Annotated in this window: 61 protein-coding genes and 1 pseudogene (2 of these 62 only partly in view); 54 read left to right on the forward strand and 8 right to left on the reverse strand. The window is 41.5% G+C overall.

The genetic code is table 11. The annotated features are described in order from the left end of the window. Positions 1-587: the end of a pyruvate carboxylase gene (gene pyc / locus ACN6MY_RS09475; RefSeq protein ID WP_419883724.1), read on the forward strand. The gene continues 2,857 nt to the left of window position 1, outside the view; 587 of the gene's 3,444 nt are visible here — the last part of the coding sequence; the start codon falls outside the window, past its left edge; it ends in the stop codon at positions 585-587. Between the two features lie 143 nt (positions 588-730). On the opposite strand, the gene ACN6MY_RS09480 is transcribed toward pyc, so the two are convergent. After that, positions 731-1,711 carry a COX15/CtaA family protein gene (locus ACN6MY_RS09480; protein WP_419883725.1) on the reverse strand — a complete coding sequence of 327 codons (981 nt, stop codon included), beginning with the start codon at positions 1,709-1,711 and terminating at the stop codon, positions 731-733. Between the two features lie 690 nt (positions 1,712-2,401). On the opposite strand from ACN6MY_RS09480, the gene cyoE reads away from it, so the two are divergent. From cyoE to ACN6MY_RS09515, 7 genes are all read left to right on the forward strand, one after another. Further along, on the forward strand, positions 2,402-3,328 hold the full coding sequence (gene cyoE, locus ACN6MY_RS09485; protein WP_419883726.1) for a heme o synthase: 927 nt from the start codon (positions 2,402-2,404) through the stop codon (positions 3,326-3,328). 212 nt (positions 3,329-3,540) lie between these two features. Then, entirely contained in the window at positions 3,541-4,623 is a 1,083-nt protein-coding gene (gene coxB / locus ACN6MY_RS09490; RefSeq protein WP_419883727.1) for a cytochrome c oxidase subunit II, read from the forward strand. A 30-nt stretch (positions 4,624-4,653) separates the two neighbouring features. Continuing rightward, positions 4,654-6,525, forward strand: a complete 1,872-nt coding sequence (ctaD, locus tag ACN6MY_RS09495) for a cytochrome c oxidase subunit I (protein ID WP_090987983.1) — start codon at positions 4,654-4,656, stop codon at positions 6,523-6,525. Continuing rightward, positions 6,525-7,154, forward strand: coding sequence for a cytochrome (ubi)quinol oxidase subunit III (locus ACN6MY_RS09500; protein ID WP_419883728.1), 630 nt, complete (start codon positions 6,525-6,527; stop codon positions 7,152-7,154). Before ctaD ends, ACN6MY_RS09500 begins: the two co-directional genes overlap by 1 nt. 4 nt (positions 7,155-7,158) lie before the next feature. Then, the gene (gene ctaF, locus ACN6MY_RS09505; RefSeq protein ID WP_071349384.1) at positions 7,159-7,494 is read left to right on the forward strand and encodes a cytochrome c oxidase subunit IVB; all 336 of its coding nucleotides are present in this window, start codon (positions 7,159-7,161) and stop codon (positions 7,492-7,494) included. Between the two features lie 116 nt (positions 7,495-7,610). Beyond that, complete coding sequence (ctaG, locus tag ACN6MY_RS09510) at positions 7,611-8,510, forward strand: cytochrome c oxidase assembly factor CtaG (RefSeq protein ID WP_419883729.1); 900 nt, start codon at positions 7,611-7,613, stop codon at positions 8,508-8,510. Positions 8,511-8,660: 150 nt separating this feature from the next. Continuing rightward, positions 8,661-9,125 carry a DUF420 domain-containing protein gene (locus ACN6MY_RS09515; protein WP_419883730.1) on the forward strand — a complete coding sequence of 155 codons (465 nt, stop codon included), beginning with the start codon at positions 8,661-8,663 and terminating at the stop codon, positions 9,123-9,125. Between the two features lie 97 nt (positions 9,126-9,222). Here the strand turns inward: ACN6MY_RS09515 and ACN6MY_RS09520 are convergent, their stop codons facing one another. Then, a complete protein-coding gene (locus ACN6MY_RS09520) occupies positions 9,223-9,585 on the reverse strand; it encodes a YugN family protein (protein WP_419883731.1) in 363 nt (120 codons plus the stop codon). Between the two features lie 740 nt (positions 9,586-10,325). Here ACN6MY_RS09520 and ACN6MY_RS09525 point away from each other — a divergent pair. Beyond that, entirely contained in the window at positions 10,326-11,279 is a 954-nt protein-coding gene (locus ACN6MY_RS09525) for a CAP domain-containing protein (protein ID WP_419883732.1), read from the forward strand. 241 nt (positions 11,280-11,520) lie between these two features. Here ACN6MY_RS09525 and ACN6MY_RS09530 read toward each other — a convergent pair whose 3' ends face one another. Next, positions 11,521-12,009 (reverse strand): PaaI family thioesterase, encoded by a 489-nt coding sequence (locus ACN6MY_RS09530; RefSeq protein WP_419883733.1) that lies wholly within the window; start codon positions 12,007-12,009, stop codon positions 11,521-11,523. A 126-nt stretch (positions 12,010-12,135) separates the two neighbouring features. Here ACN6MY_RS09530 and ylbD point away from each other — a divergent pair, with 126 nt between their 5' ends. The 4 genes from ylbD (at position 12,136) to ACN6MY_RS09550 (ending at position 13,807) form a co-directional block, all read left to right on the forward strand. After that, positions 12,136-12,537 carry a spore coat protein YlbD gene (ylbD, locus tag ACN6MY_RS09535; RefSeq protein WP_419883734.1) on the forward strand — a complete coding sequence of 134 codons (402 nt, stop codon included), beginning with the start codon at positions 12,136-12,138 and terminating at the stop codon, positions 12,535-12,537. Positions 12,538-12,552: 15 nt separating this feature from the next. Next, on the forward strand, positions 12,553-12,798 hold the full coding sequence (locus ACN6MY_RS09540; RefSeq protein ID WP_071349390.1) for a YlbE-like family protein: 246 nt from the start codon (positions 12,553-12,555) through the stop codon (positions 12,796-12,798). Positions 12,799-12,883: 85 nt separating this feature from the next. Then, a complete protein-coding gene (locus ACN6MY_RS09545) occupies positions 12,884-13,300 on the forward strand; it encodes a hypothetical protein (protein ID WP_419883735.1) in 417 nt (138 codons plus the stop codon). A 60-nt stretch (positions 13,301-13,360) separates the two neighbouring features. After that, the gene (locus ACN6MY_RS09550; RefSeq protein WP_419883736.1) at positions 13,361-13,807 is read left to right on the forward strand and encodes a YlbF family regulator; all 447 of its coding nucleotides are present in this window, start codon (positions 13,361-13,363) and stop codon (positions 13,805-13,807) included. Between the two features lie 52 nt (positions 13,808-13,859). Here ACN6MY_RS09550 and ACN6MY_RS09555 read toward each other — a convergent pair whose 3' ends face one another. Next, a complete protein-coding gene (locus ACN6MY_RS09555) occupies positions 13,860-14,189 on the reverse strand; it encodes a hypothetical protein (RefSeq protein WP_419883737.1) in 330 nt (109 codons plus the stop codon). A 126-nt stretch (positions 14,190-14,315) separates the two neighbouring features. Here ACN6MY_RS09555 and ACN6MY_RS09560 point away from each other — a divergent pair, with 126 nt between their 5' ends. After that, positions 14,316-14,591 carry a YlbG family protein gene (locus ACN6MY_RS09560; protein WP_071349394.1) on the forward strand — a complete coding sequence of 92 codons (276 nt, stop codon included), beginning with the start codon at positions 14,316-14,318 and terminating at the stop codon, positions 14,589-14,591. Between the two features lie 114 nt (positions 14,592-14,705). On the opposite strand, the gene ACN6MY_RS09565 is transcribed toward ACN6MY_RS09560, so the two are convergent. Continuing rightward, on the reverse strand, positions 14,706-15,095 hold the full coding sequence (locus ACN6MY_RS09565) for a DUF7147 family protein (protein WP_419883738.1): 390 nt from the start codon (positions 15,093-15,095) through the stop codon (positions 14,706-14,708). A 300-nt stretch (positions 15,096-15,395) separates the two neighbouring features. On the opposite strand from ACN6MY_RS09565, the gene ACN6MY_RS09570 reads away from it, so the two are divergent. The 3 genes from ACN6MY_RS09570 (at position 15,396) to coaD (ending at position 16,800) form a co-directional block, all read left to right on the forward strand. Further along, positions 15,396-15,617 carry a hypothetical protein gene (locus tag ACN6MY_RS09570; RefSeq protein ID WP_419883739.1) on the forward strand — a complete coding sequence of 74 codons (222 nt, stop codon included), beginning with the start codon at positions 15,396-15,398 and terminating at the stop codon, positions 15,615-15,617. Positions 15,618-15,725: 108 nt separating this feature from the next. Next, the gene (rsmD, locus tag ACN6MY_RS09575; protein ID WP_419883740.1) at positions 15,726-16,313 is read left to right on the forward strand and encodes a 16S rRNA (guanine(966)-N(2))-methyltransferase RsmD; all 588 of its coding nucleotides are present in this window, start codon (positions 15,726-15,728) and stop codon (positions 16,311-16,313) included. Continuing rightward, the gene (gene coaD, locus ACN6MY_RS09580; RefSeq protein WP_090988010.1) at positions 16,306-16,800 is read left to right on the forward strand and encodes a pantetheine-phosphate adenylyltransferase; all 495 of its coding nucleotides are present in this window, start codon (positions 16,306-16,308) and stop codon (positions 16,798-16,800) included. The genes rsmD and coaD overlap by 8 nt, the downstream gene beginning before the upstream one ends. A 52-nt stretch (positions 16,801-16,852) precedes the next feature. Here the strand turns inward: coaD and ylbJ are convergent, their stop codons facing one another. Further along, entirely contained in the window at positions 16,853-18,073 is a 1,221-nt protein-coding gene (ylbJ, locus tag ACN6MY_RS09585; protein WP_419883741.1) for a sporulation integral membrane protein YlbJ, read from the reverse strand. Positions 18,074-18,284: 211 nt separating this feature from the next. Here ylbJ and ACN6MY_RS09590 point away from each other — a divergent pair, with 211 nt between their 5' ends. Together ACN6MY_RS09590 and ACN6MY_RS09595 are read left to right on the forward strand one after the other, a co-directional pair. Further along, on the forward strand, positions 18,285-19,082 hold the full coding sequence (locus tag ACN6MY_RS09590) for a patatin-like phospholipase family protein (RefSeq protein WP_419883742.1): 798 nt from the start codon (positions 18,285-18,287) through the stop codon (positions 19,080-19,082). Further along, positions 19,072-20,097: a SepM family pheromone-processing serine protease gene (locus tag ACN6MY_RS09595; RefSeq protein ID WP_419883743.1), complete on the forward strand. Its 1,026-nt coding sequence runs from the start codon at positions 19,072-19,074 to the stop codon at positions 20,095-20,097. The genes ACN6MY_RS09590 and ACN6MY_RS09595 overlap by 11 nt, the downstream gene beginning before the upstream one ends. A gap of 77 nt (positions 20,098-20,174) precedes the next feature. Here ACN6MY_RS09595 and ACN6MY_RS09600 read toward each other — a convergent pair whose 3' ends face one another. Next, positions 20,175-21,386, reverse strand: a complete 1,212-nt coding sequence (locus ACN6MY_RS09600) for a nucleotidyltransferase (protein ID WP_419883744.1) — start codon at positions 21,384-21,386, stop codon at positions 20,175-20,177. Positions 21,387-21,677: 291 nt separating this feature from the next. Between ACN6MY_RS09600 and ACN6MY_RS09605 the strand changes: the two genes are divergently transcribed. From ACN6MY_RS09605 to ACN6MY_RS09620, 4 genes and pseudogenes are all read left to right on the forward strand, one after another. After that, a complete protein-coding gene (locus ACN6MY_RS09605) occupies positions 21,678-22,199 on the forward strand; it encodes a YceD family protein (protein WP_419883745.1) in 522 nt (173 codons plus the stop codon). Between the two features lie 69 nt (positions 22,200-22,268). Further along, positions 22,269-22,442 (forward strand): 50S ribosomal protein L32, encoded by a 174-nt coding sequence (rpmF, locus tag ACN6MY_RS09610; RefSeq protein WP_071349404.1) that lies wholly within the window; start codon positions 22,269-22,271, stop codon positions 22,440-22,442. A 136-nt stretch (positions 22,443-22,578) separates the two neighbouring features. Next, positions 22,579-23,346: an enoyl-CoA hydratase/isomerase family protein gene (locus ACN6MY_RS09615; RefSeq protein WP_419883746.1), complete on the forward strand. Its 768-nt coding sequence runs from the start codon at positions 22,579-22,581 to the stop codon at positions 23,344-23,346. 76 nt (positions 23,347-23,422) lie between these two features. Then, positions 23,423-24,039, forward strand: a pseudogene (locus ACN6MY_RS09620) (RsfA family transcriptional regulator). A gap of 115 nt (positions 24,040-24,154) precedes the next feature. Here the strand turns inward: ACN6MY_RS09620 and ACN6MY_RS09625 are convergent. Then, positions 24,155-24,619 (reverse strand): N-acetyltransferase, encoded by a 465-nt coding sequence (locus tag ACN6MY_RS09625; RefSeq protein WP_419883747.1) that lies wholly within the window; start codon positions 24,617-24,619, stop codon positions 24,155-24,157. 290 nt (positions 24,620-24,909) lie between these two features. Here ACN6MY_RS09625 and ACN6MY_RS09630 point away from each other — a divergent pair, with 290 nt between their 5' ends. The 31 genes from ACN6MY_RS09630 to pyrR all read left to right on the forward strand — a co-directional run. Continuing rightward, positions 24,910-25,797, forward strand: coding sequence for a 2-dehydropantoate 2-reductase (locus ACN6MY_RS09630; protein WP_419883748.1), 888 nt, complete (start codon positions 24,910-24,912; stop codon positions 25,795-25,797). After that, on the forward strand, positions 25,794-26,186 hold the full coding sequence (locus ACN6MY_RS09635; protein ID WP_419883749.1) for a DUF3397 domain-containing protein: 393 nt from the start codon (positions 25,794-25,796) through the stop codon (positions 26,184-26,186). The genes ACN6MY_RS09630 and ACN6MY_RS09635 overlap by 4 nt, the downstream gene beginning before the upstream one ends. A gap of 148 nt (positions 26,187-26,334) precedes the next feature. Further along, complete coding sequence (gene bshC, locus ACN6MY_RS09640) at positions 26,335-27,963, forward strand: bacillithiol biosynthesis cysteine-adding enzyme BshC (RefSeq protein ID WP_419883750.1); 1,629 nt, start codon at positions 26,335-26,337, stop codon at positions 27,961-27,963. A 215-nt stretch (positions 27,964-28,178) separates the two neighbouring features. Beyond that, complete coding sequence (gene mraZ, locus ACN6MY_RS09645; RefSeq protein ID WP_419883751.1) at positions 28,179-28,610, forward strand: division/cell wall cluster transcriptional repressor MraZ; 432 nt, start codon at positions 28,179-28,181, stop codon at positions 28,608-28,610. A 50-nt stretch (positions 28,611-28,660) separates the two neighbouring features. Then, on the forward strand, positions 28,661-29,593 hold the full coding sequence (gene rsmH / locus ACN6MY_RS09650; RefSeq protein ID WP_419883752.1) for a 16S rRNA (cytosine(1402)-N(4))-methyltransferase RsmH: 933 nt from the start codon (positions 28,661-28,663) through the stop codon (positions 29,591-29,593). A 31-nt stretch (positions 29,594-29,624) separates the two neighbouring features. Next, positions 29,625-29,984, forward strand: a complete 360-nt coding sequence (ftsL, locus tag ACN6MY_RS09655; RefSeq protein ID WP_419883753.1) for a cell division protein FtsL — start codon at positions 29,625-29,627, stop codon at positions 29,982-29,984. Continuing rightward, on the forward strand, positions 29,984-32,173 hold the full coding sequence (locus ACN6MY_RS09660; RefSeq protein WP_419883754.1) for a penicillin-binding protein: 2,190 nt from the start codon (positions 29,984-29,986) through the stop codon (positions 32,171-32,173). Before ftsL ends, ACN6MY_RS09660 begins: the two co-directional genes overlap by 1 nt. A 176-nt stretch (positions 32,174-32,349) precedes the next feature. After that, positions 32,350-34,272, forward strand: a complete 1,923-nt coding sequence (locus ACN6MY_RS09665) for a stage V sporulation protein D (protein ID WP_419883755.1) — start codon at positions 32,350-32,352, stop codon at positions 34,270-34,272. A 166-nt stretch (positions 34,273-34,438) separates the two neighbouring features. Continuing rightward, positions 34,439-35,902 carry a UDP-N-acetylmuramoyl-L-alanyl-D-glutamate--2,6-diaminopimelate ligase gene (locus ACN6MY_RS09670; RefSeq protein ID WP_419883756.1) on the forward strand — a complete coding sequence of 488 codons (1,464 nt, stop codon included), beginning with the start codon at positions 34,439-34,441 and terminating at the stop codon, positions 35,900-35,902. 162 nt (positions 35,903-36,064) lie between these two features. Next, a complete protein-coding gene (gene mraY / locus ACN6MY_RS09675) occupies positions 36,065-37,042 on the forward strand; it encodes a phospho-N-acetylmuramoyl-pentapeptide-transferase (RefSeq protein WP_419883757.1) in 978 nt (325 codons plus the stop codon). Further along, positions 37,043-38,395 (forward strand): UDP-N-acetylmuramoyl-L-alanine--D-glutamate ligase, encoded by a 1,353-nt coding sequence (gene murD / locus ACN6MY_RS09680; RefSeq protein WP_419883758.1) that lies wholly within the window; start codon positions 37,043-37,045, stop codon positions 38,393-38,395. A 200-nt stretch (positions 38,396-38,595) separates the two neighbouring features. After that, a complete protein-coding gene (gene spoVE, locus ACN6MY_RS09685) occupies positions 38,596-39,696 on the forward strand; it encodes a stage V sporulation protein E (RefSeq protein ID WP_419883759.1) in 1,101 nt (366 codons plus the stop codon). 358 nt (positions 39,697-40,054) lie between these two features. Further along, complete coding sequence (locus ACN6MY_RS09690) at positions 40,055-40,285, forward strand: hypothetical protein (protein WP_419883760.1); 231 nt, start codon at positions 40,055-40,057, stop codon at positions 40,283-40,285. Beyond that, positions 40,282-41,190: a UDP-N-acetylmuramate dehydrogenase gene (murB, locus tag ACN6MY_RS09695; protein ID WP_419883761.1), complete on the forward strand. Its 909-nt coding sequence runs from the start codon at positions 40,282-40,284 to the stop codon at positions 41,188-41,190. Before ACN6MY_RS09690 ends, murB begins: the two co-directional genes overlap by 4 nt. 142 nt (positions 41,191-41,332) lie before the next feature. Continuing rightward, on the forward strand, positions 41,333-42,124 hold the full coding sequence (locus ACN6MY_RS09700; protein ID WP_419883762.1) for a cell division protein FtsQ/DivIB: 792 nt from the start codon (positions 41,333-41,335) through the stop codon (positions 42,122-42,124). A 623-nt stretch (positions 42,125-42,747) separates the two neighbouring features. Beyond that, on the forward strand, positions 42,748-44,049 hold the full coding sequence (gene ftsA / locus ACN6MY_RS09705) for a cell division protein FtsA (RefSeq protein WP_419883763.1): 1,302 nt from the start codon (positions 42,748-42,750) through the stop codon (positions 44,047-44,049). Between the two features lie 50 nt (positions 44,050-44,099). Further along, entirely contained in the window at positions 44,100-45,245 is a 1,146-nt protein-coding gene (gene ftsZ, locus ACN6MY_RS09710) for a cell division protein FtsZ (protein ID WP_419883764.1), read from the forward strand. Between the two features lie 211 nt (positions 45,246-45,456). Further along, on the forward strand, positions 45,457-46,509 hold the full coding sequence (spoIIGA, locus tag ACN6MY_RS09715) for a sigma-E processing peptidase SpoIIGA (protein ID WP_419884127.1): 1,053 nt from the start codon (positions 45,457-45,459) through the stop codon (positions 46,507-46,509). Positions 46,510-46,569: 60 nt separating this feature from the next. Beyond that, positions 46,570-47,289, forward strand: coding sequence for an RNA polymerase sporulation sigma factor SigE (gene sigE, locus ACN6MY_RS09720; protein ID WP_090988051.1), 720 nt, complete (start codon positions 46,570-46,572; stop codon positions 47,287-47,289). A gap of 235 nt (positions 47,290-47,524) precedes the next feature. After that, positions 47,525-48,304: an RNA polymerase sporulation sigma factor SigG gene (gene sigG, locus ACN6MY_RS09725; RefSeq protein ID WP_071349424.1), complete on the forward strand. Its 780-nt coding sequence runs from the start codon at positions 47,525-47,527 to the stop codon at positions 48,302-48,304. Between the two features lie 192 nt (positions 48,305-48,496). After that, positions 48,497-48,757: a YlmC/YmxH family sporulation protein gene (locus tag ACN6MY_RS09730; RefSeq protein WP_419883765.1), complete on the forward strand. Its 261-nt coding sequence runs from the start codon at positions 48,497-48,499 to the stop codon at positions 48,755-48,757. A gap of 76 nt (positions 48,758-48,833) precedes the next feature. Next, entirely contained in the window at positions 48,834-49,655 is an 822-nt protein-coding gene (pgeF, locus tag ACN6MY_RS09735; RefSeq protein ID WP_419883766.1) for a peptidoglycan editing factor PgeF, read from the forward strand. A gap of 7 nt (positions 49,656-49,662) precedes the next feature. Then, positions 49,663-50,340, forward strand: a complete 678-nt coding sequence (locus tag ACN6MY_RS09740) for a YggS family pyridoxal phosphate-dependent enzyme (RefSeq protein WP_419883767.1) — start codon at positions 49,663-49,665, stop codon at positions 50,338-50,340. 15 nt (positions 50,341-50,355) lie between these two features. Then, entirely contained in the window at positions 50,356-50,811 is a 456-nt protein-coding gene (locus ACN6MY_RS09745) for a cell division protein SepF (protein ID WP_419883768.1), read from the forward strand. Between the two features lie 6 nt (positions 50,812-50,817). Next, positions 50,818-51,081: a YggT family protein gene (locus ACN6MY_RS09750; protein WP_419883769.1), complete on the forward strand. Its 264-nt coding sequence runs from the start codon at positions 50,818-50,820 to the stop codon at positions 51,079-51,081. 42 nt (positions 51,082-51,123) lie between these two features. Beyond that, a complete protein-coding gene (locus ACN6MY_RS09755) occupies positions 51,124-51,897 on the forward strand; it encodes an RNA-binding protein (protein ID WP_419883770.1) in 774 nt (257 codons plus the stop codon). Between the two features lie 116 nt (positions 51,898-52,013). Further along, positions 52,014-52,517, forward strand: a complete 504-nt coding sequence (locus ACN6MY_RS09760) for a DivIVA domain-containing protein (protein ID WP_419883771.1) — start codon at positions 52,014-52,016, stop codon at positions 52,515-52,517. Between the two features lie 401 nt (positions 52,518-52,918). Then, positions 52,919-55,687 (forward strand): isoleucine--tRNA ligase, encoded by a 2,769-nt coding sequence (ileS, locus tag ACN6MY_RS09765; RefSeq protein ID WP_419883772.1) that lies wholly within the window; start codon positions 52,919-52,921, stop codon positions 55,685-55,687. A 185-nt stretch (positions 55,688-55,872) separates the two neighbouring features. Next, positions 55,873-56,343 (forward strand): signal peptidase II, encoded by a 471-nt coding sequence (lspA, locus tag ACN6MY_RS09770; RefSeq protein WP_090988067.1) that lies wholly within the window; start codon positions 55,873-55,875, stop codon positions 56,341-56,343. Beyond that, a complete protein-coding gene (locus ACN6MY_RS09775; protein WP_419883773.1) occupies positions 56,336-57,250 on the forward strand; it encodes an RluA family pseudouridine synthase in 915 nt (304 codons plus the stop codon). Before lspA ends, ACN6MY_RS09775 begins: the two co-directional genes overlap by 8 nt. Before the next feature lie 213 nt (positions 57,251-57,463). After that, positions 57,464-57,671 carry the start of a bifunctional pyr operon transcriptional regulator/uracil phosphoribosyltransferase PyrR gene (gene pyrR / locus ACN6MY_RS09780; protein ID WP_419883774.1) on the forward strand. Its footprint extends 338 nt past the window's final position, so the window shows 208 of its 546 coding nt (coding positions 1-208); its start codon is at positions 57,464-57,466; the stop codon falls past the right edge of the window.

Below are 57,671 nucleotides of genomic sequence, written 5' to 3' on the forward strand. Positions count from 1 at the left end.
TCGATTTCGATAGTCTTAAAGAAGAACTATACAGGGAAATCAACAGGCCTGTCACAAGCTTTGATGCGCTGGCATATGCCTTATATCCAAAGGTTTTTCTTGATTATGTGAAAACAATTGAACAGTTTGGGGATGTTTCAAACCTGGACACTCTTACCTTTTTATATGGAATGAGGCTTGGAGAAGAAATTGAGGTTGAAATTGAAACTGGAAAGACGCTGATCGTGAAACTGGTATCTATCGGCCAGGCAGAGGCGGACGGAACCAGGGCCATTTATTTCGAACTGAACGGCCAATCCCGCGAGGTCGTCATTAAGGATGAGAGCATTAAATCATCAGTCCAAAGTAAAATGAAAGCAAATCCCAAGGATGCATCTCACATTGGGGCAACAATGCCAGGAACAGTATTGCGTGTCGTTGCTGAAAAGGGAGAAAAGGTGAAACAAGGCGACCATTTGATAATTACTGAAGCCATGAAGATGGAAACCACTGTACAGGCTCCTTTTTCAGGAACCATTAAAGAAATACATGTTAAAGACGGTGAAGGTATCAGCACAGGAGATTTGCTCATTGAAATCGAGAAATAAATAAGTGGAAAGAGTACAGACTTTAAAGCTTGCCTTTCCAAAGAAACAGAAAAAAGGCTATCTCATAGAGATGCCTTTTTTCTGTTCTGCCCGTATGAAGTACCGCCATGAGCCGGACCTGCTTCAGCTATATAAAATCTTAGCTATATAATATTCCCCTTTTGCGGAGGCTGGAGATGTACTGCCTGATTTTTGGCGGCAATCTGTGACTGGGCAGAAAAACTGTTTTTCTTGCTCCGGCTTGTTATAAGCAGCAAATAGCTCAATACGCCAAAGAAGCAGGAAATGAATACTACATGTGCAAGGGAAACGATTAGGTTAAGCTTCGTAATGATAATCAGAATGCCAGCAAGTGCCTGGAAAGTAATTAAGGAAAAAGCTGTTATCCAGCCCCAATATATCACTTTTTGATGTCTGTATTTGCTTATGGCAGTGTAGGCAGCAATGCCAGCCCAGATAAAAATTAATCCGGCAGCAGCCCTATGCCCCATTTGGACCCATTCGTAAAGGTTGCCTGGGAGCGAGGGGCTGCTGTTTACGCACAAAGGCCAGTCTTTACACACCAGGCTAGATTTCGTGTGCCTGACAAGTGCCCCTGTATAAACTACAAAATATGTATAAATCATCAGTCCGTATATATGGAATTTCATCGTTTTATCGACGATCAGTTTTTTTGCATCGAATTTTTTGTCCACCTCAAAAATAAGAAGAGTCAGCAGGAGCACTGAGGCAAAGGATATTAAGGAAATCCCAAAATGAAGGGCCATTATAAAACTGGATTGCCCCCAAAGCACAGCTCCTGCACCAATCAGTGCCTGTACTGCCAAAAAAATGAAAGACATAAGAGACAGAAGCTTTGTTTCCCTGATATGGCCAATGCTTTTCCAGGACCAGACCGAAAGTATTAAAACCATGAATCCCACTGAACCGGAAATAAGGCGGTGTGCCAGTTCAATCAAGAGAGCAGGAGTAATATCCGAAGGGACAAACCTTCCTTCACAAAGAGGCCAGGAACGTCCGCAGCCCATGCCTGAGTCAGTTTTAGTTACAAGAGCGCCGCCCAGCAATATTAAAAGCATTCCTATTGTCGTTAATACCGCAAACCACTTTAATGCCCGATACACCCAGTCTCACCTCTTTAATTCTAAGTTTGCTATTAGAACGATAAGCATTCATTGAAGTCGCTTTGCCTGTTCATGTTGGCCTTTATTGGTTAATCATAGCATAAAAGAAAAGAATTATTTCAAAAAAACTCAATAATTAAACTTTTTCGATATTATTCAACTTACCTCTTTTTTGCAGAATTGTAAATAAAAAATGTAAACGCTCTTATAAGCTGGATGATTGAAAATGCAGTGTGCAGCTGATAAAACTAATAGGGGAGAAAGGGATCGTATAGCAGCAGGTAATTCAAATTCCATGTGTAGGAAGTACCTGCGGGACGATGCCGGGTTAAGAAGGAGGTATATTTACGGGAAAGGGATTTCAGCACCCTGTCCGCTTGGCATTCAGGGATTTTTAATAGCAGGAGATTCTTGAAAATATAGAGATTGAGACACAATTTGGTCAAAAATTATACAAAAAAAATCCACAAAATTGGATGAAAGTATGATTTAATAGACTCAAGAAGGATACTTAAACTTTTATTCGTGGTAAAATAATGATATAGAAATAAAATATATTATATTAGGATTTCGTTGACAGTGATAAAGGAATGAAGCTGATTCTTTGTTGACACTTCCTTGATTGCAAATGCAAAAATAAGCAAAAGACGTTTTTTTGTGTTTGCTGAAATATTCAAAGGAGGAACATATATGTCAAACAGGGCACTGACAGAAGCTGACATAAAAAACGGCGAAGCATCCCTTATTCCAGAAACAAGTGCCTGGAAAGACTTTACGGCGCTTATCAAAGTTGGAATAGTAAATTCCAATATGATTACGACTTTTACGGGCTTATGGCTGGCTCTTCATTTTTCAGGCATGCATTTTTTAACTAATCTCGACACAGTTTTCTTCGTCCTGGCTGGTTCAGCACTAATCATTGCGGGATCATGCAGCTTAAATAATTTTTATGACCGCGATATCGATCATTTGATGGAAAGAACCAAAAACAGGCCAACTGTAACAGGAAAAGTCAGTCCTGCTAAAGTTTTGACACTTAGTCTCATACTAATCGCACTAGGGCTGTTTTTACTTGGCTTAACGAATATGACTGCTGCAATCATCGGCTTTATCGGTGTTTTTTCATATGTAGTGCTTTATACAATGATTTCTAAGCGGCGTTATGTTTCAAATACGATTGTAGGCAGCATCTCCGGTGCCGTTCCTCCGCTTATCGGGTGGGCAGCTGTGGATCCGGGTCTTGATACAATGGCGTGGGTGCTATTTATGATTATGTTTCTCTGGCAGCCTCCCCACTTTTATGCATTGGCAATGAAACGTGTGGAAGAATACCGGGCGGCAGGCATTCCCATGCTTCCAGTCATCAAAGGGTTCAAAGCAACGAAACGGTCTATTGTCTTGTGGGTCGCATGCCTTGTTGCTGTTCCTTTCTTTCTTACCTCACTGGGCCTTCCGCTTGTCATCCTGGCTTCAGTACTGACGGCCGGATGGCTTGCACTTGGCCTTTACGGTTATAAAATGAAAGACGATTTAAAATGGGCCAGGCTAATGTTTGTCTACTCCTTGAATTATATGACCATTTTGTATGTTGCTATGGTTATTGTCACCGTAATATAATTAAATGACTATCCGGCAGCTTTTTGAATTGCCGGATAGTTTAATACATAACAGAACATCATCTTTTGTACCGGCATACATAATGAAGCTTGATTCCTATCCTTTTTTTGGGGATTCTTTCTGGTTTGCAGAATTTATATAGAGAGAATTTTATTAACCATTCACATCTTTAGAATGTGTGAAATTTTGACGAAAGAGGGGTTTCTAAAGCTATGAAAAAAAAGCTGCAAAAATGGCGTCTGTTTTCAATTTTTGCAATTTTGGCGCTAATTCTATCCGGGTGCGGAAAGCCTTACCTGTCTGCATTAACGCCAGCTGGAGAAGTAGCGAAAAAACAGTATGACCTGATGATCCTGAGCACGATGATCATGGTACTGGTAATTGTTGCTGTTATTGTACTTTTCGCTATTGTAATGGTGCGCTTCCGCCGCAGAAAAGGGGATGAAACAATTCCCAGGCAGGTTGAAGGGAATCACAAACTTGAAATCATTTGGACTGTTATTCCTATTATCCTTTTAATCGTCCTGGCTGTTCCTACTGTTATAAGCACGTTTGACTTTGCGGATACAAAAGCCATGGAAAAGAAAGATAAAGCAGGGAAGACGAAGGATGCCCTTGTAGTGAATGTAAGGGCCAACTTATACTGGTGGGAATTTGAATATCCTGATTTAGGGATTGTCACCAGTCAGGAGCTTGTCGTCCCGACTGGCCAAAAGGTTTACTTCAATTTAAAGGCTTCCGATGTGAAGCATTCATTTTGGATTCCTGCAGTAGGAGGTAAAATGGATACCAATGTTGAGGGAGTAAATAAATTCTGGCTGGAGTTTGATCCGAAGAAATCCGAGGACGTCGGCAACATGTTCTATGGTAAATGTGCTGAACTTTGCGGTCCATCCCATGCACTTATGGATTTTAAGGTAAAGACTAAATCAAAGGCAGACTTTAATCAGTGGGCAGCAGATATGAAAGCGGTTAAAAAACCGGCTGCTGTTGGAGATCTTGCAAAAGAGGGCGAAGCAGTGTTTAACAAATCCTGTATTGGCTGCCATGCGGTTACCCCTACAGATGCAAGGCCGGAAAAAGCACGCCAGGCGCCAAACCTAGCTAACTTTGGGGAGCGGGAACGGATTGCTGGTGTCTTAAAGCATAATGAAGAAAATCTGAAAAAATGGCTTCAGAATCCTGAAGAGTATAAACCGGGCAATAAAATGACCGGAAAATATGGAAAGCTTACAGATCAGCAGCTGGATGCACTCTCTGCATATTTAATGGGTCTGAAAGTGGAAGCACAATAGGGGAATATTGATCGAATAGGGGGTTGGATTGTGAGTACGCACGCTAAGAAAAAAGGATTTGGCGCAACGATTTGGGATTTCCTTACAACAGTTGACCATAAGAAAATCGCCATATTATACCTTATTACAGGCGGACTGTTCTTTGTAGTCGGCGGACTGGAAGCAATGTTTATAAGAATTCAGCTTGCAGTGCCGAATAATGACTTCGTAAGTGCAGGCTTATATAATGAAATTATAACGATGCACGGCACGACAATGATTTTCCTTGCGGCCATGCCGCTGATTTTTGCGATGATGAATGCAGTTGTTCCTCTGCAGATAGGTGCGAGGGATGTCGCATTTCCATATGTGAATTCGCTTGGGTTTTGGCTGTTCTTCTTTGGAGGCGTTTTCTTGAACCTATCCTGGTTTTTTGGAAAAGCGCCGGATGCAGGATGGACTTCATATGCATCCCTCGCCATGAACTCTCCTGGACATGGAGTCGATTTTTATATACTCGGACTGCAGATCTCGGGATTTGGAACATTAATTGCGGGAGTCAATTTTCTCGTTACCATCATTAACATGCGTGCACCAGGCATGACTTATATGCGGATGCCGCTTTTGACCTGGTCGACATTCGTGGTTTCGGCGTTAATTCTTTTTGCTTTCCCTCCTTTGACAGTAGGGTTAACGCTAATGATGTTCGACCGGATGTTCGGGGCTAATTTTTTTGAAGTAGCAGCTGGAGGGAATACGATAATCTGGGAGCATCTTTTCTGGATATTCGGCCATCCTGAAGTATATATTCTCATTCTGCCTGCATTTGGTATTTTCTCGGAAATATTCGCAACATTCTCAAGGAAAAGATTATTCGGATATTCCTCAATGGTATTCGCTACCGTTTTAATTGGTTTCCTTGGTTTCATGGTATGGGCTCACCATATGTTTACGGTAGGACTTGGCCCGATTGCGAATGCCATATTTGCGGTTGCAACAATGGCCATTGCCGTCCCTACAGGCATCAAAATCTTCAACTGGATCTTTACCATGTGGGGCGGCAGCGTAAAATTTACAACGCCAATGCTTTACGCCGTCTCATTTATTCCTACTTTTACAATGGGGGGAGTAACAGGCATCATGCTTGCCGCTGCTCCAGCAGATTATCAGTATCATGACAGCTATTTTGTCGTGGCACATTTCCATTATGTAATTGTAGGCGGAGTAGTTTTAGGCTTGCTTGCTGGAATAACCTTTTACTGGCCAAAAATGTTCGGAACAATTTTAAACGAAGCTCTCGGGAAAATTTCGTTCTGGTTTTTCCTGATTGGTTTCCACTTGACATTCTTTGTTCAGCATTTTTTAGGACTCATGGGAATGCCTCGCCGTGTGTTTACCTATCTGCCCGGCCAGGGTTTCGAGACGGCCAATATGATAAGTACAGTTGGAGCATTTTTAATGGCAATCGGAGTACTGGTAATGCTTGTTAATATTGTTATGACGTCCGTTAAAAATGAAAAAGTAGGAAATGACCCTTGGGGAGATGGGCGCACGCTTGAATGGTCCATTCCTTCACCGCCTCCATTTTATAATTTCAAACAAACGCCGCTTGTCCGCGGACTGGATGCCTTTTGGATTGAAAAAATGGAAGGGAAGAATACTTATACACCTGCAGAGCCGCTTGGTGATATCCATATGCCTAATTCATCCATTCTGCCTGTGACCACTTCACTTGGTCTGTTTGTTGCAGCTTTCGGTGCGATGTATCATGCTGATAAAGCAACTTGGGCCATACCTGTAATTATCCTTGGCCTTGCAATTACATTTGGATCCATGCTTCTCCGGTCAGTAATCGATGACCATGGTTTCCATATTCATAAAGAGGATTTGCTAGAGGATGAAGATAAGGGGGTAAAGGCATAATGCATGCAGATGAAAAATTCACTGACATAACCTGGCCTGCTGCTCCAGAAAAAGCCACTCTTGAAGGAAAAAATAAGTTTTTGGGATTTTGGCTGTTTCTAGGCGGCGAGACTGTATTATTTGCTTCCTTATTCGCCACTTATCTTGCTTTGAAGGACAAAGTTCCGAATGATGGTGCTGCCCTTGCAAAAGATTTATTTGAATTGCCTTTAACATTTATTGCCACAATGCTTCTGCTTACAAGCTCTTTGACTAGCGTTTATGCAATTTTTCATATGAAGAACCGGGATTTCAGTAAAATGCAATCCTGGCTTGTGGTAACAGTTTTGCTCGGCTTTGGATTCCTCGGACTCGAAGTGTACGAATTTAATCACTATGTTCATGAATTCCATCATACGTTTACAAGCAGTGCATTTGGATCAGCCTTCTATACCCTTGTAGGATTTCATGGAGGCCATGTTGCCTTTGGATTAATGTGGTTTTTATCCTTGATGCTGAGAAATGCAAAAAGAGGACTCAATTTATATAATGCGCCTAAATTTTATATTGCAAGCCTGTATTGGCATTTTATTGATGTAGTATGGGTATTTATCTTTACGGTTGTATATCTAATGGGAATGGTGGGATAAACTGATGGCGAATGATCAATCAAATTCAGCTAACCCTAATGTGAATTTAACGTATCGCCGCAAAAAAAATGCTGAGGAAATGAAGCATCAGCTTATAACTTTTACGCTCATGATATTCCTTACTCTAATCGCTTTTTTCGCAGTGAAGTATGACGGTTTTTCACATTGGTTCACTAAGCCATTTATTTTGCTTCTGGCTGTTGTACAGGTAATATTTCAATTGTATTATTTCATGCATATGAAGCATAAGGGCCATGAAACGATAACCATTTTTATTTATGCAGGGTTAGCGGTGGGGTCCATTGCCATACTAACGTTCCTGACTATTGTCTGGATTTGATTTTATTAGGGAAATCGGCTGAAATTAAGCCGGTTTTTCTATATATATCACTGATAACAGCGCCTTACTAAACGGGTAAAAGGGACTGACAGCAAATGTGCTAAAGGGGGGATTGTGTGTCAATTGATATATTTGGTTTTCAGGCCTTATGGAGTCCATACTTTTTTGCATCTTTAATCATATTAACTGCTGGATATTTGTTATTGGTCACGAAATATAGATATGTATTCACAGGGAACGCACCCGTTCCTGCCAGACAAAACCTGATTTTTGCTGTAACGATGCTGCTGCTGTATATAATAAAAGGGTCGCCGGTTGACCTGCTTGGGCATATTATGTTCAGTGTCCATATGTCACAGATGGCTATTCTTTATCTCGTGATTGCTCCTTTATTCATTATCAGCATTCCCGCCTGGCTTTTTAGATGGCTGATTGCCATAAAAGGCTTGAATACTATTTTTAATTTCTTTACGATTCCTTTGATTGCTCTGATTGTTTTTAACGGACTTTTTTCTTTCTATCACATTCCTTTGATATTTGACTTTATCAAGGTGAACATGTGGCTGCACAGCACGTATACAATAGTCCTGTTTATTGCCGCCATATTCATGTGGTTTCCATTATTGAATACACTGCCAGAAAGACAAAGTCTATCAGGGTTAAAGAAAGTCGGATATATTTTCGGCAGTGCCATTTTGCTGACACCTGCTTGTGCACTTATCATTTTTGCGGATCATCCGATTTACCATACTTTTTCCAATCCGCAAGCGTGGTCGAGTGCCATGGAGCTTTGCGTTCCATCGTCTGCTTTATCAGGGATTCAGTTAAGCGGACCTGAGCTTTTCAATGGACTGCCCCTGCTTGAGGATCAGCAGCTCGGAGGGGTCCTTATGAAAATTATTCAGGAAATTGTGTATGGCATTTTGTTAGGGTACATTTTCTTTTCCTGGTACCGGCAGGAAAATGGAGAATCTAAAAAAATTGATCCTGTTTTAGATCTTAACTTTATGAAATGAAAATACGGCATTCTGCTTGATGCGGGGTGCCCCTTTTTTTGCGAAAAAGTGAGCGTTCTGTTACGAAAGGGAGTATTATATTGAATTTTAACAAAACGTTTTATAAAATGAATAAGATGAATATAAATAGAGAGGGCGTTTAACTATCCTATGTCTTTACCAATTCTCCCTACAATCAGCACCGCTTTTATCGTACTGAGTGCAATCATGATTGCGATCGGCTGGTACCTGATTAAGCAGCGCAACATTGAAGCGCATAAAAAAGCAATGGTCACTGGTGCTGTATTTGCGCTTATTTTCTTTTTGATTTATGCAACCCGCACAGTTTTCATCGGAAATACTGCCTTTGGCGGTCCGGATAATATTAAAGTATATTATACAATTTTTTTAATCTTCCATATTACCCTCGCGACCACTGGAGGAGTTTTTGGGATTGTGACCCTGACACTTGCATATAACAAGAAATTTGCTAAACACAGGAAAATTGGACCGGTTACCAGCATCATCTGGTTTTTTACAGCCATTACTGGAGTAGCTGTTTATCTGCTTTTATATGTTTTTTACAAAGGCGGAGATACAACATCTGTCATAAAAGCCATACTGGGCAATATGTAAACGCAGCTTAAAAAAAGCTTGGTCTTGTTGACCAGGCTTTTTTTGCTTTGCTTTCTAATGAAAAAACATGGATATTCTCCATGTTTTAGCCGAGCTATTATAGTCCGTTAAACTCATCCAGTTCAGCCTTTACCGCAGCAAGGGTTTTTTCACATTGCTTGATAAGTGAAGCGGGAAAGTGCTCTCCTTCTCCATACTCCAGGCCATGAGGGTAATAGTGCTTGCCTAACAAAGGAACCAATAGTTTAATAACAGCTTTTTGAGAGCCTACGTCTCCTTCAACAGAGTAGCCTTGGACACGAAGGTAAAAAACGCCTTCCTGTAATTCGAATTTCCGGTCATAATTCACTCTTTCATAATCCCATTGCTCAGCCCTCACTAAACCGTGGCTGTTCATTACATCATCTAGCCTATTTAACTCTGCTGTTAATTGATTAAAACCATAACTTTCAAATTTCACTTCATTTACCCTCCTAATAGTCGAAAATTATCAATTTCATACTGATAAATAATTTGCTAGGGGCTGGTGCTCTGAAGCCGAGGGAATCATAGTACTCAGGAAAATTTCCTTCGGCAGAAGTCTAAAATATGAAATTGAATTGATAGAATTGACAAAACAAATTACGGAATACTATATGAATAAAATATATAAATTCCCAAAAATGTTTTCAGTTACAGATTGTTCTATATTTTTATAATAGTATGAAATTAGCTAAGTTGCAATTAGTTCATCGTTTGTTATTGATGTTATTGAAAAAGCGGCAGGAGTTCCTTCATGAAATCTTAATATTCACCACGATGTTTATAAGTATGATTTATATTATTCATAAAAAAACAATGCTATAATAAAAAAAACCTTTTGTGTCAGGCAATTTGATGCTGAGTGGGTGAATGTGGCCTGTTATTGGAATTCCTTTATTTCCTAAGCCGTTCAGCAAAAATAAGCCTGCATTTTGAATGCGTTAATAAAAATCACCACTAAGCTTTTTTCTAGGACAACTATTACAGCATTTATTGCGGTGCTTCTTATATCCTCTAAGTTTGTAACCCTGATTCCATTAAGAGAAAGAGAGGAGGAGGAATCCTCTGCGTACACTTGCAAAAATTTTCATTTTAGTGATTTTGTTTTTTTTGATAGGCATATATCTCAATATTGGAAATGACAACGGGAAAAACCCCGTTCTATACGGAAAAAATGATGTGAATCCCAAAGAAGACAGTCAAACTATCAAGGAAAAAAATAAACATGAAGAAAGCGGGAGTTTAAAGCAGCCTCGTGAGGGAATTGCCTCAATTATAGGTAAGCCGGCATCCCATGCACTGAAAACATACGGCAAACCTACGAGGGTCGATCTTTCTGCGTTTGGGTATGAGTGGTGGATTTATAATAAGGAAAGAAAGCATTATTTTCAGCTGGCAGTGGAGAATGGTAAGGTCATATCTGCATATGGGCTCGGTAATAGGGTAAACGTGATGCCATTTAAAATCGGACAGCCGATAGATGAATTATATTCAAGCCTTTTTTTCGAGACTTCGGTTAATATTAATGAAAAAGGCAGTTCATACCGATTTGAACTATCGGAGGAAGATATGAATATGCGGCCTCTTGTTAAAATGGGAAACGTTTATGCTCAGCTTTATCTTGATAAGTTTACCGGTACGGTATCGAGCATCCGTTTTTTAAATGAAGATGCTTTGCTTAAAATCAGCCCTTATGAAATGACTTATCACGGTACACTCCTGAAAAATAAGGAACTCACTGATGAAGAGTGGAAAAAAGTCGAACTGGGAAATAAAAAACAAATTTTTGATATTACCAATGTCATGAGGGACCGTTTTAAGCTTTCAGAACTCAGATGGGATGAACAAATTGCAGAGGTTGCTTTTCTTCACAGCAATGATATGTCGATAGGCGATTATTTTTCACATACGTCTCCGACCAAGGGAGATTTAACAGAAAGGCTGCAAAAGGGTGATGTTACTTATCGGGCTGCTGGTGAAAACATCGCTGCCCATTATATAGATGCCATTGAAGCGATGGAGGGCTGGCTGAACAGCAAGGGGCACCGTGAAGCTCTCCTAAGCGGCGAGTTCACTGATATTGGCGTAGGAGTTTATCATAACTATTACACCCAGAATTTTATTGCTAAATAGTGATTAAGGAAGTCCCGGGCAGGATCCTGGGGCTCCTTTTTTTATCCTGTTTTTCTGAAAGCAAAGCCAGCTTGTGAGAGCCATATAAGAAAACGGTTAACACGCATGTTATCCAGGTATAATCAGGTAACATTCCGGGGAGTGGAGATGACCGCACTGGTTCAGGAAGATGCCTATCTTTTGCATTACGCCTGCAGCAGCCCATTAAAAAGAGGAGCTATGCCGCAAGCGTTATATTCCTTTAAACTGGTTCTGCAGCTATCATGAAAAAAGTGGCTGTGGAATGAGCGCATAATGTGCCGTTTTCCAGGTATACCTTTCCTTCAAGCACCATGGTTTTGGTTCCTTTGTGAATGAAGTCAGCTTTGCATATCAGGCTATTTCCATTTGCGGGATGGAGATAATGAATCTGTATCTCTGCTGTTACCGCGGATTTTCCTTCCGGAAGCACAGTGTTTGCTAGGGTGCCCATTGCAGTGTCTGCTAAAGTGGCAATCACTCCCCCGTGTACAATGCCAAGATTATTATGAATCAGGCTGGTGATGGGCATAGACATGGTTAAGCCGTTTTCTCCCAGCTCGCTGCTTAATTGCAGAAGCTTTGAGATGTACGTTCCATTTTGTGTTTTTCTTTCTTTAAGTCCCTTCAATAATAAGGACAAAACCCTTAGCTCTTCCTCGTTTGATGTTTTTGCGAGTTCCTGAAACTGCACTGATAATTGATCTGCCATGAATACCCCTCCATATCTTATACATTATTATATTTATTTGCATGCCGGCTTGTACAGCGAATGCACAATTTTTACATTTTTGCATACTCTGTAGATAGGCAAATGTCTTAAAGCGAGGTGAAAAAAATGGCCAATAAACGCCGTCCATCCGTAGAACAGTTCAGGCGATTTGTCCAAAATCATCCGAAGCTAAGAACGGAAGTAAGACAGGGCAAATATACCTGGCAGGCTTTGTTTGAAGAATGGTATTTATTAGGTGAAGGAAATGAGCAGTGGGAAAAATATCAAGAAGGAAATAATGTTAAAAAAGAAGCATCCAACGACGAGAAATCGGATTTGATGGGAAACTTGCTTAATGTTTTTAAAGGGATGGATATAACCCAGATCCAAAAATATATTTCAAATGCAAATCAGGCTCTTGGTGCAATCCAGGGGGTCATTTCTTCTTTTCAGGGAGAGCAAAGTAAATCAGAAGAACCAAAAAGAGAAAATGCACGTCCCAATCCGTTTCAATTTAGAAAGGATTAGAAAGAGGGTGATTCTTTGAGACAAGACATTTACAGCGTTATAGAAAAAAGCGAGGACTTAAAAAACTATCTCCGCCTGCAGCCGATTTGGTACAGAAAACTCATGAGGAATCCGCAGCTGCTTGCAAGCATGGAAACAGAAGCCACATATTTCTTTAAAAAATCCATTCCGCATCGCATTTCCAAATTTTCAGATGGAGTCCAAATTGCCTCGATGATGATGTCCATGTTTCAGGCTATGAATACACCTGGAAACAGCTAGCCTTTATGGAAAGGGCAGAGAATTTTCACAAATGATGTGTATTTTGCTTTTTTTTGCAGAGAATATTGCAAAGGAGGGTAAAAGAATGAAACCTATCAGATGCTCCATAATCATGCTGCTGATTTATGCAGCATGCAGCCATATTTCCCAGCCGCTTTTGCAAACCATCGGATTGTCACCAAACAGCCAAGCAGCTGCACAAGCAGGGATTACTGAAATTAATAGCGATGATTTTAAAATTCACTATTATCTAAAGGGAAGCAGCATTTACGCCGAAGTATATATGAAAAATTATAGCTTCAGTGCATCCGGAGAAAAAAAACAGGCTGAAGTTGCCGTTTATCTTGATGAAAAAAAGGTGAGAGATATGAAAACTGCTGCTTTTATCATTAAAGATATTCCTTCCGGAAAACATAAAATAAAGATGGAAGTAGTGGATATGGCACACATGGCAACAGGGTTATCAAAGGAGTTTTTTGTACATATTCATTCTAGCATTTAATCAAAGGAATGGTATAACTTTGCCAATAATGTTAAGATAGTGGTGGAGGTGAGCTAGTTTATGCTTGCTACTATTGAAAGAGCGGACATTTTGCAAAGCGCCGATGAATTGGCGCAAATGGTTATACAATCAGAGCTAGGGGAAAATTATTTTCAAAGCTTATATAATATGCGTAATGACAGTGAAGCGCAGCGGAAAATCAGGGAATTTTCTTCTCTTAAAGATTTGTATGAAGAGGTGCAGAGATTCGGGAAATATCATCCTGAATATAAACGGGTGAATCTTGAAATCAGGCACTCTAAGCGTGATATGGATCTTCATCCAACCATTGCAGAATTCAAAAGAGCTGAAACAGAGCTGCAGGGGATACTGGATGAAATGAGCCTTAAAATAGGCCAAGCCGTTTCGTTTAACATTAAGGTTCCTTCAGGAAATCCTTTTTTTGAATCACAGTCAAGCTGCGGCGGGGGCTGCGGTTCGGGAGGAAGCTGTTCCTGCTCGGCCTAGCATGAAAGAGCCTGGAAACAGGCTTTTTTTGTGCCATAATATGATGAATCAGTTAGCCGTCATTTCTGTACAAGATGCAATCATCACATAAATTTCCGCAGCAAAACATTTTCTGCTGAGGAACGTAAAACCGGTGCCTGAAGACACTTAGGCCCGTTTCCTTGCGCACGAAGATCGTGATACTGTGGAGCCGTTTGCCCCGCATGGACTTGGCAGATGCTTTCTTTATCAGGTGTGAAAGCGAATCGGAAGAAAACGAATCTTCTGAATGTTGGATATATAAAAATGGCAGCCCTGCAATCTTCTTGTGCCACACTTTATGGACGCCTTCTTCCTTAGCGAGATAGTGTATAAAAGAATTCCATATCTGCTCCAGTTCCATTGATCAACATCCTTTCTTACCCATATTTTTTCCGAATCTTCTGTACGGATAAACTTTTCTAGTTGAAAGAAAAGTTTGCGCTGTGCTACACTTAATGAAAACCTTGAATAAGGGAGTCAGTATATTATGTTTGGAGCGAGACAAGGTATTATCGTGTATTTACATACATTAAAACAAGCAAAGATGCTCAGGAAATTCGGAAATATCCATTTTGTATCAAAAAAACTTAAATATGTGGTGATTTATACAAATATGGATGATGTAGAAGCCTTAGCAGAAAAGCTGAAGTCTTATTCCTTCGTAAAAAAAGTTGATCTGTCCTATAAACCATTTTTGAAATTGGAATATGAAAATTCAAAACCAGATAAAGCGAAGGAATATGATTATAAGATGGGTATTTAAAGAAAGCTGACTCTTTTATGCGAGTCAGCTTTTTTATTATGCATGTTCCCTGAATATGCAGCGTGAATGGCCTTCTAAGACAGGGCTGTTCAAACCGTATGCGCCCGAGAGGTTTCAGCTCATTGGAGGCAAATATTTATTCATTCGTAATATCCCTATTAAATGCTGAAAATATAGCTCTTTTTCACTATACAAATTTGATGGCTTAACTTCCAGTTCAATAATGGATTTGCCGAGTTCCTTTGCTAATTCCTCAAATAGTCCATACCGTTTATTAGGCTTTTGGCGGGGGCTCGGAATCCCCTCCCTGCATATGTATAATGGCTGAAAATTCCCGGGCTGTGCCGGATGCAGCACAATAACCGGGGATATTACCTGTTTGCCTTCCATTTCTGTATGCAGAGCAAGCAAGCGCAGGATACGGTGCTGATTTGACCTGCCTATTTCTATAAGTTCGTATATATCTGAATATCCTGTTCCAAGCTCAATAAAACGCTGTATCAATTGCATCTCTCCTATTAAAACATACTCTCTTTTACTTTATCATGTTCATACGCGAATTAGAAGGCATGATGGTTCAAAGATCCTTTGCCGGACAGTTCCAAAAGCTCTTTTCTTAAAAATTGTTATTTTTTAATGAGTTCTATGAGGCGATCCCATTGTGGAACCAACCGCCCATATCCATAGCAGCAAAGTTTACAAAAACAGCCAATAAAAAAACCTGCAGAAATTACTGCAGGTCCTTCTATATCCTTTATAAAAGGAAAGAAGGCAAAGGGAGAGGAGAAACCGGAGGAAGAGCTTATGGGGAAACGTAAGTCTTCTCCGCGGTTGGCAACAACACCTGAAACAGTGATGTTGTTACAATACATTATGGCCGATTATTCCTTTTTTATTCAAAAACAAAGAATTTTTCCAGAGGGATGTCTTGTCATGCTGCTGATGGCATTTACAGGTAGTAAAGCCTGCAATACTAAACATCATATTCAAAAGTCAGTTTATATATTGAAAGTTAGTGAAAACTAATGCAGGATCGACTGGCTGGCAGTTCATGCTTTAAAATGTATTGGCTCACATATTCGAATATGATAGGATAGGTAGTGGTAGAAATTTGTCAAAAAATGTGGTGAGAATATGAGGGTCGTTTCCGGAAGTTGTAAAGGAAGGCCATTAAAAGCAGTACCAGGTACTAGTACCCGTCCAACAACAGATAAAGTGAAAGAATCGATATTTAATATGATTGGCCCGTATTTCGACGGCGGACTATCCTTGGATTTATTTGCAGGCAGCGGCGGACTGGGGATCGAGTCTTTAAGCAGGGGAATCGATAAGACAATATTTATCGACCGGGAATATAAGGCTCTGCAGACGGTCAAAGCCAATTTGCAAGCATGCAGTTTTACTGAAAAAGCAGAAGTATATAAAAATGATGCAGAGAGGGCCATCAAGGCATTGATGAAAAGAGAGCTTTCCTTTAAGCTCATTTTACTGGATCCTCCATATAAAAAACAAAGGCTGTTAGATCTGCTGGAGTCCATATATGCTGGGAATTTGCTTAGTTATGATGGTTTTATAGTCTGTGAGCATGGCAGCGATGTAGTGCTGCCGGAAAAAGTCAGCGGTTTCATAAAATGGAAAAAAGAAATTTATGGAATGATTGCTGTATCCATATACCGCTTTGAAAATGGGGAAGGCGGACAGGGGGACTCAAACAATGTCTAAAATTGCAGTATGTCCAGGTAGTTTTGATCCGATTACATTCGGCCATCTAGATATTATCCAAAGAAGCGCTAAAGTTTTTGAAGAGGTATATGTGGTCGTACTGAATAACTCAGCAAAGAACTCTCTTTTTTCGATTGAGGACCGGCTGGCGCTTATCCAAAAAGCAACGGAGCATATTCCGAATGTTAAAGTGGATTCATTTCAGGGGCTCCTGGTTGATTATGCAAAAAGTATAAAAGCGGATGCTATAATCAGGGGGCTGAGAGCCATTTCGGATTTCGAATACGAAATGCAGGGTACATCAATGAACAGATTGCTGAATGAAAAGATTGAAACATTTTTCATAATGACAAATAATCAGTATTCCTTCCTTAGCTCAAGCATTGTAAAAGAAGTTGCCAAATATGGGGGGGACATTTCAGAATTGGTTCCGGCCATTGTGAAAGATGCCCTTCATGAAAAATTTAATTCTGCACAAAAAAAATAGGATGCCACTGCATCCTATTTTTTGTGCCAGTATCCATCATAAGTACTCCGCGCTATTTCTTCTGCTGATTCATCTTAGCAGATGATATGAAAATATACAGAATTAAACAGAGGATGGTAAAAAGAGGCCCCCACTGTACCACGATGTGATAGATGGAAATGGTGAATCCGCCATCATTGATTCCGAATACGGGATGAGCATTGGTAGGTTTGCTCATATAGCTTAAGCGTTCGTAAACCGGTTTCCAGACAAGAAAAGTAATAAAGGCCGCTATAAATCCCTGAAGGATCCTTCCTGCAAAAAATGGAAAAAAACGGATATCTGTCTCTGCAAGGATACTGGCCACCTGTGCTTGTACACTGAAGCCGCTGAATGCCAATATAAAGCTTGTTATGACTGCCTGCTGCATTAACGAAGCATTTGCCGCCCCGCTTGTCATTTGAGAACCAAGGGTGATTTCAAACAAACCTGCAATATACGGAGTGCTCAATGTTTCAGGAAACCCGATAAAAGATAATAAAAATTCTACTCCTTTTGCCAGTAAATCCGTGATATTCATATGATAAAGCAATTTGTTGATCACAGAAAACAAAATGATAAATCCGCCAATTAAAAGCAGGCTATGAATGGACGAAATCACGGCATCGCCAAGAAGTTTGCCAAGCGGTCTCTTTTCCTGGAGCCTGGTAATATGCATTTGCCTTAACGCATGTTTAATGGAAATAGATTTATATTTTACAGTTTTTTTTGGCACATCCTCTTTACCATAAAAACGCATAATAAGTCCTACACAAATATTGCTGACATAATGGGATATAGCCAGGATGATTCCGAGATTGGAATTATGAAAAAATCCTACAGACACGGCACCAAATATAAAAAGAGGATTTGAGGAGTTAGTAAAGGATACTAATCTTTCTGCCTCTATTCTGCTGATCTGGTTTTCCTGGCGCATCCTTGCTGTGAATCTGGCGCCAGAGGGAAATCCTGAAGCCATTCCCATTGCCAATACAAATCCTCCTATCCCAGGAACTCTGAATAAAGGTCTCATCATCGGCTCGAGCAGAACGCCAATAAATTTAACTACGCCAAAACCAATGAGCATTTCTGAAATAATAAAAAAAGGAAGCAAGGAGGGAAAAACTATTTCCCACCACATATTCAATCCCCTGATGGAAGCTTCAAAGGATTCTTGCGGAAAGGTGATGAGTGCCCCTGCAATTGTTGTAATGAAAGCAGCTAATGTAAGAGATTTGATCTTTGACTTAAACAAAACTTCTTAGCCTCCTCCAGAAGGGAATATGCATGAAAACATAAATTGGATGGTATGTCTTATGGATGGCCCATGCCTTTTATAATTGTTCAAAAATTGCACGGATGCAAAAATAATCTTGGCCCTGTCCTACACAATATGCACATAGAATTCATTTTAAGACCATAACTTTAAAGGAATGATATGAACGTGAATCAAAGGAGGGACGGCCTTGAGAGAGCCCAAAATCGGCCTTGCGCTTGGCTCTGGAGGAGCGAGGGGCTTCGCTCATGCAGGGGTCATTAAAATTCTGGAAGAAGAGGGCATACCTGTCCATGTGATAGCAGGAAGCAGCATGGGGGCTCTTGTTGGGGCATTTTACGGGGCAGGTCCTGATATTGAAAGGCTGTATCAGCTTGCGAAGACCTTTAAGCGGAAGTATTATCTGGATTTTACAATTCCCAAGATGGGCTTTATTTCCGGCAAGCGGATCAAGGAGTTTATCAGGATGTTTACATACGGGAAAAATCTCGAAGACACCGAAATACCTGTATCAGTTGTGGCCACAGATATTAAGACAGGAGAAAAGGTTATATTTGATAAGGGGCCGATTGCTGAAGCTGTCAGGGCGAGTATTTCGATTCCGGGAATCTTTGTTCCGGAAAAAATTGGTGACAGGCTGCTGGTGGACGGAGGGGTGGCAGACCGGGTTCCGGTTTCGGTAGCAAAAAGCATGGGAGCTGACATTGTTATAGGTGTTGATGTGTCGCATTTTAAGCAGGAGGCGGAAATAGCATCCATTTATGATGTAATCATGCAAAGCCTTGATATTATGCAGCGTGAGCTCGCGGAAAACAGAAAAGTGGCATCTGATGTCATGATCCGGCCGGATGCCGGAAAATACAATTCAAAATCATTTACAAATATTCTTGAAATAATTACTATTGGAGAAGAAGAAGCAAAAAAACATGTAAAAGAAATTAAGAAATGCATTGAAACTTGGAAGGAGTCTGCTATAAATGAGCCGTAAAGTTTTTTTTCGCTCTTTCCTGGCTGCTATTATCATTCTTTGTGCATCCGCGTTTTATTACCTGCCTTACTATGTAACTAAACCTGGAATGGCAAAAGAGTTAGAGCCGATTGTGAAAGTTCAGGGTGGAGATGAAGCAAAAGGAAGCTTCATGCTGACAACTGTAAGAATGGGAAGAGCCAATATTTATTCGTATATTATTGCGAAAATGAGCAAGTATCAGGAGTTGTATCCTGAAAGGGCCATTCGGGACGAAAGCCAAACGGATGAGGAATACAATGTCACACAGCTGCACATGATGGATGGTTCAAAAAATAGCGCAATCAAGGTAGCCTATGAAAAGGCGCATAAGCCAATTTCCTTTAAGTATTTAGGGGTATATGTGCTTGAGGCAGTAAAGGGCATGCCTGCTTATGGCAAATTGCATGCAGGGGATCAAATTGTACAAGTTGATAACCTGAAGTTTCATTCATCAAAAGAATTCATGGATTATGTAGGGAAAAAGAAAGCAGGCGACAAAATCACCCTTGTATATGAAAGAGGGAACTCCGAAAAAACAGCAGTGCTGCCTCTGAAAACCTTTAAAGAAGATCCGAAAAGGGCTGGAATAGGAATTGCATTGGATGATGATAAGAAACCGGAAACCACTCCAGCTGTTTCCATAAATACCGATCAAATCGGCGGGCCATCAGCAGGGCTGATGTTTACTTTGGAAATTTATAATCAGCTGACGAAAGGCGACCTTACAAAAGGCTATCAAATAGCCGGAACAGGCACAATGTCAGAGGACGGGTCAGTGGGTCCGATAGGCGGGATTCAGCAAAAAATCGTAGCGGCAGATGAAACCGGTGCACAGATTTTCTTTGCTCCTAATGAAAAAGGAAGGCTCCACTCAAATTACCGGGATGCTTTAGCGGCTGCGAAGGATATCAAAACAAAAATGAAAATTGTGCCAGTTGACTCTTTCGATGACGCATTAAACTATTTGGAGAAACTAAAAGCGAAGAAATCCTGATATCGTTCCTTTCCGGAAATTTAAAAAGCTTAAACAATCTGCCTTGCAGAATGTTTAAGCTTTTTTAGTGCGTTTATTCACGGCAGCATGACTGGAGCTTCATATTCTCTTTTTATAAGGATGCTTTGAGCGGATGGTTTAAGCCCCATTGCATATATATTGGAGGCTTTTATATCTGGAAGTATATTCTTGTCATCATATGACGAGAGTTTTGAAATTAAAGGAAGAGGCAGGGATTTTTTAACTTCGCTTAAATAGTTTCTTCCCCTGGCTGTCATGCCAAGCAGCCGTAAATATTGAGGCGTTTGCCCGTCTTCGAGCCGGTATTGCCTCGGAGTTCCTGCAAGCACATGAATGAGAATCCTTTGAATCCTTGTCCATGTATAGCGCTTTGTTTTCATGCGGCCCATAAATTCCTGGAAGTTAGAGGACGATAATGCTGCATCTTTCATCCTATGCTCTATGCCTTCTTCCACTTCATAAATTTCTGCCAATTGAGAAGGAGAGGAAGACACAATTTTATATTTCAGGAGCGGCCAGTAATGTTCCCAGGTGTGAAAGGAATGATAAGTCTTCATGTAAGTTTCTAGAATTGCTTTCGTTGAGAGGGGGATGTAATCCCTAATTCCTGAAAGGTCCTGGCAGTTTTCCGACAAAGCCTTCCTTATGCCGGTTGCACTCGCAATATGGCCTGAGATAAGCTCGGTTTCATGGTAATCCGCTCCAATCCGCTGAATGGTAACAGGCTTTATGGAAAAACCATTTGAAAGGGCAGCTTTGACATATTCATAACCAAGGATATTATTCGGCTTCGTCAAATCGAGATACTGTCCGCCCTTTGAAAGCGTACTGAAAACAAGTGAAGCTGCCTTTGGATAACTGTTTCCCTCTTTTATGAATTTTTTTAGTGAATCATCAAAAAGAACCTGATTTTCTTTCAAAAAATGATATGCCTGAAGGAATGGCTCTATTTTCCCTTCCTCACTTCCGAAACAAAAAGTCTCGCATTTCAAAGCTTCCAATATGCTGATAGACCCTCTTGCGAAGATTTCAGCACTATGCGGAGCAAAAGCAAAAGGAAGCTCTATAACCAGATCAGCACCTCCTGATAAAGCCATTTCCGCCCTTGCCCACTTTGAAACCAAAGAAGGTTCCCCCCGCTGCAAAAACGGCCCGCTCATGACAGCTGCAACAATATCAGCGCCTGATTTCTTCCTGCTCTGAGCGATATGAAATGCATGCCCATTATGGAAAGGATTGTGCTCTACAACTACACCAACAGCCCTCATAACTTTCACCTCACCTGAATTAATTTGTATTTTTTCAACTTCATGCTAAAATAGTACTTGGCCCAAAGAAAAACGGATCGGCTGATCAGCCTGTGAAGCAAATAGGGCAGGGCCTGAAATGGCGCACTATGCCATAAAGGACTGGCGTCTTTTGCGCCGGAAATGCCGCAAAATGCATGAATGGCTTAAAGTTAAAATGGTTATAATGACTACATTATAGTGTAAAGAAAAAATATTGACAAACGGTAGAATGACAGCTATAATTACCTTTGTTGCCTTGAGGTGATTCATTTGAAATGGACAATTAGTCAACTTCAAAAATATCGGGATAAAAATTTTCAGATTGATGAATATGCGGACGTTACTGGAATCATGGAGAGGGATCCGCAGGTTCGCGGAGTTTCTCCGATAAAAGTAACAGGAAGAGCTGACCTCAGTTCGGGGAGAGTTACTTTCCATTTGCATCTTTCTGGAGAATTAATATTGCCTTGCTCCCGTACACTGGTAGATGTAAAATATCCGATTGATATTGATACAATTGAAACCTTTTTGTTTAACGCACACGGTGAAACCTTCGAAGGTGAAGAAGTAACTGTTGTGGAGGGTGACGTTGTAGATCTAATACCGGTAATAACAGAAAATGTATTGCTCGAAATTCCCATGCAGGTTTTTTGTGAGGATGTCAATTCAGAAGAAGCTGCTCCCCAGTCAGGAAAAGATTGGGCTGTCGTTTCGGAAGAAGAAAGCAAACAAAAGCTAGATCCAAGATTAGCAAAGCTTGCCAACTTTTTTGACAGCAATAAGGAATCGTAATGGAATCAGGAAGACGGAATTCGTTTTGTCTTCATAGTCTTTTCACTTATTTTTAAGGAGGTGGGAATAATGGCTGTACCTGCTAGAAGAACGTCCAAGACTGTTAAAAGACAGCGCCGTACACACTTCAAGCTTCAAGTTCCAGGTATGGTAGCATGCCCAAACTGCGGTGAAATGAAACTTTCACACCGTGTATGTAAGGAATGCGGTACCTACAAAGGAAAAGAAGTTGTGAATAACTAATTTTACAGCTGCATAAAGATAGCATCCGCTTTTCTTTATGTACCAAAGCCTTAATTGGCTCAAAGCACAGAGACATGCTCTCTGTGCTTTTTTACATACCGGTTATTACGTTCAATTAATAGTCAGGAGGATGGAAATGGAAGAAGCGGTCAGGATTGAAAAAAATGAAGGCGGTTGCATGAAGATAACTATTAATCGGCCAGACAAGAGAAATGCCGTCAATACAGCGGTTATGGAAGGCTTTGAATTGGCGCTCGAAGAAGCTCGGGCGGATGAAACGGTAAAAGCTGTGATATTAACAGGCAGCGGGGAAAAATCCTTCTGTTCAGGAGGAGACATTAAGGAATTCAGTGTGCTTCACACTGAATCAGAAGCTTTGGGCATGCTTGCGAGAATGGGGGAGATTGTATACAAGCTGGCGGTTTTACCGAAACCGACCATAGCCTTTTTAAATGGAAATGCTTTTGGAGGCGGCTGTGAACTTGCAGCAGCATGTGATTTCAGATATGCAAAAAAGGGAGTTTCGTTTGGCTTTATTCAGGGAACTCTTGGCATAACCACGGGATGGGGCGGTGCATCCCTATTGCTGGAGAAGATTCCTCCTCAGGCAGCTATGGAGTTATTAATGACATCTGGGATTTTTTCATGTGAACAAGGAAATGAACTTGGTTTTATCGATTATATCGTCAGCAGCCTTCAAGATGCTGACGATATGATTGAGCCTATCTTGGAAAGAGAACTCAATGTGCTGAAATCTTATAAAAAAATGCTAGTCAGCAGGATGCAGCAGAACGGGCTTAAAGAAAGAATGAAGGAGGAAATCAATAATTGTGCCGTGCTTTGGGAAGCAGATGCACATCACATAGCGGTAGAGAGCTTTCTTAATAAAAAAAATAATTCATGAACCATCTAGCTTTCTCTTCTATCTTTTCTAGCAGGAGCATATGTATGAAATAAAAACCTGCTATGGAGGGGAAGAAATGTCAATTGCCAGACAAGATGCGTGGACCCAGGATGAAGATTTATTGTTAGCAGAGGTAGTGCTGAGACATATACGCGAGAGCAGCACACAGCTTAAGGCGTTTGAAGAAGTGGGAGTGCTGTTATCCAGGACAGCGGCAGCCTGCGGGTTCCGGTGGAATTCTTTTGTTAGAAAACAATACAAATCGGGCATTGAGCTGGCAAAAAAACAGCGTAAAGAAAATAAGGTTATAGCCAAGGAGACGGAAATACTCCTTTGTGGAGAAGATGCAGCGATTTCCATTGCCCCTGAAGAAAGCCTTTCATTTGGATCTCCCTATCCTTCGGGGAAGTAATGAAATACCTTACAAGATTAGAAGAAGTTTACAAGCTCCATAGCAAGGAAAAGGAACAATATACTTTGGAAAATGAAAAACTGGGAAAACAGATTGAAGCCTTGGCGGAGGAAAATAGGATCCTTAAGGAAAAGATGGAGTCCGTTGAAGAAGATTATCACGCCCTGCTGTCTATCATGGAAAGAGCCAGGAAGCTAATTGTTCTAGAGGAAGATAAAAAGATTCCGAAGGTTAAATTCCAGATGGATAAAAACGGTAATCTTGAGAGAGTCAACAAGTAAGATTATACAATATAAGCTGTAATTTGCTGTATCAATATTCTATTATCGCATTAATTTCATTTAAGATAATAAAAGAAAGCGTGTACAGTAACGCTTTCTTTTATTTTTCCTGCAGTCATTCAGCGGCGCCGTTTGGATGCCAGAGCAAAGGATTTTCTCCCAGGTCTCTTTCCATATCATATTCTGCGTGTTTAAAATTCATTTTGTTCCAGAAATTTTCTGATTTTACGCGAGGGCTGGTTTTAATAGGCAGTCCAAAACTTTTTGCATATTCAACCAAAGCATTTCCGTAGCCTTTTTTCTGGTATTCAGGAAGCACTTCAAGCTTCCAAAGCTCTAGATAATCCTGCTTAGGCTCAAAATAACGGTCAAATTTCGCTTTTCTTTCATATAAACTCATACGCGCTACCAATTTGTCTCCGAAGTAGATCCCGTAAAAAGGAGATTGACTGTTGTTTTCAATGATGTTGTCCTCCAGATCCCCCAGCATGGACAGCTCCTGCAAACCGTATTCTTTAAACTTTTTAAATTCCTCTAATGTTTTATAATTGACCAGCAGACGTTCTATTTTATATTCCATGCAATGATCCCCCTTATAGCACAATGGATGTGTCTTCCTTTAACGCGAAGCCGGGCATTTTCCTCGGCAGCTTAAGCGCTTACTTATACACCGCAGAATTCATAAGACATACCTTTTAAAGACACTTTATTCACTTATTATAGTATATTTCTTCAAATAATTCTTTAAAAAAGGAAAGAGCCTTGCTTATGGCGTATTTAACTATATAGCAAAAATTTCGCTGAAATTTTTTGTTGTAGCGGATACTTTGATATTATTAATGTAAAAAATCAGGAATAAGGCAGGTAATTATGAAAATAGGGATTATTGGCGGCGGTGCAGTCGGACTGCTTTTTGCTGCTTATTTGAATGACGACCACGAAATCACCATATATACACGCACGCAGGAACAGGCGGAACTGATAAACAGGGAAGGGCTGCTGCTTGTTTCGCAAAACAGGCGTACCGTGAAAAAAATGTCTGCAAGCAGGATGAGCGAACAAGTAAAACGTGAAGAAATGCTTATTGTTGCTGTAAAACAATATCAATTAAAAGACATACTTTCATCAATAGGGGACATTGTTATACCCCTGCTGTTTCTGCAAAATGGATATGCTCATATTGATTTGCTGAAAAACCTGTCATCAGACTCTATATTTGTAGGAGCTGTAGAGCACGGAGCATTCAAACAAAGCGGAAATTCCGTCGAACATACAGGAATGGGAAAAACCCGCATTGCCGCTTTTTCCGGAGACCTTGCTCTGCTTCCTTTTTCATATCATAAAAACAATGATTTTCCTTTTGTCTTGGAAGAAGACTACCGTGAAATGCTGATAGAGAAGCTTGCCGCAAATTGCGTAATTAATCCATTGACTGGCATTCTTGGTGTAAAAAACGGAGCGCTGATAGAAAATCCATATTATTATCAAGTATTTAAAGCTCTGTTCCATGAAATCTCTAAGGTACTGGAGCTGAAGGAGCCGCAAAGTCATTTTGAGCGTATAACGCAAATTTGCCGAAATACTTCGGAGAATACTTCTTCAATGTTAAGCGACCTGGAAAACGGGCGTAGTACTGAAATTGACTCGATCTTAGGATATGCAGTAGCCGAGGCAAAGGCTAATAAGAAGGAAATTCCACTGGCAGCGGCTCTCTTGCATATGATAAAAGGAAAGGAAGCCGGGGAGGGCCTTATATGATATCAATTATTTCTGCAGTGGCAGCAGCACTTATAACGGTTCCTTTCGTCGGATATATAGCTGCGTTTGTGTTTGCTAAACAAGTGACTAAAAACCATCGGCGTTCTGTGCATCTGGCCATGGATGTCAGTACGTTTTTATTTATTGTGTCTGTTCACTTTCTTATTATAGCAATCTGGCATAAATCGTTTTTTCTGATTTTGCTTCTGTTCATGCTTGGAATTGCCCTCCTTGTTACGGTTATCCACTATAAAGCGAAGGGAGAAATTATCTTCAGTAAAGTACTCAAAGGGTTTTGGAGAGTGAATTTCGCCTTTTTCTTTTTCTGTTATATTATTTTGACTGTAATCGGAATTTTATATCGCGTATCATGGACGCTTGCGTCATGAAAGTTGCAAGGGCTGCATTCACATTTAGTGCAGAGCGCCTAATATATTGCGATAATAAATGGATTTATTGGGCAAGTTTTTTTGTTTTCCCGAGTCAGGATGATATACTCTAAAAAGAATTGCAGTAGCAGAGAAAGGGAGAACAAAAATGGAGATGAAAGATCTCGCTTTACCATCTTTAAATCGTTTTGCTTCAGATTACCTGGAGGGGAATTTGACGCTTGAGGATTACTTTCATTATAGCGTTTCAAGCAAGGGCTCTTTTAGTCGCAGATATAATGAGCTTATGAATCGCTCTTTTTGCAGGATGGAACTGGCGACTTACATACAGCAATATATGGCGCGCTTTCCGCTGAGCGATAAAGCCGCACGTAATATAGAAGATCTTAAGAATGAAACTTCCGTAGTGGTTGTCGGCGGGCAGCAGGCTGGACTTCTGTCAGGTCCGCTTTATACAATTCATAAAGTGATATCCATCATAAAGCTTGCCGCAGAACAGGAAAAGGAGATCAATGCGCGTGTTATTCCTTTATTCTGGATTGCGGGGGAAGACCATGACCTTGCTGAAGTGAACCATGTATATACACTGAAAAATCAAAAGCCTGAAAAGAAAACGTATCCGCTATATCATCCCTTTAAATCTGCAGTAACGGATGTTGAGCTGGATTTAGATACAGCTTATGCCTGGATGGAGGAAATCGTCGAAACATATGGCGAAACGGATTTTACAAATAAATTGCTTGCCGATATGAAGGGTATTCTGCAACAGTCAAATACTTTTGCTGATTTTTTTGCAGCTTTAATTCATGAGTGGTTTTCGGAATATGGATTATTAATGATAGATGCTGGTGACCCTTCATTGCGGAAAATTGAGTCGGAGTATTTTGGGCAAATCATAACAAACACCAGGAACATAACAGAAGCAGTTCTGTCGCAGCAGTCTTTTATGCAGGAGCAGGGGTATAACCGGGCGATTGAAATGGATGCAAGCGCGGCAAACCTGTTTTATTACGACAGGGACAAGAAGGAAAGAACACTGCTGGAATTTGATGGAGACACTTTTTATGGTAAAAACGGCGAGGTATCCTTCAGTTATGGCGAACTTTTATCGATAGCGGAAAATGAGCCTGAGAAATTAAGCAATAATGTAGTGACTAGGCCACTCATGCAGGAAATGCTTCTTCCGGTGCTGGCATTTATTTCAGGACCTGGAGAAATTGCTTACTGGGCAGAGCTGAAGCGTGTTTTTGATTTATTCTCCATGAAAATGCCTTTGATCATGCCGCGCTTGAATATTACCATCCTTGAAAGAGGCATTTGGACTGATATGAAAGATACCGGCCTGGACTTGGAAACGGTCCTGACGGAGGGTGCAGAAGCATCCATGGCCGCCTTTCTTGAGTCCGTAAAAGATGATGAAGCTTGGCTTCAGTATAAATTAACGAAAAAACAGCTTGCAGAAAACCATCATCTTCTTTCTGAAAAAGCCATAGAAATCGATAGAGGTCTTGCTCCTTTGCTGGAGAAGAACCGCCTTTATCTGGAGAGGCAGCTGGATTTCATTTATGGGAAAATCGTTGACAGTACCAGAAGAAATCATTCTGTAAGTGTAAATAAATATCAGCGGATAACCAATTCGCTATTTCCACTTGGCTCTCCGCAGGAAAGAATCTGGAACATCTTTTATTACTTAAATAAATACGGACCTGACTTCATTAAAGAAATCATGGAGCTGCCGTATGAATTCAATAATCAGCATAAAGTCATTTTTATATAAGTTAGTCAGACAGGCCATGTGCCTGTCTTTTTGTGTGCCTGAAAAACGGAATTTAAGGTGCAGTTACTGTAAATTTATACATGTACTGGAACAGTCATCCTCAGGAAAAAGCAATTGCAAAAGCAGGAATTACTTTCCCTTTTAACGAAAGTAAAAACAAGTGGTGAAAAGTGGGGGATTGTGGTACATTGATATAAGAAAGTGGGGGCAGTGGCATGTTCATGGGCGAATACCATCATAACATTGATACGAAGGGACGAATCATCGTTCCGGTTAAGTTCAGAGAAAGCCTCGGTGAAGAGTTTGTTTTAACACGGGGACTTGATCAATGTTTATTTGGCTATCCAATGGACGAATGGAAACTGCTTGAAGAAAAATTGAAAGCTTTGCCTCTTACTAAAAAAGATGCCCGCGCTTTTACCCGTTTTTTCTTTTCAGGAGCTACGGAATGCGAATTGGATAAACAGGGGCGCATTAATATTCCCGCACCGCTTACTACTTACGGTCAATTAGAAAAAGAGTGTGTAATTCTCGGAGTTTCCAATCGAATTGAGATTTGGAGCAAGTCTCTTTGGGAAGACTATTTTACAACTTCAGAAGACTCTTTCGCTGAAATAGCAGAAAACATGATAGGTTTTGATATCTGATTCTGTACAGGGAAGAGCAGCTTCAATTATCGGTTGGAAGGATGTATAAAATGTTTCAGCATAAAACAGTACTGCTTAAGGAAACTGTGGACGGTTTAGATATTAAGCCTGACGGTGTGTATGTAGATTGTACACTCGGAGGTGCAGGACACAGTGAATACCTGTTATCGCAGCTATCAGCAAATGGAAAGCTATATGCATTTGACCAGGATATTACAGCAATAAATCATGCTGCTGAAAAACTGGCCGGCTACGGAGACAGAGTGACCCTTATTCAAAGCAATTTTGAACATATCAGTGAAGAGCTAAACAGCCGGGGAGTACATAAAGTTGATGGAATCCTCTATGATTTAGGTGTTTCCTCTCCGCAGCTCGATACGCCAGAGAGGGGCTTTAGCTATCATCATGATGCCCCGCTTGACATGAGGATGGATCAGAACTCAGACATCTCTGCTTACCGGGTTGTTAATGAATGGTCATTTCAGGATTTGACAAGGATTTTCTTTCAATATGGAGAAGAAAAATTTTCTAAGCAGATAGCAAGAAAAATCGAAGCTGCCAGGGAAAAGAAGCCTATTGAAACGACCTTTGAACTAGTAGAACTTATTAAAGATGGAATACCGGCACCAGCCAGAAGAAAGGGCGGACATCCTGCCAAAAGGATTTTTCAGGCTATCAGAATTGCTGTAAATGATGAACTTGGCGTTTTTGAGAATTCACTTAAGCAATCGATAGAGCTTTTGAATCCCGGGGGAAGGATATCGGTCATCACCTTCCATTCACTTGAGGACCGGATCTGTAAGACTGTATTTAAAAGCGCAAGCGATTTGCCGGAGCTTCCGCACGGCTTGCCGGTCATACCTGAGGAGTTCAAGCCTCCATTGAAATTAATTACCAGAAAACCCCTGCTTCCGTCTGAGGAGGAACTTGAGGGAAATAACCGGTCACGATCGGCGAAATTAAGGATAGCTGAAAAACTATAAAATAAATATATTCTGTGAGGGGGAGTAGACAGTGAGCTCAATTGCAAAAAAAATTCAGGAACAGCAATATGAACAGCAGCAACAGCGGCCAGTAAGCCAGGTCGTGGCGGTCCGGAAAGCCAAAATCAGTTTTGGGGAAGTTATATTATTGTGTGCGTTAGGCTTAATGATTGCCTTTGCAGGTGTGAAAATCATCACCAACCAATCTGCCATTTATCAAACCAATAAGGACATCCAGCAAGCGGAAGCAAAAATAGATGAACAGGTGAAAACGAATAATGACCTGAAAGTGCAAGTTGGAGAGCTTAGCACATACGAACGGATCTGGAAAAAAGCTGCAGAACTCGGACTAAAGCTGAACGAGAAAAATGTGAAGGTTGTGCAGAAATAATGCAGATGAAACAAAAAAATATGAAGAGCGGAGCTGCGATATTATTTCTAATATTCGGCCTGCTCTTTTTTATATTAATATTCCGTTTTGTTTATATTGAAGCCACCGGGAAAGCAGGAGGCCAGGTTCTGGCAGCTAAAATAGAAAAAAAATATAAAAAGGTGCATCCGATAGAAGCTGAAAGAGGGAGGATCCTGGATTCAAAAGGCGAGGTAATCGCTGAAGACACGTCATCTTTCACACTTAAGGCCGTGTTGGACAAATCTGTGACATTGAATAAGAATAAACCGAACAATGTGGTAGATCCTGAAGGAACGGCAGAAAAGCTTTCTAAGTATATTAAGATGGACAAGGAAGCTATTTATGAAAGGCTGACCAAAAAAGGCGCGTTTGAAGTAGAATTAGGGTCTGCCGGCAAGGATTTATCCAATGATGTGAAGCAAAAAATTGAAAAGCTCGCGCTTCCCGGCATTTACTTTGCCAGGGATAATAAGCGCTTTTATCCCAATGGAGTATTTGCCTCTCATTTAATCGGTTTTGTAGAGAAGGATCCTGATACAGGAAAAACAGCCGGAAGACTCGGCATAGAAAAATATTTGAATGATTATCTGAAAGAGAAAAACGGAAAAATCACTTATAACAGCGATTCCTGGGGAGTGCTGCTGCCAAACAGCAAACAGCATGTTACACCTCCAAAAAACGGAAAAAATGTCACTTTGACAATCGATAAAAAAATTCAGACCTTCCTTGAGGACTCACTTACTAAAGTACAGAAAAAATATAATCCAAAGGATATCATTGCGATAGTCTCTAATCCGAAAACGGGGGAAATCGTGGCGATGAGCCAGCGTCCGACCTTCCACCCGCAAACAAGGGAAGGGCTTGCGGATACCTGGCATAACCTATCAATAGAGGAAGCATTTGAACCGGGTTCAACCATGAAGATATTCACGCTTGCAGCTGCTGTGCAGGAAAATGTTTTTGATCCAAACGGTACATATACCTCTGGCAGCTATAAAGTGCCCGGATCGATTCCGATAAAAGATCACAGCGGTATACCAAAGGGGAAAACCATGACCTTCCTTGAGGCAGTGCAGCGTTCCTCCAATGTAGGATTTGCGACACTTGGCATGGATAAATTGGGTCCTGACAGATTGAGGGATTATCTCACCAAGTTCGGGCTCGATAAGAAAACAGGCATCGATCTCCCCTATGAAGCAAATAGCAAGATTCAATATAAGTGGAAGCGGGACAAGGCGTCCACAGCATTTGGACAGGCTTCTGCAATAACCCCGATTCAGCAGATCCAAGCGGTCTCAGCTGTGGCCAATAATGGGAAAATGATGAAACCATATGTTATTAAATCGATTTCTAGCCCGGATACTAAAAAGGTAATAGAAAAAACGAAGCCGTCTGTGGCAGGCGAGCCAATTTCTGCTGAAACGGCAAAGAAGGTCCGCGAGTATCTCGGAACAGTCATCACAGCGAAACACGGAACAGGGCAAAAATATAAAATTGATGGATACGAAGTTGCCGGAAAAACCGGAACAGCACAAATGTCCGGTCCTGGCGGAGCCTATTTGCATGGCAAAAACAATTATGTTTTCTCATTTATGGGAATGGCACCGAAAAAGGATCCTCAGCTTGTCATGTATGTGGCTGTAAAACAGCCGCAGCTTGCCGGAAACGAAGTGGGCTCAGATCCCTTGTCGGAAATTTTTGATCCGGTCATGCAAAACAGCCTGCAGTACCTGAATATCAAGCCGTCAAATCTTAAAGATGAAACGGCAGAGAAAATAGGCGATTACCGTGACCAAACAACCAGCTCGGCTAAAGCTGATTTAACCAATAAAGGATATGACGCAGTAGTTGTGGGCAAAGGGAAGATGGTCATCGATCAATCCCCTAAACCAGGCAGTATGCTGCTTGAGGGTGAGAAAGTGATTTTAAGGACAGAAGGAAGCATGACAGCGCCTGATATGACAGGATGGTCTCTTCGTGACGTAATGAAGGTCGCAAGTATTGCGGGACTTGATCTAAATGCCTCTGGAACGGGGTATGTCAGCAGCCAGAACCTTAAAGCTGGAAAAGTAATAAAAGAGGGAACCTACTGCATTGTAAACCTTAAGAAACCAAGTGATATTAATATGCTGAAAACAGAAAAAAAGAAAGATGAAGTACATGACTGATTTTTACAGTCTTGTGCATGAAAGGCCCCGGCACGGAAGGTATCTTCCGTGCCGGGGCCTTTCTTTTTTGATTAAAGGTATATGCTTATCTGTTTTTTGAAGCATTGATATTTTTGTGTAATGCCTGCATCCAAACAAGCATATAGTTGTACAAGCTGATATTGGAGGTGTCTTTTTTGCGCGTTTCAAACGTAACTGTCAGAAAAAGACTGGCTATTGCATTAGTGGTGGGGCTTGCTGTTTTTTTAATCATTGATATTCGCCTGGGCATTGTCCAATTTTATCTGGGAGACAAGCTGACAAGCCTCGCAAAGGATTCGTGGAGCAGAAATATACCGTTTGAGCCCAAAAGGGGTGAAATACTGGACAGAAATGGAGTGAAACTTGCGACAAATATCTCAGCACCGACTGTCTTTGTTATTCCTAGACAAGTTGAAAATGCCGAGGATACCAGCAAGAAGCTTGCATCCATTCTTGATGCCAATACAGAGAGTGTGTATAAGTTAATTACGAAATCAGAAATGAGCGTAATTATACCTGATGGCAGGAAAATCTCCCATGAAAAAGCAAAACAAATCAAGGCTCTCGGGTTAAAGGGTGTATATATAGCCGAAGATTCAAAACGGCATTACCCTTTTGGGGAATATTTATCACATGTGCTTGGGTTCGCAGGATCGGATAATCAAGGGTTAATGGGTATCGAGCTCTCCTATGATAAAGAGCTTAGCGGCAAAAAGGGGTATGTGAAGTTCTACTCGGATGCTAAAGGGAAAAGAATGAAAAACATGGCGGATGATTATAAAGCGCCCGAGGATGGAGATAATCTAAAACTGACAATTGACAGCAAAATCCAAACCATTATGGAAAGGGAACTGGATAATGCCCAAGCGACTTATGACCCAGATGGCATAGTGGGTATAGCGATGAATCCGAATACGGGGGAAATATTAGCTATGTCAAGCAGGCCAACCTTTGACCCTGATAATTTCCAAAAGGTCAAACCAGAGGTTTATAATCGGAACCTGCCTGTTTGGAGTGCGTATGAGCCAGGTTCTACATTTAAAATTATTACCCTTGCTGCCGCAATAGAAGAGAAAAAAGTAAACCTGACAAATGAGCATTTTTATGATTCCGGTCATGTGGAAGTCGGGGGGGCCAATCTGCATTGCTGGAAAAGGGGAGGGCATGGAGACCAGACTTTTCTGGAAGTTGTAGAAAATTCCTGCAACCCGGGATTCGTTGAGATGGGGAATCGTTTGGGCAAAGATAAATTGTTCGAGTATATCCATAATTTTGGTTTTGGAGAGAAAACCGGAATAAATCTTCAAGGGGAATCCAAGGGGATTATGTTCAATATGGATAGAGTGGGGCCAGTGGAACAGGCTACGACGGCATTTGGACAAGGAGTTTCTGTAACACCCATACAGCAGGTAGCAGCTGTGTCTGCAGCAGTCAATGGCGGTACCTTGTATACGCCATACATTGCCAAGGAACTGATTGATCCCAAAACTGGCAAGGTCTTGATGGAAAAAAAGCCGCAGGCAAAAAGGAAGGTCATTTCCGCTAAAACGTCCGCTGAAATCCGTAATGCGCTGGAATCTGTAGTCGCAAAGGGAAGCGGAAAAAAAGCTTTTGTGGAGTCTTATAGGGTTGGCGGTAAAACTGGAACTGCGCAAAAGGCGCAAAACGGAAAGTACCTGGAAAATAACTACATCGTGTCATTCATGGGTTTTGCTCCAGCAGATAAGCCTGAAATTGTCGTGTACCTTGCTATTGACAATCCAAAAGCCGCGGTAAAATTCGGCGGAGTGATTGCAGCTCCGATCGTAGGGAACATCATGGATGATTCACTGAGGGCGTTAGGGGTGAAACCCAGGAAACAGCAGATTGAAAAAGAAACAACCTGGCTTGATCCTGTGATGATTAAAGTGCCTAATATCGTGGGAATGAGCAAAAAGGATCTGCAGACACAGGATGTGAACCTTCAGCTCGATATTGCAGGAACTGGGGATAAAGTCATAAAACAGGCTCCAGATGCCGGTGTAAAGGTGAAAGAAGGATCAACTATACGAATATATCTTGGCGAAAGCGGAGAATAAGTATAAAATAATACAAGGATGATTTGAAGCGGCTGTAGCTAATCAGCCGCTTTGTTTACGGAGGAGATGGAGCAGAGGCATAATATTGGTTACAGATAGTCCTCGACACGCACTGCTCTCCTCCTTTATAATTAATAGCTCTAAACAGGTTGAAAGGGATGGAAAAATGAAGCTTCACAAGTTACTTTCTTATTTACACTCTTTATCAGTATTCGAAGGTGATAATCCAACTATCACTTCAATAGAAAACGACCACCGGAAAGTCAGGACAGGAAGCTTGTTTGTTTGTATCAAAGGATACACCGTAGACGGCCATGATTATGCACAATCTGCCGTTGAAAATGGAGCAGCCGCCATTTTGTCTGAAAAACCTCTTCCTTTAGATGTGCCGGTCATTGCAGTACGGGATACACAAAGAGCTATGTCTGTTTTGGCAGATGCTTTTTATGAGCATCCGACCCAAAAAATCCGTTTGATTGGCATTACAGGCACAAATGGCAAAACAACAACCTCTCACTTGCTGGAAAAGATCTTTCACGATGATAAGCAAAAAACTGGATTGATTGGAACAATGTATACAAAAGTCGGGAGCAAGGTATACAATACAAAAAATACTACACCTGACAGCGTCACCCTGCAGCAGACTTTTCATGAAATGGCAGAGTCATCTGTAGATACAGCAATCATGGAAGTATCTTCACATGCCCTTGAACTGGGACGGGTCCATGGCTGTGATTTTGATATTGCTGTTTTTACGAATCTTACACAAGATCACCTGGATTTTCATGGAACGATGGAGAACTACAAACATGCCAAGTCTCTTTTCTTCTCACAGCTTGGAAATGCTTATTTGGAAAACAGGCCAAAGTTTGCGGTTATCAATGCTGATGATGATGCAGCTCTTGATTTCATCAAAGCCACTCCTGCACATGTGATTACATATGGGATCGATCAGAAAGCGGATATTATGGCAAAGAATATCAGCATCACTTCCAAAGGGACTTCGTTTACCCTGGAGGCACCTGGTATTTCTAGAGAAGTCCATCTCCAGCTTGTCGGTAAATTCAGTGTTTATAATGTGCTTGCAGCTGCAGGTGCAGCTTTATACGCCGGAATATCCCCAGGTAGCATCATTTCATCAATAGAAGAAATCAAAGGGGTTTCCGGCCGATTTGAACTTGTGCAGGCTGGACAGGAATATTTGGTAATTGTGGATTATGCACACACCCCGGACAGCCTTGAAAATGTTTTGAAAACCATTTTGGAGTTTGCAAAAAAGAAAGTGTATGTGATTGTAGGGTGCGGAGGGGACCGCGACAAAACGAAAAGGCCAATCATGGCGCAAATTGCCTGCAGGCTGGCCACAGACCCTATCTTCACTTCAGATAATCCGAGAAGCGAGGATCCGCTGCAAATTCTGAGAGACATGGAAGCAGGGGTAAAGGGAGAAAAGTACACAATTATTGCGGATCGCCAAAGCGCTATAGATTTTGCGGTTTCGAAGGCAGCAGAAGGCGATGTAATCCTTATTGCAGGAAAAGGCCATGAAACTTATCAGCTGATCGGCAATCAAGTACTGGACTTTGATGATCGCGAAGCGGCAAAAAAGGCAATACTGAAAGCGAATTGATGTTTCAGTTTATTGACAGTTAATATTTAAAAATGCTTTCTGTTCAAATCTAAGGAAAATTGCATTCTGAAAAAAACTCCGGTAACATATCCTGGAAAAGATGAAGAGATCGGCACGATACAAAATCAGTACTTTAATGAGTTAGGAATGAGGTAGTAAGGCATGCAGGAACAAGTGATTTTTTATACAATATTAGCAGGTTTTATAATAACGGTAATTCTATCTCCTGTGTTTATACCGTTTCTGAGAAGACTTAAATTTGGACAAAGCATCCGTGAGGAAGGGCCTAAGTCACATCAGAAAAAATCTGGAACACCGACTATGGGCGGCCTGGTGATATTGCTGTCTGTCACGATAGCAACATTGGCCATCACGCTTAAATTTTTTAAGCCATCTGTTGAAATGTACCTTTTATTGATGGTGATGCTTGGTTTTGGCCTGCTTGGCTTTCTGGATGACTTCATCAAGGTAGTCATGAAAAGAAATCTTGGATTAACATCAAAACAAAAATTGGCTGGACAGATTATCATATCTGTTATTTTTTATTTCGTATACAAGAATACAAGCCATTTTATTCCGGAGATAGCCATCCCTGGAACAGATCTTTCCATACATGTAGGCTGGTTTTATTTATTTATCATCATTTTCTGGCTTGTAGGATTTTCTAATGCAGTTAACCTGACAGATGGCCTTGATGGCCTTGTTTCAGGAACCTCTGCAATAGCTTTTGGGGCATTTGCAGTGCTTGCCTGGAATCAGTCTCAATATGATATAGCAGTCTTTTCGCTTGCTGTAGTGGGCGCTGTGCTGGGTTTTCTGGTATTTAACGCACACCCTGCAAAAGTATTCATGGGCGACACTGGATCTCTTGCATTGGGAGGGGCTATTGCAGCAATCGCCATTCTTACAAGGATGGAGCTCCTGCTAATTATCATCGGCCTGGTATTCGTAATTGAAACACTCTCAGTTATTCTTCAGGTGGCATCTTTTAAAACAACAGGAAAGCGTATTTTTAAAATGAGTCCCTTGCATCATCATTATGAACTTGTTGGCTGGTCGGAATGGAGAGTCGTAGTAACATTCTGGTCTGTAGGCCTGCTTTGTGCAATACTCGGAATCTACTTGAAGGTGTGGTTGTAATTGAAAGAGACAGCTAAATATTCTCAGAAAAAAATATTAGTCCTGGGGCTGGCAAAGAGCGGGGTTACCGCTGCCTCCCTCCTGCATAAGCTCGGCGCATTTGTAACGGTAAATGATATGAAGCCATTATCTGAAAATCCTGAGGCACAGGGTCTGCTTGAGCAGGGAATTAAGGTAATTTGCGGAAGCCATCCTATAGAACTTTTGGATGAAGGTTTTGAAATGATCGTGAAAAATCCCGGAATCCCTTACCGAAACCCCCTGATCCAGGGAGCTATCCAACGAGGGATCCCTGTCATTACCGAAGTTGAATTGGCTTACCAAATAAGCGATGCTCCCTTTGTGGGTATTACGGGAACAAATGGCAAAACTACCACAACGACCTTGATTTTTGAAATGCTAAGGGAAGGCAATAAACTTCCTCTAATTGCAGGGAACATCGGAACAGTGGCTTCCGGGGTCGCGGAAAAGGCGATGAAAAACAACACGATTGTCATCGAACTTTCATCTTTCCAGTTAATGGGCATATTGGAATTTAAACCTCATATTGCCATCATGACAAATCTATATGATGCTCATCTGGATTATCATACTTCAAGGAGCGAGTACGCGCAGGCGAAAGAAAATATTACTAGAAATCAGACAAGTGAAGATTATTTCATTTACAATGCCGACCAGGAAGAGGTTGCTGCTATGGCTGCAAGGTCTAATGCAGAGCTTGTGCCGTTTTCTGCGGTAAATAAGCACGAGAATGGGGCATATATTGAGGATGAATATATGTATTTCAGAGGAGAAAAAATTATTGCTCTCTCCCAAATCGCATTGCCCGGAAAGCATAACCTTGAAAACATCCTCGCTGCCGTCTCTGCTGTTAAGCTAAGTGGAGCTTCCAATGAGGCAATTGCAGGCGTACTCAGCACATTCCATGGTGTGAGGCACCGTCTTCAGTATGTGGAAACCATCCAGAAAAGAAAGTTTTACAATGATTCAAAGGCAACAAATATCCTGGCGGCATCAAAGGCACTGGGTTCTTTCAAGGATCCTGTGGTATTGCTTGCTGGGGGACTGGACCGGGGCAATGAGTTTGATGAATTAATACCCGCTCTTAAACATGTCAAGGCGCTGGTTACTTTTGGAGAGACGGCCGTGAAAATTGAGCGTGCTGCTAAAGAAGCAGGAATATCTATTATAAAACGTGTCGATAATGTAGAAAAGGCAGTGCCGGCCGCTTTCGATTTATCAGACGAAGGCGATATCATTCTTCTCTCCCCGGCTTGTGCAAGCTGGGATCAATATAAAACTTTTGAACAAAGAGGAGACATGTTTATGGAGGCCGTGCATAAGCTTAACTAAGAGCTTTTTCATACAAGCATTACCTGAGCTTAGCATAAGGAAGAATCCTTCCATTCGGCATCCTAGAGGAAAAAGCGATAATTTTATGTATCGCTTTTTTTTTGGCTTATCAGACTGCAGTCCTGATATTCGGTTTTCTCTTATGAAACCGCCAAAAGCTCATGATTTCAGCTCTAATATCTTCCTAGAGGTGTTAACTTGTGCCCATAAAAAAATCCAATCCAGATCTGATTTTGATCATTGTTACATTAAGTCTTTTGGCAATAGGGCTAATCATGGTTTACAGTGCCTCTGCAATATGGGCAGCTTATAAATTTGATGACTCCTTTTATTTTGCCAAAAGGCAAATGCTTTTTGCTTTTGTTGGCGTCATTGCCATGTTTTTTATTATGAATGTGGATTATTGGACATGGAGGACCTGGTCTAAAGCATTAATTATTATTTGTTTTGTATTGCTTTTGGTGGTGCTGATACCAGGCATAGGGGTCGCTAGGAACGGATCACGGAGCTGGATAGGGGTCGGGGCATTTTCCATCCAGCCTTCAGAATTCATGAAGCTTGCAATGATAGCCTTTTTGGCAAAGTTTCTTTCTGAAAGACAAAAGCTGATTACATCATTCAGAAAAGGCCTGCTTCCCGCATTAGCCCTTGTATTTACTGCTTTTGGGCTGATTATGCTGCAGCCTGATCTTGGGACAGGTACAGTGATGGTTGGAACATGCATCGTCATGATTTTTATTTCTGGTGCGAGAGTAAGCCACTTTGGTGTTTTGGGTCTGCTGGGCCTTACTGGCTTTGTGGGACTGGTTTTGTCAGCGCCTTACCGGATGAAACGTATTACTTCCTTCCTGGATCCGTGGCAGGATTCCCTTGGCAGCGGGTTCCAAATTATCCAATCGCTCTATGCCATCGGTCCTGGCGGTCTGTTCGGACTCGGGCTCGGCCAGAGCAGGCAAAAATTCTTCTATCTTCCTGAACCGCAGACAGATTTTATCTTTGCCATACTCTCAGAAGAATTGGGGTTCATCGGAGGCTCCCTGGTTATCCTGCTGTTTGCACTTCTGCTCTGGAGAGGCATAAGAATTGCGCTGGGGGCACCCGATCTATATGGAAGCCTGGTTGCTGTAGGGATTATTGCCATGGTTGCCATCCAGGTAATGATAAATATCGGTGTTGTAACAGGGCTGATGCCCGTAACAGGCATCACACTTCCGTTTTTAAGCTATGGAGGTTCATCATTGACTTTAATGCTGATGGCCATCGGCGTTTTACTTAATATAAGCCGATATTCCCGATATTGACACACTTAGAAGTTCCGTTATATGAGCGGAGCTTTTTTTTCATCTTTTATGAGAATTAGGTCGGATTTGTATAAAAAATAACCATTTTTACCATGTAAGTTTAAAACGGATTTTATAAGTATTTATTGGCATTAGAGCATTGTTTAGACTATAGTATAAGAGGGTAAAGCCTTCAGTGCATATCTTTATTCAAGGCTGCCTGCTTTATAAAAATGGTCTGGCGTTGCATTAAAGCACTGGCAGGAGGATGCTGGATATTTTACCTTTTGACTGATTTTAATACATGGGCTGAAGAAAGACTGCGGGCGGTCCTATCCTTTATATACATATAATTAACACTGACAACTGCATTAATGATATGTTAAAATGTCCGCTCATAAAAATCCAGGAGTCGCAGAGGAAAATCCCGCTGGCCTTTGAACAATGGCCGGATCAGCGGGCAGCTTTAATTGCAGGGTGCAAAAATGAAACCGGCAGTGAAAAGGAGCATGCTTCCGCAAAGCAGGGTCTAAAAGGAAAAGATGAACCCATGGAAGCAATGTGGAATACGATAAAATTATTTGAGACAATTGCAGGAGGATTACAATGAGAGAAGCAGCTGAACAGCTAAAGGAAATGCAGGTTGGAAAGGTACTTGAAAACGAACCGCTTTCTAACCATACAACAATGAAAATTGGCGGCCCTGCGGATTTATTTATCGAGCCGTCATCCGTTGAAAGTCTTGAAAATGCCATGAAGGTCATTAAGGAACATCATATGAAATGGCGTGCAATCGGAAGGGGCTCTAATCTGCTTGTCTCTGACGAAGGAATAGAAGGAGCAGTTATCAAGCTTGGAAAAGGCCTGGATTCTCTAGAGATAAACGGGACCGAAATTACCGTGGGCGCTGGATTTTCGCTTGTCAGCCTTTCTGTACAGATCAGCAAAAAAGGATTGGCTGGCCTTGAATTTGCGAGCGGTATTCCCGGTTCAGTCGGCGGGGCCGTTTATATGAATGCAGGAGCCCATGGCTCGGATATTTCCAATATCCTGAAAAAGGCATACGTTTTATTTGAAGATGGCACTTTTTCCTGGCTTAATCGCGAGGAAATGGAGTTTTCCTACCGCACATCGGTTCTTCAGAAAAAAAGACCAGGCATTGTCATCCAAGCTGTCTTTGAATTAACTGAAGGAAATAAAGAAGTAATCACCGAAAGGATGCAGCAGAATAAAAATTACCGCAAAGATACCCAGCCATATAATCTTCCCTGCGCAGGAAGCATTTTCAGAAATCCGCTTCCCCATCATGCAGGCCGCTTGGTCCAGGAGGCCGGACTAAAAGGGCATTCTATCGGAGGTGCGCAAATATCGGAAATGCATGGAAATTTCATCGTAAATGCTGGCAATGGCCGTGCTGAAGATGTGCTGGCTCTTATTCAGCACGTAAAGGATACAGTGCTTGAGAAATACGGAGTGGAAATGGAAACAGAAGTTGAAATTATCGGCCGGAAATAGAAAAATCCATATTTTCACTTTTTAACATATGTTATAATTTACCTGGAAAACCCTGGTTTTCAGGCATTTTCTGTTCGGATTTCTTAACAAGACAAGCCGGTTGATAAAAAGAGTCTATTGGTTTCAGGAAGAGGTGAGAGGGATGGAGAACGGGAAAATTATTTCCATTGAAGACCGCATCCCCAAGCTTAAACAACTGAGAAAAAGAAAAGCAAATAGAAGGCTGATTTTGCTGCTTGCTGCTTTTTTCATTCTCGTCGCCTGCATATTATATTTTCTTTCTCCTTTAAGCCATATTCGAACCATTAAAGTTGATGGCAATCGCTATATTGCTTCAGAGAAGATCATAAAGTCAAGCAAGCTGTCAAATGATACAAGCATATGGAATATAGATAAAAAAAGTACCATTGCCCTAATAAAGAAGTATCCGGAAATAGATACAGTGAAGATTTCTTCCCTTTTCCCGAACACCGTGAAAATCAATGTTACCGAATATGAACGCATTGCATACATTTCGAAGGATCATTTATTTTATCCTGTCATGGAGAACGGCAAGATCCTGACACCGTTAAAAAAGAAGGAGATCCCTGTATATGCGCCTGTTCTTATAGATTTTTCTGAGGGGAAAGCTTTGAATAAACTGCTGTCGGAGCTCGAAAAGCTTCCGCAGGAAATCAGGAATTCCATATCGGAAATCCATGATGACCCGACGAAAACTGATGAATACCATATTACAATGTTTATGAATGACGGTTTTGAAGTTAGTGCGACAAGCCCAACGCTTTCAGATAAAATGGTACATTATCCCGCAATTGTCAGCCAGTTGAATAAAAACGTCAAGGGAGTTATTGACCTTGAAGTTGGTTCTTTCTTCAAGGCCTATAAAACTCCAGGACAGACTGATGGAAGCGAGAATGATAGCAGCGGAAACTAGGGTTATATAGCTTAGTCACTATGATTAAAACTTGGCTATACTACTTGGGGGAAGCTGCCCTTTGCTCATGAAGCGGAAGACCCTTTGCTCATGGCGGAACAGCGTCTGCAGGCGGAACCTTCGGAAGCCTGGGAGCGGGGAGGCTCTGCGAAAGGCCCTTCCACCTGATGAAATCAGCAGGAAAGTTTTGCAAAGCATATTTCTTTATCCTGGAAAGGGCAAGTTTAGCTTTTCTAGGCTTACTTCTTGGTGTAGACTTGTATGTAGCCTCCCGCATAGCACGGAGGGAGATGGAATCCTTAGTTCCCATATTAGAATTCTATTGCTGTTTCATAAAACTATTATAAAAATCATAAAAAGTTGAAATTTTAAAAGGGAATAGACACTGAGTGACGAATAATAAAGTAATGTATAACAATTGAAAAGGCAGGAATAGCTTGCCCTTAACAAGAGAAAAAAGGCTTGAAAAGCCAAAAGGCAAGAACAGTCAGCTCCTTTTTTTATATTTTTGGTAGTAATTTGCAGACAAGTATACTATCCTTTACTCTATAAGTATTTTAATATAAAAAAGAACCGGTATATAATCAGCTGAAAACGTTCAATAATGAAGGAGGTGCCATGGAATGAGCAGCAGTGAAATTTATGTAAGTCTTGACATCGGTACATCCAGTGTAAAAGTTATCATTGGGGAAATGGTCAATGACTCGTTAAACATAATTGGAGTAGGCAATGTTAAATCTGATGGTTTAAAAAAGGGTTCAATCGTTGATATAGATGAAACGGTGCAATCCATTCAGCGTGCAGTGGAACAGGCCGAAAGAATGATAGGAATGGAAATTAAAAACGTAGTTGTCGGAATAAGCGGAAACCATGTATTGCTTGAGCCTTGCCATGGGGTAGTGGCTGTATCAAGCGAAAATAAAGAAATAACAGAACATGATGTTCAGCGTGTTAGAGAAGCGGCAGAACTGGTGACCATCCCTTCCGATAGGGAAATCATAGATGTATTGCCTATTCATTACAAAGTTGATGAACTGGATGAAATCAGTGATCCAAGAGGCATGATCGGCGTGCGCCTGGAAATGCGGGGAATATTGATTACCGGATTGCGGACTATACTACATAATTCGTTAAGATGTGTTGAGAAAGCTGGATTGGAAATTACAGACATAGCACTTCAGCCGCTTGCAGCAGGTTCACTTGTCCTTTCAAAGGACGAAAAGGAATTGGGTGTAGCGCTAGTGGATATTGGCGGAGGTTCTACTACTCTGTCTATCTTTGAACAGGGTTACCTTAGATATGCCTCTGTCATCCCGATAGGCGGAGAAACCATCACCAAGGATCTTTCCATCGTACTCCGCACGACTACTGAAGATGCAGAGAAAATCAAAATTAAACATGGACATGCATTTTATGATGATGCCGCAGAGGATGAAGTGTTCAATATTCCAATTATCGGAAGTGACCAGCAGCAGCCTTGCAACCAGCTTATGATTTCTGAAATCATTGAAGCGAGGATGACTGAAATATTTGATCTTATCCAAGAGGACCTAAGCCGGCTTGGCTATCAGGATGTTCCCGGAGGTTTTGTGCTGACAGGCGGTGTGGTGAAAATGCCTGGGGTCCTGGAGCTTGCACAGTATGTTTTCCAAAACCGGGTACGGACTGCTGAGCCAAACTATATCGGGGTCCGGGAGCCGCAGTATACAACAGCAGTCGGTCTGATCAAATTCGCATGCAAAAAAGCAAGAATGCAAAAAAACACCTCAAAAACTCCTGTTGCAGCGGGAGGGGCCGTTTATGAAAAAAATGAAGCCCGTCCCCAGAAGCAGCAGCCGCAGCCACCAAAGGAGCGGACTGAAAAGAAACAGGCAGAAAAAGGTGAATCTAAGTTCAAAAAAATACTAGGTTACTTTTTTGAATAATATCGAATAAATACGGATATACGGGATTTCGTCAAAATAGGAGGATTGTCATGCTAGAGTTTGATTCTAATTTAGAGCAATTAGCTACAATAAAAGTCATTGGGGTAGGCGGCGGAGGAAATAACGCAGTTAACCGGATGATCGAGCACGGCGTACAGGGAGTAGAATTCATTTCAGTCAATACGGATGCCCAGGCTCTCAATCTATCAAAAGCAGAAATTAAAATGCAAATCGGCGGAAAGCTGACCAGGGGCCTCGGTGCAGGCGCAAATCCTGAAGTAGGGAAAAAGGCGGCTGAAGAAAGCAAGGAACAAATTGAAGAAGCTCTCCGCGGAGCAGATATGGTCTTTGTAACTGCAGGAATGGGCGGAGGAACTGGAACAGGAGCTGCTCCAGTCATTGCGCAAATCGCTAAAGATCTGGGAGCATTGACTGTTGGCGTTGTAACACGTCCTTTTACATTTGAAGGACGCAAACGCTCCACACAGGCACAAGGCGGAATTTCTTCCATGAAGGAATCAGTAGATACACTGATTGTCATTCCGAATGACCGGCTTCTTGAGATTGTTGATAAAAGCACTCCAATGCTCGAAGCATTCCGTGAGGCGGATAATGTTCTCCGCCAAGGTGTTCAGGGCATCTCTGACCTGATAGCTGTTCCCGGTTTAATCAACCTGGATTTTGCTGATGTAAAAACCATTATGAGCAATAAGGGATCTGCTCTGATGGGCATCGGTATCTCATCAGGAGAAAACCGCGCGGCGGAAGCAGCAAAGAAGGCAATCTCAAGCCCACTTTTGGAAACCTCTATCGATGGGGCGCAAGGCGTATTAATGAATATTACGGGCGGAACCAATCTGAGCCTGTTTGAGGTTCAGGAGGCAGCAGATATCGTTGCAACAGCTTCGGATCAGGATGTTAATATGATTTTCGGATCGGTCATTAATGAAAACCTGAAGGACGAAATCGTTGTCACTGTTATTGCCACAGGCTTTAATGAAGTGGAAGTGCAAGCAAGGCCAAATGCTATGCGCCCTTCTTTCGGGCAGCAGCAATCAAGACCTGCTGGAACCATGAAAAGAGAGCCAGAAAGAAAAGAGCAGACTGAACAGCCTGCAAGAAACAACAATCAAAATCAGGCAGAGGAAGCTTTGGACATTCCAACCTTCCTTCGAAACAGAAACAGAAGAAGATAATTTTTAAAATAAAAGCCATTCCTTGAAATTAAAGGGATGGCTTTTTTGCATGTCAGGAATTATTTTTCTTGCCGCTTATCAGTGTGATTATCATTGTTTCATAGCAATGCAGGTTCTTGCCTGTCTCTGCTGGGTAATCATGATTAATGGCCAGACATAAAATGGACGGGCTATGAATATAAGTATTTTAATAGTGTCCTTTCAACAAAAAATGAAAAAATGTGTAAAAAACTCTTATGTTTCCTGTACAAAAAGTGACACACTTCAATGGAGGAGCTGGGTTATACTTTGTTCAAATGAAACAAAAAGCAGGCAGTTAATTAAGGAGGGGGTAAATCTGGCGTTATATTTAGACGTTATCTGGCTGTTGAATTGGTTCTTTGACTGCCTTCTCTTATATTGGTCAGCCGTCCTTTTGAAAAAAAGGCCTGCCCCCTGGAGAATTGGCCTTGGGGGGCTGATTGGATCATTGATCATCATTTTGGCATTTACCCCGTTTCACCTGCTTGCGGATAAAGTTTATATGAAGCTTTTGTTTTCCGTTTTTATGGTACTTGCTGTATTTGGCTTTAACAGGTTCAATGTCTTGCTTAAAGCACTTATGACTCTTTATCTTGTAACGTTTCTTTCAGGAGGTATACTGCTTGGACTGCACTATTTCTTTCAGTCGCATATTTTATCAGTGCATCCTGAGAGATACCAGGGCATTAATAGATTTGGGGACCCTATGAGCTGGATGTTTGTGGTATTTGGCTTTCCGCTCGCATGGCAGTTTTCTAAGCGTGCCATCGGGAACATTGAGATGTCGCAGATTGCATACGAGCAAATGGCGGAAGTTTCGATTAAAATCAAGGACTTCCACTGCAGTCTAAGGGGCTTGATTGATAGCGGAAATCAATTGTATGATCCGATTTCCAGGGCGCCTGTCATGATTGTTTCCCTGACAGACTTAGAAAGCAGGCTGCCTGCAGATATGCTTGAACTGTTTCGAAATCCGCAGGGTTTTTTTGAACACCAGGCGCTAATTTCTTATTCATGGGAAGACAGGATAAAAATCATACCTGCCAAGGTGGTTGGGAAGGATCATCAGCTATTGATTGCCGTTAAACCGGATGAAATAAAAATTGTCCAAGGAGATAAAACATTTCAGTGCAAAAATGGCCTGGTGTCTTTTGCTTTTCAGGAACTTTCTTCAGACGGAAGCTACCAGTGTATTATCCACCCGAAGATGCTGACCGGCATACCTATCCAAAATGTCTCTTGACCTGCTGGCATAATAAATATTTATACTCGATTCCAGATCGAAATAGAAGGGAGAATCATTTTGAAAAAAATCATCCTTCGTATTACGTATTATTGGTATAAGCTGCTGATGAAACTTGGTCTGAAAACAGATGAAATATTTTACATAGGGGGAAGCGAGGCATTGCCTCCGCCCCTTACAAAAGAGGAAGAGGCAATTTTGATACACAAGCTGCCCAAGGGGGATGAAACAGCAAGAGCCATGCTGATTGAACGTAATCTCAGGCTCGTTGTTTATATTGCTAGGAAGTTTGAAAACACTGGAATAAATATTGAGGATCTCATCAGCATCGGAACAATTGGACTGATTAAAGCGGTTAATACATTTAACCCGGAAAAGAAAATCAAATTAGCTACATATGCCTCCCGATGCATTGAAAATGAAATTCTAATGTACCTGCGCAGAAATAATAAAATCCGTTCGGAGGTTTCATTCGATGAACCTCTTAATATTGACTGGGATGGAAATGAGCTGCTTCTTTCCGATGTACTGGGAACGGATGAGGACATTATTACGAAAGATCTCGAAGCAAACGTGGACAGAAAGCTGCTTACTAAAGCACTTACTCAGCTGTCAGACAGGGAAAAGCAAATCATGGAGCTGCGTTTTGGGCTGGCAGGAGGCGAGGAGAAAACCCAAAAGGATGTGGCAGATATGCTTGGCATCTCCCAATCCTATATCTCTAGGCTCGAGAAGCGGATTATCAAAAGGCTAAGAAAGGAATTTAATAAGATGGTATAGTGTGAAACTTCCTCAGGGAAGTTTTTTTCTTGCAGCAATAACGAAAGTCTTCGGGCAGGGGGCTGCTGCCCGTTACTGCAGGATAAAAATTTTATGTTCTCAAAGCTATAATTATCAATGGTTTGTCCAAGAGTTTACCTGAACGAAGAAATATTGTTATATCGGCATGTGCATATTTTTCCTTCCCGCGGAAATACTGATTTTTGTACAGCAGCTCCTGTGAGGAGGGAATAATTTGTCTCGTAATAAAGTGGAAATCTGCGGTGTTGATACATCTAAATTACCGGTTTTAAAAAATGATGAAATGAGAAAACTCTTTAGAGAAATGCAAGATGGCGACATCTCAGCAAGAGAAAAACTGGTAAACGGAAATCTTAGACTCGTATTAAGCGTCATTCAGCGCTTTAATAATCGGGGAGAATTTGTAGATGATCTATTTCAGGTGGGCTGTATAGGATTAATGAAATCAATTGATAACTTTGATTTAGGGCAAAATGTCAAATTCTCCACTTATGCCGTACCGATGATCATTGGAGAAATAAGAAGGTATCTTCGGGATAATAACCCTATCCGGGTGTCGCGCTCTTTGAGGGATATCGCTTATAAAGCACTTCAGGTCAAGGAAAAACTCATGAGCCAGACACTAAGAGAACCAACAGCAGAAGAAATAGCAAAAGAGCTTGACGTGTCTCATGAGGAAATCGTTTTTGCACTGGATGCCATTCAAGACCCTGTTTCCCTGTTTGAACCGATTTACAATGACGGGGGAGATCCCATTTATGTGCTCGATCAGTTAAGTGATGAGAAAAACAGGGACAGTAATTGGATTGATGAAATAGCTTTGAATGAAGGCATGAGAAGGTTAAATGAGCGCGAAAAAATGATACTGCGCAAACGATTTTTTCAGGGCAAAACACAGATGGAAGTGGCTGATGAAATCGGCATATCCCAGGCCCAGGTCTCCCGTTTGGAGAAGGCGGCTATAAAGCAAATGAATAAAAATATTCAGCAATAAACTGTTGTCGAAGCATATGGGGCATGTTCAGGATATCTTCAAACCTGTTTCCTGCCTTATCTGCTTTGCGGCAGTTTTTTTTGGCTTATATAGAAAATCAGGTTTTTAGTGTTTTAAAATTTTTTTAACCCACATTGTCAGGTCAATCCTTACATATATATTATAAAAGTATCATGGGGGAGCTGATTGCATTTGGTAAGGATTTCTGATTTTCAAATAAAGGATATTGTCAATATTTCAGACGGCAAGAAGCTGGGCAATATGTCTGACCTTGAAATTAATGTCGACACAGGGGCGATAGAGGCTATTATTGTGTCCAATGCCGGAAAATTAATGGGTCTTTTCGGGAAAGAGCAGGACTTAATTATTCCTTGGAGGAAGATTAAGAAAATCGGCGCAGATGTCATTCTTGTCGATTATCATAATACATTCAAAGAAAGCATCCATTCTTAGCGGAAATTTGTCTTTTTATAGGGTGCTGCCACCCATCATATGTTACACTATAGAAAAAATAAAGAGGTAGAATAGGATGCATGAACCCTTTCAATTAAAAAATCAGCAAAGCTTTACAATAGAATCATGGAATAGCCAGCATCCGGGTTTAATTGCTGGCTTTACGACAAAAAACGGCGGTGCAGGCAAAGGCCATTTCCAAAGTCTGAATATGGGGTTTCATGTTGGAGAGGATGCGGAGGACACAGCCGCCAACCGGCGCATCCTGGCCCGGCAGATCGATTTTCCTTTATCCCGCTGGATTGGTGCAGAGCAGACACATGAAACAGATTTGATAAAGGCCAAGCAAGAGGATGCAGGCAAGGGAGCTGCTGAATATGAATCAAGCTTTAAAAGGACAGACGGTTTTTTTACGCGGGACAAAAATATCCTTTTGACCCTTTGCTTTGCGGACTGTGTGCCCCTTTACTTCATTGCGCCTAAACATGGAATGATCGGGGCTGCACATGCAGGCTGGAAGGGCACAGTCGGCGGGATTGCAAAGAACATGGCAGAGGCCTGGATGGAAGAAGGCATTTCTCCTGAAGATATATTTGCTGCAATCGGGCCGTCCATATGTAAGGACTGCTACAAGGTAGATAGCAGAGTTCTGGATAAAGTGCAGAAATTGCTAGAAGAAAATGACGAAAAGCCATATAATTTAATCAGTGAAGGCCAATACAAGCTTGATTTGAAGGAACTTAATAAAATCATCTTGATGAAGGCCGGTGTACCGGGAAGCCAAATAGAAGTATCTTCATACTGTACCAGCTGTGACAGCGACCTGTTTTTCTCCCATCGACGGGATAATGGGAAAACGGGGCGATTGATGAGTTTTATCGGCTGGAAGGAGGATTAGTCAAACATTGAAAGTGAAGGATAAGCTTGCATATATTGAAAAAAAGATATTGGGTGCCTGTGAACGGAGCGGACGCAGCAGAAGGGATATCCAGATTATAGCCGTCACCAAATATGTCTCCATCCCTCGGGCTGAGGAAGCATTCGAGGCAGGAATCCTGCATTTAGGTGAAAACAGGGACGAAGAGTTATTGAACAAGTACAGCGTATTAAAGGACAAGCCAGTATGGCACTATATTGGTTCTCTTCAAACCAGAAAAGTTAAAAGCATTATAGATATAGCAGATTATATTCATTCACTTGACAGGACATCACTTGCTGCCGAGATACAAAAGAGATCATCAAAGCCCATCAGGTGCCTGGTCCAAGTCAATGTTTCCGGTGAAGAATCCAAACACGGCTTGAAGCCGGAAGAAGTGATGCCGTTTATAAAGGAGCTTCAAATTCATGACCGAATCATTGTTGCAGGCCTGATGACAATGGCACCTCTGACAGATGATGATGTCTTTATAAGAAGCTGCTTCAGGAAACTGAAGGATCTGCAGGCTGAAATCATTTCAGAGAAGCTTGCACATGCACCTTGTCTGGAACTGTCCATGGGAATGTCGAATGACTTTGAAATAGCCATTGAAGAGGGAGCTACGATGATTCGTATAGGAACCGCTTTAGTTGGCGAAGATTCTTAAGGAGGTCAGCAAATTATGTCAATGATGTCGAAATTCAAATCTTTTTTCGCTTTGGAAGACGAATATGAGTATAGAGAAGAAGTGGTTGAAGAAGAAATGGAGGAACCGAGAATACAAAAATCATCCAAACAGCCGAATCAAAACCATTCTTCAGGCCAGAATGTAGTGAGCCTCCAAAGTATCCAGAAATCATCAAAGGTCGTTTTATTAGAGCCGAGGGCCTATGCGGAAGCACAGGAAGTGGCTGACCATTTAAAAAACAGGCGTGCTGTCGTGGTAAACCTGCAGAGGATCCAGCATGATCAGGCAAAACGGATTGTCGACTTTTTAAGCGGCACGGTTTATGCCATCAGCGGCGATATACAGAAAATAGGAACAGATATATTTCTTTGTACCCCTGATAATGTCGATGTATCGGGAAATATTACGGGATTTGCATTAGAAGAGGAGTATGAAGAAGCGAGGTGGTAAATCATAATGGGATTATTGCTGCGAATTATTTACTATGCATTTGAGTTCTATTCCATGGCACTTGTCATCTTCATTTTGATGTCATGGTTCCCAAGGGCCTATGAAACTTGGGTAGGACGATTTTTATCGAAAATATGTGAGCCCTACCTGGAGCCGTTCAAAAGATTCATTCCTCCAATCGGCATGATTGATATTTCACCGATTGTAGCCTTGCTCGTCCTCCAATTTGCCAGAGGCGGACTTCTGCAGCTGTTTAATTGGGTTCTGTAAGCAGAAAATAGATGTTATTCACAATGGGGGAAAGGTTCTTCGATGAGTATTTATCAGCATTTCAGGCCGGAGGAAAAGGACTTTATCGATACAGCGCTTGGATGGGCTGAGTATGTTAAATCTGCTTATTCTCCAAAGCTGACGGATTTCCTTGATCCAAGACAGCAGCATATCCTTGCTTCACTTTTAGGCAAGGATGATGAGGCACGCCTGCAGTTTTTTGGAGGCAATATAAATGCAGAGAGAAAAAGAGCGCTGATATATCCCGAATACCTGATTCCAAGTGAAGATGACTTTCAGGTATCCTTGTATGCCGTTCATTATCCTGCGAAATTCGTTACCCTGGAACACAGGCAAATTTTGGGTACACTGATGTCCATTGGCTTAAAAAGAGAAAAATTTGGAGATATCCTCATTATGGGAGAAACTGTGCAATTTCTTGCTGCACAGGAAATCAATCACTATCTGGAAATGAACCTTGAAAGAATTGGAAAATCATCGGTCTCCATTCAAAAAATATCTATGGACCAAATATTGGACTTGCAGGAAAACTGGCAGGAGCAAATGGTGACAGTCAGTTCAATGCGGCTCGATGCCGTTCTGTCTTCTGTTATAAATCTCTCAAGACAAAAGGCACAGGTTCTTATTTCTTCAGGAAAAGTGAAAGTCAATTTTAAAGAAACCGAAAATACATCGGTCCTTTGTGAGGAGGGAGATACCCTTTCAGCAAGGGGATTCGGCCGTGTAAGGATATTGTCGGTTGAAGGAAAAACTAAAAAAGATAAATGGCGAATCCTGGTGGGCCGCCAAAAATAAATGACACATAAGAAGGATTTACAAAGCTTTTGTCGAAACGTAGAATAGTAGATGAATGAAGTTATCCTTATAAATCGCTTCTGTCTAAGGAAGAGAAATTGTTTTGGAGGTGCCCTATGCCCTTAACCCCGATAGATATACATAATAAGGAATTCAATAAAGGATTCCGCGGGTATGATGAAGATGAAGTTAATGAATTTCTAGATCAGATTATAAAAGATTACGAGATTATCCTGAGGGAGAAAAGAGAACTCGAGGATAAACTTAACGAAGTCCATGACCGCCTAGGCCACTTTACAAGTATTGAAGGGACTTTGAATAAATCAATCATCGTAGCGCAGGAAGCAGCGGAAGAGCTGAAAAGGAACGCGCAGAAAGAAGCTAAGCTCATCATAAAAGAAGCAGAAAAAAATGCGGACAGGATTGTAAATGATTCCCTGACCAAAGCAAGGAAAATTGCAATGGATATAGAGGAACTGAAAAAACAGTCTAAAGTATTCCGTACAAGATTCAAAATGCTTGTTGCTGCACAGCTTGATTTGCTGGATAATGATGATTGGGATCACCTGATGGAATACCAGACAGATGCTGCAGAGTTAACCAAAGAAGAGGAAATGTAGAGGAAAACTTGACTGAATGCCATGTTTTCGCATATAATTTTTTACAACACAATTAAGAAACGACACGTTGAAAGGGACAGTAGATTTCTCTGAATTCTATAACCAGCGAAACAGGGATAGTGAAAGCCTGACATATAGAAGAGAATTCGAAGATCACCCTGGAGTTCCAAGTCGAACCTGCCTTAAGGCATAAGTAAACAAGGCGTCACATTCACGTTACGAATGCTAGAGAGGATGTATGGCCAGGAAGCAATTAGCCTGCTTATATCTAACCAGGGTGGTACCGCGGGAAGTAAGCTTTCTCGTCCCTATTTTCATAGGGATGAGAGGGCTTTTTTTGCGTGCTGCGCTAATTTTCGTATGTGTTTCACAGAGTTTATAATCAGGATGGAGGAATAATTATGGAATTCAAAAATACATTATTGATGCCTAAAACAGAATTTCCGATGCGCGGCAATCTGCCGAAAAGAGAACCAGAAATGCAAGAATCATGGAAAGAAATGGATATATACGGTAAGGTTCAGGAAAAAACAAAAGACCGTCCGATGTTTATCCTTCATGACGGCCCTCCATATGCAAACGGTGATATCCACATGGGCCATGCACTGAACAAGGTGCTTAAAGATTTCATCGTCCGCTTTAAGTCCATGAGCGGTTATAATGCCCCGTATGTTCCCGGATGGGATACACACGGTCTGCCAATTGAAACAGCGCTGACTAAAAAAGGTGTTAAACGAAAAGAAATGACAGTGGCTGAGTTCCGCAGATTATGTGAAGAGTATGCATACCAGCAAATCGACAATCAGCGGGAGCAATTCAAGCGCCTTGGAGTGCGGGGCGACTGGAACAATCCTTATGTCACTTTGAAGCCTGAATATGAGGCACAGCAAATCAAGGTCTTCGGTGAAATGGCGAATAAGGGGTATATATATAAAGGCCGCAAGCCAGTTTATTGGTCTCCTTCAAGTGAATCTGCACTTGCAGAAGCTGAAATCGAATATCAGGATAAGAAATCTGCTTCGATATATGTAGCTTTCGAGGTTACTGACGGCAAAGGAGCGGTTGACGAAGGAACAAAAATTGTTATTTGGACTACTACTCCTTGGACCATCCCTGCCAATCTTGGCATTTCGGTACACCCTGAATTGAATTACGTTGTGGTTCAGGTGGGAGAAGAAAAATTCCTTGTTGCAGAGGCTTTGCTGGAAAATGTTTCACAGACGATTCCATGGGAGAATCCTCAAATCATCAAGACTGTAAAAGGAAAAGACCTTGAAAGAGTGATTGCTAAGCATCCTCTATACGGACGTGAATCGCTTGTCATGCTGGGTGAACACGTAACGACAGATGCAGGAACAGGTTGTGTGCATACTGCACCTGGACATGGTGAAGATGACTTTATAGTAGGTCAGAGATATGGTCTGGATGTACTTTGTCCGGTTGATGAAAAAGGATACATGACAGAAGAAGCAGGTGAATTTGCAGGTTTATTCTATGATGCAGCCAACAAGCCGATTACTGAAAAGCTCGAAGAAACGGGTGCGTTATTGAAGCTTGAGTTTATTACACACTCTTATCCGCATGATTGGCGTACAAAAAAGCCGACAATCTTCCGGGCAACAGCGCAATGGTTTGCTTCCATTAAAGATTTCCGGGACGAACTTCTCCAGGCTGTTAAAGATACTAAATGGGTACCTGCATGGGGGGAAACCCGCCTTTATAATATGGTCCGTGACCGGGGAGACTGGTGTATTTCTCGTCAGCGCGCATGGGGAGTGCCGATTCCAGTATTTTATGCGGAAAATGGCGACCCTATCATTACTGAAGAAACAATTGATCATATCTCAAGCTTGTTCAGAGAGCATGGCTCCAATGTCTGGTTTGAGCGTGATGCGAAAGATTTGCTTCCTGAAGGATTCACTCACAGCGGCAGCCCTAATGGAGAATTCACTAAAGAAACCGATATTATGGATGTCTGGTTTGATTCGGGATCTTCACATCAAGCTGTTCTTGAAGAAAGAAGCGATCTAAAGCGTCCAGCTGACCTCTACCTGGAAGGCTCTGACCAATACAGAGGCTGGTTTAACTCATCCCTTTCCACTTCTGTTGCTGTTACCGGTAAAGCTCCATACAAAGGTGTTTTAAGCCACGGTTTTGCACTTGACGGAGAGGGAAGGAAGATGAGCAAATCAATCGGCAATGTAGTGGTTCCCGAGAAGGTAATGAACCAGCTTGGTGCTGATATCCTTCGCTTATGGGTTGCTTCTGTTGATTACCAGGCAGATGTCCGTGTTTCTGATCCAATTTTAAAGCAAGTAGCTGAGGTATACCGCAAAATCCGCAATACCTTCCGCTTCCTTTTAGGAAATCTCGATGACTTCAATCCTGAAACTGATAAAGTGGATGCGCAAAGCCTTAAGGAAGTTGACCAGTATATGCTGGTTAAATTAAATAAACTGATTTCATCAGTGAAGCAAGGCTATGAAAATTACGAATTTGCCAACATCTATCATTTGGTGAATAACTTCTGTACACTGGATTTGAGCGCTTTTTACTTGGATTATGCAAAAGACATTTTATATTGTGAGGCACCAGACGGAACAGAACGGAAGGCGATTCAGACAGTTCTTTACGAAGTCCTTGTCAGCCTTGCCAAGCTGGTTTCTCCAATTCTCCCTCATACAGCAGATGAAGTCTGGGCTTATATCCCTGGAGCTGAAGAAGAAAGCGTCCAGCTGACATTAATGCCTGAGGGCGGAACTTTGGAAAATGCAGAAGCACTTGAAGAAAAATGGAGCGCCTTCATGGATCTTCGCAATGATGTGCTAAAAGCACTCGAAGAAGCCCGCAATAAAAAGATCATCGGAAAATCACTGAATGCAAAAGTTGCAGTTTATGTGAATGAAAAAACCAAGCAACTGCTTAACAGCATCGAAGAAAGCTTTGAACAGCTTTTCATCGTTTCTGCATTTGAAGTAAGCGACATCGAAAAAGCACCAGAAGGCGCATTAAGTCTGGAGCATGCAACAATCACAGTGACAAAAGCCGAAGGTGAAACATGTGAACGCTGCTGGAATGTTACAGAGGAAGTGGGCCAGGTTGAGGAGTATCCTACACTTTGCCCAAGATGTGCTTCTGTCATCAAAGATTACTACGAACCTCAGCAGTGATAAAAAAAAGCATAGAAGAGGGGCACGGCTTAGCTCGTGCCCCTTTTTATGTAATAAAGCCGGCTTGCAAGCCTTTTGAAAATGGGAAATCGAGTTTGCAGGAAATCTTCATTAGGCAATGTACAGAGAGTATGCTACAATTCAAAAAGAAGAATAGAGACTTTTTTTAGTTTGGGGGATTGTCTGTGCCATATTACTTACTGGCCCTTTTTGTTATAGCGCTTGATCAGGCGACAAAATGGCTCATTGTGAAAAAAATGAATTATGGAGACAGCATTGAAATTATCCGGAATTTTTTCTATATCACTTCACACAGAAACCGCGGTGCAGCATGGGGGATTCTGCAGGGGCAAATGTGGTTCTTCTATCTGATTACCCTTGCTGTGATTGCTGGATTGATTTACTATATTCAAAAGATGGGAAAAAAGAGCGCTTTACTGGGTGCATCACTAGGACTGATGCTTGGAGGGGCAATTGGCAACTTCATTGACCGGGCAGCCCGTAAAGAGGTAGTCGATTTTATTCACACCTATATTTTTGGGTATAATTTTCCGGTATTCAATATTGCCGATTCAGCCCTTTGCATAGGGGTTATTTTACTTGTTATTTTCATGCTTCTGGAAGAGAAGCTTTCAAAGGAGAAAAAGAATGGATAAATATACGTACATCCTGGATGACAACCAGAAAAATGAAAGAATTGATAAGGTGCTGTCCTCTTTAAATGGAGAATGGTCGAGAACACAGGTACAGCAATGGATAAAGGAAGGACATGTGACAGTTAACGGATCAGCCGTCAAGACCAACTATAAAGGCTCACCTGGAGATGAAATCACTGTCACGATTCCTGATCTTGTGGAGCTTGATGTTCTGCCTGAAGAAATGAATCTTGAGATTTATTATGAAGATGCGGATGTTCTTGTCGTGAACAAACCAAGCGGTATGGTTGTCCATCCTGCGCCTGGCCATACAACAGGGACATTAGTCAATGGCCTGATGGCGCATTGTACCGATTTATCTGGAATCAATGGTGTCATGCGTCCTGGCATTGTTCATCGAATTGACAAGGATACATCTGGATTGCTTATGGTCGCCAAGAATGATATGGCTCACGAAAACCTTGTTCAGCAGCTTGTTGACAAAACGGTTACAAGAAAGTACCAGGCGATTGTCCATGGAGTGATTCCTCATGACTACGGAACAATTGATGCACCGATTGGCCGTGATAAAAAAGACAGGCAGAGCATGACGGTAACAGAAGAAAACTCAAAGCATGCTGTCACACATTTCAGGGTTATCGAAAGATTTAATTCTTTTACACATGTTGAATGCCAGCTTGAAACAGGAAGAACACACCAAATCCGTGTGCATATGAAGTACATCGGCTTTCCGCTTGCAGGAGATCCTAAATATGGCTTAAGGAAGACCCTGGATATTAACGGGCAGGCTCTTCATGCCGGGCTTCTTGGTTTTGTGCACCCAAGAACAAAGGAATATATGGAATTTGAAGCCCCGCTTCCGAAAGAATTTTTGGAAGTCCTGGATTACGTTTCAAAAAGCAATTGACAAAATGGGATTAAAAATATAATATAAGAATAACTTATATGACCCTTTAAAACAGTCCAGAGAGACTGGCAAGGAAAACGGATTGTCTGGTTATGCTAAAGCATAACCAGACATAAATCCCCATGCCCTCTCAGGCATGGGGATTTTTATTTGTGCCCTGGGACATTTGCGGTACTAAAAAACTAAAAGAATCTAAAAGTGGGGCGACATGCTATGAAGGAAAAAGCCATAGTGCTGGATGAACAGGCGATTCGCAGAGCGCTGACCCGGATTGCGCACGAAATAATCGAAAGAAATAAAGGCATAGAAGACAGCATCCTCATTGGGATAAAGACTCGCGGGATATTCCTGGCAAATAGACTTGCCTCAAGAATTTACGAAATTGAGGGGAAAGAAATTGCTGTCGGCGAACTGGATATTA

Source organism: Peribacillus sp. B-H-3 (genome assembly GCF_048572925.1).
Lineage (GTDB): Bacteria > Bacillota > Bacilli > Bacillales > DSM-1321 > Peribacillus.

Excerpts from the sequence above, each read along its gene's own strand:
- ftsA (WP_419883763.1), top strand. The coding sequence starts at position 42,748 with ATGAGCAGCAGTGAAATTTATGTAAGTCTTGACATCGGTACATCCAGT.
- mraY (WP_419883757.1), top strand. The coding sequence starts at position 36,065 with ATGCAGGAACAAGTGATTTTTTATACAATATTAGCAGGTTTTATAATA.
- ACN6MY_RS09660 (WP_419883754.1), top strand. The coding sequence starts at position 29,984 with ATGCAGATGAAACAAAAAAATATGAAGAGCGGAGCTGCGATATTATTT.
- bshC (WP_419883750.1), top strand. The coding sequence starts at position 26,335 with ATGGAGATGAAAGATCTCGCTTTACCATCTTTAAATCGTTTTGCTTCA.
- ACN6MY_RS09560 (WP_071349394.1), top strand. The coding sequence starts at position 14,316 with ATGTTTGGAGCGAGACAAGGTATTATCGTGTATTTACATACATTAAAA.
- coxB (WP_419883727.1), top strand. The coding sequence starts at position 3,541 with ATGAAAAAAAAGCTGCAAAAATGGCGTCTGTTTTCAATTTTTGCAATT.
- rsmD (WP_419883740.1), top strand. The coding sequence starts at position 15,726 with ATGAGGGTCGTTTCCGGAAGTTGTAAAGGAAGGCCATTAAAAGCAGTA.
- ACN6MY_RS09745 (WP_419883768.1), top strand. The coding sequence starts at position 50,356 with ATGTCAATGATGTCGAAATTCAAATCTTTTTTCGCTTTGGAAGACGAA.
- ACN6MY_RS09595 (WP_419883743.1), top strand. The coding sequence starts at position 19,072 with ATGAGCCGTAAAGTTTTTTTTCGCTCTTTCCTGGCTGCTATTATCATT.
- ftsZ (WP_419883764.1), top strand. The coding sequence starts at position 44,100 with ATGCTAGAGTTTGATTCTAATTTAGAGCAATTAGCTACAATAAAAGTC.
- ACN6MY_RS09760 (WP_419883771.1), top strand. The coding sequence starts at position 52,014 with ATGCCCTTAACCCCGATAGATATACATAATAAGGAATTCAATAAAGGA.
- ACN6MY_RS09755 (WP_419883770.1), top strand. The coding sequence starts at position 51,124 with ATGAGTATTTATCAGCATTTCAGGCCGGAGGAAAAGGACTTTATCGAT.
- ACN6MY_RS09750 (WP_419883769.1), top strand. The coding sequence starts at position 50,818 with ATGGGATTATTGCTGCGAATTATTTACTATGCATTTGAGTTCTATTCC.
- pgeF (WP_419883766.1), top strand. The coding sequence starts at position 48,834 with ATGCATGAACCCTTTCAATTAAAAAATCAGCAAAGCTTTACAATAGAA.
- spoIIGA (WP_419884127.1), top strand. The coding sequence starts at position 45,457 with ATGAAAAAATGTGTAAAAAACTCTTATGTTTCCTGTACAAAAAGTGAC.
- ACN6MY_RS09625 (WP_419883747.1), bottom strand. The coding sequence starts at position 24,619 with ATGGAATATAAAATAGAACGTCTGCTGGTCAATTATAAAACATTAGAG.
- ACN6MY_RS09700 (WP_419883762.1), top strand. The coding sequence starts at position 41,333 with ATGGAGAACGGGAAAATTATTTCCATTGAAGACCGCATCCCCAAGCTT.
- ACN6MY_RS09550 (WP_419883736.1), top strand. The coding sequence starts at position 13,361 with ATGCTTGCTACTATTGAAAGAGCGGACATTTTGCAAAGCGCCGATGAA.
- ylbD (WP_419883734.1), top strand. The coding sequence starts at position 12,136 with ATGGCCAATAAACGCCGTCCATCCGTAGAACAGTTCAGGCGATTTGTC.
- rsmH (WP_419883752.1), top strand. The coding sequence starts at position 28,661 with ATGTTTCAGCATAAAACAGTACTGCTTAAGGAAACTGTGGACGGTTTA.
- ACN6MY_RS09630 (WP_419883748.1), top strand. The coding sequence starts at position 24,910 with ATGAAAATAGGGATTATTGGCGGCGGTGCAGTCGGACTGCTTTTTGCT.
- ACN6MY_RS09530 (WP_419883733.1), bottom strand. The coding sequence starts at position 12,009 with ATGGCAGATCAATTATCAGTGCAGTTTCAGGAACTCGCAAAAACATCA.
- murB (WP_419883761.1), top strand. The coding sequence starts at position 40,282 with ATGAGAGAAGCAGCTGAACAGCTAAAGGAAATGCAGGTTGGAAAGGTA.
- ACN6MY_RS09600 (WP_419883744.1), bottom strand. The coding sequence starts at position 21,386 with ATGAGGGCTGTTGGTGTAGTTGTAGAGCACAATCCTTTCCATAATGGG.
- rpmF (WP_071349404.1), top strand. The coding sequence starts at position 22,269 with ATGGCTGTACCTGCTAGAAGAACGTCCAAGACTGTTAAAAGACAGCGC.
- mraZ (WP_419883751.1), top strand. The coding sequence starts at position 28,179 with ATGTTCATGGGCGAATACCATCATAACATTGATACGAAGGGACGAATC.
- ACN6MY_RS09570 (WP_419883739.1), top strand. The coding sequence starts at position 15,396 with ATGGGGAAACGTAAGTCTTCTCCGCGGTTGGCAACAACACCTGAAACA.
- ACN6MY_RS09545 (WP_419883735.1), top strand. The coding sequence starts at position 12,884 with ATGAAACCTATCAGATGCTCCATAATCATGCTGCTGATTTATGCAGCA.
- ileS (WP_419883772.1), top strand. The coding sequence starts at position 52,919 with ATGGAATTCAAAAATACATTATTGATGCCTAAAACAGAATTTCCGATG.
- ACN6MY_RS09615 (WP_419883746.1), top strand. The coding sequence starts at position 22,579 with ATGGAAGAAGCGGTCAGGATTGAAAAAAATGAAGGCGGTTGCATGAAG.
- ACN6MY_RS09670 (WP_419883756.1), top strand. The coding sequence starts at position 34,439 with ATGAAGCTTCACAAGTTACTTTCTTATTTACACTCTTTATCAGTATTC.
- ACN6MY_RS09635 (WP_419883749.1), top strand. The coding sequence starts at position 25,794 with ATGATATCAATTATTTCTGCAGTGGCAGCAGCACTTATAACGGTTCCT.
- ctaF (WP_071349384.1), top strand. The coding sequence starts at position 7,159 with ATGGCGAATGATCAATCAAATTCAGCTAACCCTAATGTGAATTTAACG.
- ACN6MY_RS09515 (WP_419883730.1), top strand. The coding sequence starts at position 8,661 with ATGTCTTTACCAATTCTCCCTACAATCAGCACCGCTTTTATCGTACTG.
- ACN6MY_RS09555 (WP_419883737.1), bottom strand. The coding sequence starts at position 14,189 with ATGGAACTGGAGCAGATATGGAATTCTTTTATACACTATCTCGCTAAG.
- cyoE (WP_419883726.1), top strand. The coding sequence starts at position 2,402 with ATGTCAAACAGGGCACTGACAGAAGCTGACATAAAAAACGGCGAAGCA.
- ACN6MY_RS09690 (WP_419883760.1), top strand. The coding sequence starts at position 40,055 with ATGTTAAAATGTCCGCTCATAAAAATCCAGGAGTCGCAGAGGAAAATC.
- coaD (WP_090988010.1), top strand. The coding sequence starts at position 16,306 with ATGTCTAAAATTGCAGTATGTCCAGGTAGTTTTGATCCGATTACATTC.
- ACN6MY_RS09775 (WP_419883773.1), top strand. The coding sequence starts at position 56,336 with ATGGATAAATATACGTACATCCTGGATGACAACCAGAAAAATGAAAGA.
- ACN6MY_RS09500 (WP_419883728.1), top strand. The coding sequence starts at position 6,525 with ATGCATGCAGATGAAAAATTCACTGACATAACCTGGCCTGCTGCTCCA.